Below are 49,652 nucleotides of genomic sequence, written 5' to 3' on the forward strand. Positions count from 1 at the left end.
CTGCCGTGGGCGGCCCGGGTGCGGCCGGCTCCGCCGCGGGCGGCCCCGCCGGTCCGGCGCGCGGTCCGCGGACCGATCCGGAGCAGACGCTGGGCGCGGTGTTCGCCGAGATCCTCGGCCTCCCCGGAGTCGGTGCGGACGACGACTTCTTCACCCTCGGCGGCGACAGCATCCGCGCCATCGAGGTGGTCGGCGCGGCACGCCGCGCGGGCCTGGTGCTCAGCACCCGCGACGTCTTCACGGGGCGTACGGTCCGCGTCCTCGCCGGGATCGCCCGGCCGGCCACCGGGCGGGCCGGGCAGGATGACGGGCAGGTCGACCCGGTGGGCGTCCTCGACCTCACCCCCATCGCCGCCCGCCTCCAGGAGGACACCGGCTCGACGACCGGCTCCGCCGCCGGCTTCAGCCAGCACATCGCCGTCCGGGTCCCCGCCGATCTGGACGCCGGACGGCTGGCCACCGCACTGCGGGCCCTGATCGACCATCACGACGCCCTCAGGACCCGGCTGACCGAGCCGGCCCCCGGCCTGTGGCAGACGGAGGTGCTCCCGCGCGGCGCGGTGCCCGCCGACGACGGCCTGGTCCTCGCGCTGCCGGACGAGCGGCCGTCCCCGGACCGGCAGGAGCTGCTCCGGCTGATCGACCGGCAGGCCACCGCCGCCGGCCGCCGGCTCGACCCGGCGGCGGCCCGGATGATCCGCACCGTCCTGCTCCCCGCCCCCGCGGCGGAGCCTGGGGAGCGGATCCTGCTCCTGGTCGCGCACCACCTGGTGGTCGACGGGGTGTCCTGGCGGATCCTGCTGACCGACCTGGCGGCCGCCTGCGCCGCCCTCGCGGAGGGCCGCGCACCCGAGCCCCAGCCGGTCGGCACCTCCTTCCGGGCCTGGACCAGGCTGCTGACCGAACGGGCCCGCACCGAGTCGCGCGGACCCGAACTTGCGCTGTGGCAAAGGATCCTGACCGGATCCGACCCGCTGCTCGGCCCCCGCCGGCTGGACCCGGCGCGGGACGTCAGGGCCACCGCCGACACCCTGCGCACCGAACTCCCGCCCGAGGTCACCGGACTGCTGCTGAGCACCGTTCCCGCGGCCCTGCGGGCCGAGGTCAACGACGTGCTGCTGGCCGCCCTGGCGGTCGCCGTCGCGCAGTGGCGGCAGCGGCGCCGCGGCGACGGGACGAGCGGAACGCTGATCGAACTGGAGGGCCACGGCCGCGAGGAGATCGCGGACGGCCTGGACCTGTCCCGCACCGTCGGGTGGTTCACCAGCATCCACCCGGTGCGGATCGATCCGGGCCCCCGGCCCCACGAGGCACTCGGCCGGGCGGTCAAGCTGGTCAAGGAGCAGGTGCGGGAGGTGCCCGAGCACGGAATCGGCCACGGCCTGCTGCGCCACCTCAACCCGCAGGCCGCGCGGCTGCTCGCCGGGTACCCCCGGCCGCAGCTCGGCTTCAACTACATGGGCCGGTTCGACGCCAGGGAGGACGTGCTCTGGTCACCGGTCACCGGTGGCGGCATCGTCGGCACCGGCACGCAGCCGGCGATGCCGCTGGAGCACGTCCTCGCGCTCACCCCGGCGACCGAGGACCGGGCCGACGGCCCGCACCTGGTCGCCAACTGGACCTTCGCCGGCGGGATCCTCGACCGGGAGTCCGTCGCCGAACTGGCCGACGACTGGTTCCGGGCGCTGCGCGCCCTGGCCGAGTACGCCATGGCGCCGGGCGCGGGCGGCGCCACCCCGTCCGACTTCCCGCTGGTCGCCCTGGAGCAGGAGGAGATCGAGCGGTACGAGGCCGAACTGGCCGGGGTGAGCCCCGCGCTCGCTCCGGGGCAGGCGCTCTCGGACGTGCTGCCGCTCACGCCGCTGCAGCGGGGACTGCTGTTCCACCACGAGGCCGAGCGGGACGGGGTCGACGTCTACACCCTGCAGATCGCCGCGGACCTGGAGGGCGAGCTGGATCCCGCCGCACTGCGGGCCGCGGGGCAGACGCTGCTGCGGCGCCACCCGGCGCTGCGGGCCTGCTTCCTTCACCGCGCCTCCGGCGACCCCGTCCAGCTGATCCCGTCCGATGCCGAACTCCCCTGGCGGGAAGTCAATCTGACGCACCTTCCGGAGTCCGAGCGGGCGGCCGAGGCCGAGCGCCTGACCGACGAGGAGCGCACCCGCAGGTTCGACCTGGCCGCACCGCCGCTGCTGCGCTTCACCCTGCTGAAGACTGGGCCGCGGCACTACCGGTTCCTGTGGACCAGCCACCACCTGCTGGTCGACGGCTGGTCGATGCCGATCCTGGTCGGGGAACTGCTCGCGCTGCTCGCCGAGTACACCGAGGGCGCCGAGCGCACCAAGGGCACCGAGCACACCGGCGGCGGCGCGGCCGGAACGCCCGTCGAGCTGCCGGCGCCCGCCCCGCACCGCTCCTACTACGCCTGGCTCGCCGCGCGTGACCGCGATGCGGCCCGTGAGGCCTGGCGGCGGGCGCTCGCCGAGCTGCCCGGCCCGACCCTGGTCGCCCCGGCCGCGACCGGAGCGACGGTGTCCCTCCCGGAGTCGCTGCACCTCGACCTCGACCAGGAGCTCACCGACCGGCTCCTCGCCGCCTCCCGCGGCGCCGGCCTCACCGTCAACACCGTGGTGCAGGGATGCTGGGCACTGCTGCTCGGTGAACTGACCGGATCCCAGGACGTGGTGTTCGGCGCGATCACGGCCGGCCGGCCCGCGGAGGTGCCCGGGATCGAGTCGATGGTGGGCATGTTCCTCACCACGGTGCCGGTGCGCGTCCGGCTGCACCCCGACGCCACGCTCGGCGGCCTGCTGCGCACCCTCCAGGACGAGCGCGCCGAACTCCTGCCGCACGAGCACCTCGGACTGGCCGAGATCCACCGGGCCGCCGGACTCGTCGGAGAGGCCTTCGACACCGTGCTGCTGTTCGAGAACTTCCCGATCGGATCCGGCGCGACGGCGGGCGCCGACGGCGGGGCCGGCGCGGAACCGGTGCGGGTGGTGCGCGCCGAGGCCCGCGACGCCCGGCACCACCCCCTGAGCATGGCGGTACTGCCGGACGGCGACCGGCTGCGACTGCGACTGGACTACCTGCCCGCCGCCTTCCGGCGCGACCGGGTGGCCGCGATCACCGAACGGTTCACCGCGCTGCTGCACGTCGCCGCCACCGCCCCCGACACCACGCTGGCCCGGATGGGCTCGCCGCTGCGGCCGAAGACCGGCGCGGCACCGGCCCCCACAGCGGCCCCGGGCACCCCGAACGTGCCCTCCGCCGCGCCGCGCGCGCCCCGGACCGAGCGCGAGGAGACCCTGTGCGCGGTCTTCGCCGAGGTGCTGGGCGTGGAGCGGGTGAGTGCGACCGACGACTTCTTCGCCCTCGGGGGCGACAGCATCCGGGCCATCCAGGTGGTCAGCCGGGCGCATCTCGAAGGGCTGGCGCTCGAAGTGCGGGACGTCTTCACCGGCCGGACCGTCGCGGCCCTGGCCGAGGTCGCCGACGCGCCCCGGCCGGACCGGGCCGGCGCCGCGGAGGAGCCCCTGCTGGCCCTGGACGAGGACGAACTGGCGTTTATGGAGATCGACTTGAGCGAGGACATGCTGTGACCGGGACGCCGAGGATCGTCGAAGCGCTGCCGCTCTCCCCGCTCCAGCAGGGGCTGCACTACCTCGCCGCCGAGGGAAGCGGCCCCGACCCCTACATCCTCCAGCTGTCGGTGCGGGTCGAGGGGGAGCTGCCCACCGACCGCCTCCGGGCGGCGGCGGCGGAGCTGCTGGGCCGCCACCCGCACCTGCGGAGCTGCTTCCGGCCCCGCCGCAACGGCGAGACGGTGCAGGTGGTCCTGGACCAGGAATCGGTCCGGGTGCCCTGGCGCGAGGCCGATCTGACGGACCTTCCGTACCGGCGGCGCCGGGCCGCGTCCGACCGGATCGCCGACGAGGACCGGCTACAGCGCTTCGACCCGTCCCGGCCCCCGCTGATGCGCTTCACCGCGATCCGTCTCGGCAGGCGCCGCTACCGGCTGCTGTGGTCGGTGCACCACCTGCTGCTGGACGGCTGGTCGATGCCGCTCGCCGCCCGGGAACTGCTCACCCTGGCGGGCCTCGCCGGGCCCGAGGCGCCGCCCGGGCCGCTGCCCGAGCCCGTCCCGTACCGGACGTACCTGCGCTGGCTGGCCGGGCAGGACCAGGAGGCCGCCCGCACCGCCTGGGCCGGGACCCTGGCCGGGCTTGAGGGCCCGCTGCGCCTCGCGCCGCACTCCGTCGGACAGGACGACGGCGCACTGCCCGAGGTCCGATCGGCCTCCCTCTCCCCCGAGCTGACCCGGGCGCTCTCGTCCTGGTGCGCGGCCGAGGGCGTCACCCTCAACTCGGCCGTGCAGGCCTGCTGGGCGGTGGCGCTCGGATACCTGTCCGGCCGCCAGGACGTGGTCTTCGGTACGGTGACCTCCGGCCGGCCGGCCGGACTGCCGGGCGTCGAGACGATGATCGGACTGTTCGCCAACACGGTGCCGGTGCGTGCCGAGGTGCGCCCCGACCACACCGTCGCCGAGCTGATCCGGGCCCTGGCCCGGCAGCAGGTGGACCTGCTGCCGCACACCCATCTGCCGCTCGCCGAGGTCCAGGCCGCGGCCGGCCTGCGCGGCGAACTGTTCGACACCGCGATCGCCTTCCAGAGCTATCCCATGGCCGCGGCCGTGCCGTCCGCCGACGGCGGCGGCCTCGTACTCACCGACCTCCGGGTGCGCACCGCCACGCACTTCGCGCTGGGCCTGACCGTGACGCCGGGCGACGGGCTCGACTTCTCCCTCGCCCACGCGCCCAGCGCGTTCGACGGCGACGGCGCCCGCACGGCCGCCCGGGTGCTGGACCTGCTCGTCGAAACCCTGGAGCGGACGGCCGCGGCCCCCGACACCCTGCTGGCCAGGATCGGCGGGAGCGGTGAGGCCCCGGAGGGGTCCGGCGCCGCCGCCGACCTGCGCGACGACCGCACCCGCGGCACCACCCTGCACGAGCTGTTCCGGTGGCACGCGGACCGGGCCCCGCGGGCGCCCGCCCTGATCGTCCCGGACGAGGACCGGCCGGAGGACCCGGCCGCGGCGCGGACCCTGGACTACCGGCAGCTCGACACCGCGTCGGACCGGCTGGCCGGACAGCTGGCGGCGTCCGGCGCGGGGCCCGGCACCTTCGTGGCCCTGGCCCTGCCGCGCGGCGCCGACATGATCGTCGCGCTGCTCGCGGTGCTCAAGACCGGGGCCGCGTACCTGCCCGTCGACCTGGCCTATCCGCCCGAGCGGATCGCCTACATGCTCGACGACGCCGCCCCCGCCCTGGTGGTCACCACCTCCGCGACCCGGCTGCCGGACGGCTGCGCCGCGCCGCGGGTCGACCTCGACCTGCTGGACTCCCGGCTGCCTCAGGGCCCGGAGATCCCCGTGCACCCGCCCGTCGCGGTCCCCGGCAGCCCCGCCTACGTCGTCTACACCTCCGGATCGACCGGCCGGCCCAAGGGCGTCGTGGTCCCGCACGAGGGCGCCGTCAACCTGGCCGCCCACCACGCCGCACGGCTGGGTGCGGGGCCCGGAGCCAGGGCCCTGCAGTTCGCGTCGTTCAGCTTCGACGCCACGGTGTGGGAGCTGTGCGCCTCGCTCTACACCGGCGGTGCCCTGGTGCTGGCCACGGCGGAGAGCCGGATGTCGGGCGAGGCGCTGGCCCGCCTGGTCGTCGCCCACCGGATCAACCACGCGGTGCTGCCGCCCGCCGTCCTGGCCGGCCTGCCCGAGGACGCCGGACTCCCTTCCGACCTGCGCCTGTCGACGGCCGGCGAGGCGCTGCCGTCGGCGCTGGCCGAACGCTGGTCGGCCCGCGTCGAACTGCGCAACGCCTACGGGCCGAGCGAGACCTCGGTCTGCGCGAGCGTCAGCGAGCCGCTGCACGGCGCGGGCAGGCCGCCGATCGGCACACCGGTCTCGGCCTTCCGGCTGTTCGTCCTCGACTCGGCCCTGCGGCCGGTGCCGGCCGGTGTGGCCGGCGAGCTGTACGTGGCCGGCCCCGGGCTGGCCCGCGGCTACCACGACCGTCCCGGCCTGACCGCCGCCCGGTTCACCGCCTGCCCGTTCGGGCCGCCCGGCACCCGGATGTACCGCACCGGCGACGTGGTGCGCCGGCTGGAGGACGGCGCCCTGGACTACGTCGGTCGCGCCGACCAGCAGGTCAAGCTGCGGGGCTTCCGCATCGAGCCGGGCGAGATCGAGGCCGTGCTCGGGAGCCACCCGTCCGTCGCACAGATCGCGGTGACGGTCCGGGAGGACCGGCCAGGGGACCGCCGCCTGGTCGGCTACGTGGTGCCGCGCGGCGACACCGTCCTCGACCCGGACGCGCTGCGGGCGCACGCCACCGCGGCCCTGCCGGCCCACATGGTGCCCGCCGCCCTGGTCGTGCTCGCGACGCTGCCGGTCACCCCGAACGGCAAGGTGGACGTCCGGGCGCTGCCCGCCCCCGAGCACACCGCCGCCGGACGGCTGCCGGAGACCGCCGAGGAGCGGGAGCTGTGCGCGATCCTCGGCGAGGTGCTCGGCCTCGACCGGGTCGGCGCCGACGACGACTTCTTCGCCCTGGGCGGGCACTCGCTGCTGGCCGCGCGGGCGGCCAACCTGGTGCGGGCCAGGCTCGGCGGCGCGCTGTCGGTGCGGGAGGTGTTCGAGGCCCCCAGCGCCGCCGCCCTGGCCGCCCTGCTCGCCGCCCGCCAGGACCCGTCCGGCGAGGAACTCCGGAAGCTTCCCGAACTCGCCGCGCTGGAGCGGCCGGCCTCGATCCCGCTCTCCCACGCCCAGGAGCGGTTGTGGTTCCTGGAGCGGCTCGGGGTGCCCGACGGGCTGTACTCCATCCCGTTCGCGGTGCGGATGCGCGGGGCACTGGACACCGACGCGCTGCACGCGGCGCTGCGCGACCTGGTCACCCGCCACGAGTCCCTGCGCACCGTCTTCCCGGCCGTCGGCGGCGACGGCACCGGCGCCGAGCAGGTCGTGCTCACCCCGGAGGCGGCCGATCCGCCGCTGTCCCTGGTGGACTGCGCCGAGAAGGAACTGCCGGACGCGCTCGCCGCCGAGGCCGCCCGCGGCTTCGACCTCGCCGCCCGGCCGCCGCTGCGGGCCACGCTGTTCGCCCTGGCCCCGGACGACCACGTGTTCGTCCTGGTGCTGCACCACATCGCGGCCGACGGCTGGTCCCTCGGGCCGCTGTCGAGCGACCTGGCCGAGGCGTACCGGTCCCGGCTCACCGGGCAGACGCCCGCCTTCGCCCCGCTGCCGGTCCAGTACCCCGACTTCACCCTGTGGCAGCGCCGGCTGCTCGGCTCGGAGCAGGACCCGCACAGCGAGCTGTCCCGCCAACTCGCGTACTGGAGCCGGGCACTGGACGACCTGCCGGTCGAGATCGAGCTGCCCTTCGACCGGCCCCGGCGGGCCCTCGCCAGCCACCGGGGCGGCACCGTGCACCTGCCCGTCCCCGCCCCGCTGGTCCGCGCGCTGCGGGCCCTCGCCCGCGACTCCGGGGCCAGCCTCTTCATGGTGGCGCAGGCCGGGCTCGCGGCCCTGCTCACCCGCTACGGCGCCGGCACCGACATCCCCGTCGGCAGCCCCGTGGCGGGACGCGGCGACGCCCGGCTGCACGGCCTGGTCGGCATGTTCGTCAACACCCTGGTGCTGCGCACCGACACCTCCGGCGATCCCTCGTTCTCCGAACTCGTCTCCAGGGTGCGGGAGTTCGACCTGGCCGCCTACGAGAACCAGGACCTGCCGTTCGAGCGCCTGGTGGAGGCCCTCAAGCCGGAAAGGTCGCTGTCCCGCAACCCGCTGTTCCAGGTGATCCTGGACTGCCGGGACGCCGACCCGGTCCCCGACACCGGCACCGAACTGGCGATGGAGCCGCTGCCGGCCGCGGGCGGCACCGCCAAGTGGGACCTCTTCGTCCAGCTGACCGCGGACCCGGCGGCCGACCGGATCGACCTGGCGGTCGAGTACGCGAGCGACCTGTTCGAGGAACGCACCGTGCGGCGCCTCGCCTCCGCGCTGCTGGAACTGCTGGTCTCGGCCACCGACGCGCCCACCCGCCCGCTCTCCCGCCTGGAGGTCCTCACCCCCGGGACCCGGCGCGACCTGCGCGACCTGGGCGAAGGCCCGGTGGAACCGCCCCGCACCACGGTCACCGCCCTGTTCGACGCGCACCTGGCCGCCGCGCCCGAGGCGATCGCCCTGCGGTTCGCCGCCGGAGCCGGGGCCCGCCTCGACGGCGCGCTGACCTACCGCCAGCTCGGCGCCGCGGCCAACCGGACCGCCCGCCATCTCGCCGCCCACGGCGTCGGCCGGGGTGACGTCGTGGCACTGTGCCTGGAACGCGGGCGGGACGCGGTCGTCGCGATGCTGGCGACGGCCCGGCTCGGTGCCGCCTACCTGCCGCTCGACCCGGCCTACCCGGCCGCCCGGCTGCGGCACATGGTCACCGACAGCGGCGCCCGGGTGCTGCTCACCCAGCGGTCCCTGGCCGGGGCGGCGGCGGGCGCGGACCCGGACGGCGGCTGCGCGGCCGTCTGCCTGGACGACCCGCGGACCCGCCGGGAGATCGACGCCCGCCCCGAGGTCACGCCGGACGGCGGGCCCGACCCGGACGACCTGCTCTACGTCATCTACACGTCCGGCTCGACCGGCACCCCCAAGGGCGTCGCCGTCTCCCACCGGGCCGTCGCCCGGCTGGTGCACGGCATGCCCGACCTGGGCTTCGCCCGCACGGACACGTTCCTGTGGAACGCCTCGCCGGCCTTCGACGCCTCGGTGTTCGAGGTGTGGACCCCCCTCGCGCACGGCGCGCGACTGGCGGTGAACCCGCCGGGGCCGGCCGACCCCGAACGGCTCGGCACGCTGCTGCGGGACAACGGCGTCACCGTCGCCCTGCTCACCCCCCGGCTGGTCAACGTCATCACGGACCTCGACCCGGCCTGCCTCGCCCCGCTGCGGCTGCTGCTCACCGGCGGCGAGGCCGTCTCCGCGGAGCACGTGCGCAGACTCCGCCGGGCGCTGCCGGGGACGGCGGTGGTGGACGCCTACGGGCCGACCGAGGCCGCCGTCGTCGCCACCGTCCACCAGGTGCACACCCTTCCGCCGGACGCCGGGTCCGTCCCCATCGGGCGGCCGATCGGCGGCACCGCCGTGTACGTCCTGGACGAGGCGCTGCGGCCGGTTCCGTACGGCGCCGTCGGTGAACTCCACGTGGCCGGTCCCGGACTGGCCCGCGGCTACCTCGGCCGCCCCGGGCTGACCGCCGGACACTTCGTCGCGGACCCGTTCGGTCCGCCCGGAACCCGGATGTACCGCACCGGCGATCTGGTGCGCTGGGACGTGGACGGCCGCCTGGAGTTCACCGGCCGCAGCGACCACCAGGTGAAGGTCCGCGGCTACCGCATCGAGACCGGTGAGGTCGAACGGGCCCTGGCCGCGCACCCGTCGGTCGCCCGGGCCGCGGTCACCGCCAGGGACGACGGCTCCGGGGACCGGCTGCTGGTCGCCTACCTGGTGCCGGCCCCCGACGGCGCCCGTCCGGAACCGGCGGACCTCCGGCGGGACCTGGGCCGGACGCTGCCCGCGCACGCGGTACCCGGCGCGTTCGTGCTGCTCACGGAGCTGCCGCTGACCCCCAACGGAAAGCTGGACACCGCGGCGCTGCCCGCCCCGGTGTCGGCGGGCGCGGCCCCCGCGCTGCCCCGTACACCGGCCGAGCGGGTGATCTGCGCGGCGGCGGCCGAGGTGCTGGGCCGCGCGGCGGTCGGCCCCGACGACGGGTTCTTCGCGCTCGGCGGCGACAGCCTCAAGGCCATCCGCCTGGTGAACGCCGCCGGACAGGCCGGGCTGCGGCTGGACCTGGCCGCCGTCTTCCAGTACCGCACCCTGGCGGAACTGGCCGTGGCGGGTCGCCCCGACGGGTCCGGCGGCCCCGGTGAGTCCGCTCACCCCGGTGCGTCCGGCCGGCCGGACGCGGCCGACGGCCCGCTCGACCTGCTCGCCCCCCTGCTGCCGATCCGGTCCGGTGGAACCCGGGCACCGCTGTTCTGCGTGCACGGCGGCCTGGGCTTCGGCCTGCCCTTCGCCGAACTCGCCCGCCACCTCGACCCGGCGCAGCCGGTCCACGCCCTCCAGGCGCCCGGCCTCGCCCGCGAGCAGACCCCGCCGGCCGACCTGGCCGCGGTCGCCGAGGACTACGTCGCCCGGATCCGCACCGTCCGGCCCAGCGGCCCCTACCACCTGCTCGGCTGGTCCTACGGCGGCATCGTGGCGCAGGCGATGGCCGTCCGGCTGCGCGCCGAGGGCGAGGAGGTCGCGTTCCTCGCCAATCTCGACGCCTACCCGGACTCCGCCCCCGGGGAGCGGCCCACCGACGAGGACTTCCTCAGGGACTTCCTCACCGAGGCGGGCCTCGGCGCCGACGCGCTGCCCCGGCCGACCGTCACGGCCGTCGCGGCCCTGCTCGCCGGGACCGGCGGCCCGCTCGCGGCCTTCGACGAAGCCGCCCTGGCCCGGCTGCTCACGGTCATGCGCGGCAACGTCGACCTGTTCCGCGCCCACACCCCGGAGACCTTCGACGGCGGGATGACCCTGCTGGTCGCCACCGGATCCCTGGACGGGCAGGACATGCGGGTCCGCGCCAAGACCTGGGAGCAGTACGTGACCGGCGGTGTCGACGTCCTCCCGGTGCCCTGCGCCCACGCGGACATGCTGGGCCCCGGCCCGGCCGCCACGATCGGCCGGCTGGTCGAACACCGGCTGGCCGCCCTGCACTCCCCCACAGCCGCCCCCCGTACGACCTCCGACGACCTGGGAGACATGTCATGAGCAACCCCTTCGACAACCCCGAGGGCCGCTTCCTCGTACTGGTCAACGAGGAGGACCAGCACTCGCTGTGGCCGGCCTTCGCGGACCTGCCGGACGGCTGGACCGTCGCGCTCGCCGAGACCGACCGCACCTCCGCCGTCGACCACATCGAGCAGCACTGGACCGACATGCGGCCGCTGAGCCTGCGGAACCGGGGCTGACCGGTGGCCACCGAGAAGGCGATCCTCGCCGAGGGGCTGAGCAAGCGCTACGCCACCCACACCGCCCTGCACGGCATCGACCTGGAGGTGCCGGCCGGGTCGGTGCTGGGCGTGCTCGGCCCGAACGGCGCCGGCAAGACCACCACCGTCCGGATCCTCGCCACCCTCCTGCGACCGGACGGCGGCCGCGCCGTGGTGGCCGGCCACGACGTCTCCCGCGCCCCCCGCGAGGTGCGCCGCAGGATCGGCCTGGCCGGTCAGTACGCCGCCGTGGACGCGCTGCTGACCGGTCGGGAGAACCTGGTGCTGCTGGGCCGGCTGCTCCGGCTCGGGCGACGCGGCGCGGCGGCGCGCGCCCAGGAACTGCTGGACCGCTTCGGGCTGCTGGACGCCGCCGACCGGACGGTGGGCACCTACTCCGGCGGCATGCGCCGCCGTCTCGACCTGGCGGCCTGCGTCGTCGGAGAGCCCGAGGTGCTGTTCCTGGACGAGCCGACCACCGGCCTCGACCCGGTCAGCCGGAACGTGCTGTGGCAGGTGGTGCGCGACCTGGTCTCCGGCGGCGTCACCGTCCTGCTGACCACCCAGTACCTGGAGGAGGCGGACGAGCTGGCCGACCGCGTCGTGGTCATCGACGCCGGCCGGGTCGTCGCCGAGGGCAGCCCCGACGAGCTGAAGCGCAAGGTCGGCACCGACAGCCTGGAGGTGACCGTGGCCCAGCCGGGACAGCTGCAGGCCGCGGCGGCCGCGCTCGCCGCGCTCGGCGGCCGCGCCCCGACCACCCACGAGGACGGCTGCCGGGTCACCGTCCCGCTCGAACACGGGCTGGACGACGTCGCGCTGGCCGCCTCCGAACTGCGGAACCGCGGCATCACCGCCGCGGACTTCCAGGTCCGCAGGCCCTCGCTCGACGACGTGTTCTTCGCCCTCACCGGCGCCGCCGCCCCGACCGGGGCCCCCTCCACGGAAGGAACCGATCAGCCATGACGGCGCTGGGAGCCTACCTGGCCGACACCACGGTCCTGACCGGCCGCCACCTGCGCCACCTGCGCCGGTCGCCGGGCAGGCTGCTGCTGATCACCATGACCCCGGCCGTCATGCTGATCGCCATCGGCTACCTGTTCCGCGGCTCGATCGCCATTCCCGGGGTCTCCTCCTACGAGGACTACATCATGGCCGGGATCGCCGCCCAGGTCGCCCTGGCCGGCGTCGGGCCCACCGCCCTGGGCGTGGCCATCGACCTGCGCGACGGACTGGTCGACCGCTACCGCTCGCTGCCGATCTCGGCCAGCAGCGTGCTGGTCGGCCGCGCCCTGTCGGACATGGTCACCGCGGTGGTCGGGCTGGTGGCCGTCTCCGGCCTCGGTCTCCTGCTCGGCTGGCGCCCGCACGGGGGGCCGGGCCGGATCCTGGCCGGCTTCGCGGTCCTGCTCGCCTTCTCGTTCGTCATGCTGTGGGTCGGCATCCTGCTCGGCACCACCATGCGGAACGTGGAGGCGATCGACGGCACCGGGGCACTGATCCTGGTCGTGCTCTCCTTCCTGTCCAACGCCTACGTCGCGGTGGACGGGCTGCCGGGCTGGCTCCGTCCGGCGGCCGAGTGGAACCCCGTCAGTTCCGTCATCACCGTCTGCCGCGTCCTGTGGGGCAACCAGCCGACCGGGCCCACGGCCGCCGGATTCCCGGCGTCCCACCCCGGGATCGTGGTCGCCTGCTCCCTCGGGATCGTGCTGCTGGCCGTCGTACCCGCCGCGCTGCGCGGCTTCCGGCGGGCCGTCGAGCGGTGATCCCGCGCCGGTGGCGCACCGGAGCGCCGGTGGTGAACCGGCGCCGTCGGTGCTGAACCGGCGCCGTCGGTGCTGAACCGGCGCCGTCGGTGCTGAACCGGCGCCGTCGGTGCTGAACCGGCGCCGTCGGTGCTGAACCGGCGCCGTCGGTGAGCCCGCGTCGGAGGCGAACCAGCGTCAGCGGGATGTCAGTTGCCAATCATCGGTGCCCCCTAGGTTGGCGTCCGGAACCACCGGAGCCTGCACGTCGAGCCCGAAGTCGAGCCCGAAGGAGAACCATGTCCACCGTTACGCCAGAGCACTACGACCGGATCAGGGAAATCGTCGCGAAGCAGATCGGTGTCGAGTCCTCCGCCCTCGGCGACTCGACGCACCTGGTCGACGAACTGGGCGTGGACTCGCTGAAGCTCATCGACATCCTCAGCGCGATCGAGATGGAGTTCACCATCGTCATCGACATGGAGGAGCTGCCGGAGATGGTCAACGTCGGGGCGATCCACCGGGTCACCGCGCGCGCGGCGGGATGGTAGGGAGTCCCGTGTCCGTTGCTCCGCAGCCGGCGGCCCAGGCCCGCCGCACCGTCGTCGTCACCGGCATCGGCGTCATCACCAGCATCGGCACCGGTGCCGACGAGTACGCCGTGGCGCTGCGGGAGGGCCGCTCCGGAGCCCGCCCGCTCACCCGGATCGACACCACCGGATTCCTGCGGAAGAACGCCGCCGAGGTCGAGGACTTCGAGCCGGCCCGCTGGATCCGCAACATGCCGCTCGACTACACCGGCCGCGCCGGGCACTTCGCCGTCGCCGCGGCCCGCCAGGCCGTCGAGGACGCCGGGCTGACGGACGAGGAACTCGCGGACCGGCACGTGCTGATCAGCATCGGCACCACCGACGGCGAGTCCCACGACCTCGGCCTCCTGGTCGAGCAGGAGCTGGCGGACGGCGGCCCCGACGCGCTGGACCCGGTGCTGGCCCGGCGCCTGGGCTCGGGACGGCTGTCCACCGCCGTCGCCCGCGAACTGCGGCTCCGCGACGCGGAGGCGGTCACGCTCACCACCGCCTGCGCGGCCGGCAACTACTCCATCGGCTACGGCCTGGACGTCATCCGGTCTGGCGAGGCCGACCTCGCGCTGTGCGGGGGCGCCGACGCGGTGTGCCGCAAGACGTTCGCCACCTTCCAGCGGCTCGGCGCCATCACCCCCGACGTGGTGCGGCCGTTCGACGTGAACCGCAAGGGCATCCTCACCGGCGAGGGCGGCGGCGTCCTGGTGCTGGAGTCCCTGGAATCCGCCCTCGCCCGCGGCGCCCGCATCTACGCCGAGGTCCTGGGCTACGGCCTCTCCTGCGACGCCCAGCACCCCACCGCGCCCAGCCGGGACGGCGTCGCCCGCGCCATGGAACTCGCCCTGGCCGACGCGGGCGTCAAGAAGGACGAGGTGGACTACATCTCGGCGCACGCCACCGGCACCCGCGCCAACGACGCCGCCGAGGCCGGCGCCATCGTCGACGTCTACGGCGAACGCCCGCCCCGCACCGTCGGGTTGAAGTCGATGCTGGGCCACTCCATGGGCGCCGCGAGTGCGCTGGCCGCCGCCGCCTGCGCCCTGTCGATCCACAACGGGTTCATCCCGCCGACCATCAACCACCAGGAGACCGATCCGCAGTGCCCGGTGGACTGCGTCCCCAACCACGCGGTCACGGCTGACGTGCAGATCGTCCAGAACAACTCCAGCGCCTTCGGCGGCAACAACGCCGTCCTGATCCTCGGTTCCCTCAAGGAGCGTGTCTGATGTCCGCGCCCCCGGTAGCAGCCTCCCTGCCGGCCGACGGTCTCGTCATCACCGGCTGGTCGGCGGTCTCCGCGCACGGCCTCTCCCGGCGGGACTTCGCCGACGGCGTGCGCTCGGGGCTGGCCGCGGCCCGCACCGAGCCCGACGGCCCGAGGCTGCCCCGCCCCGACGCCTGTCTGGTGCCCGACCTCGACCGTCCCGGCCTGCTCGGCCGGGAGTACAGCTACACCCTCGACCGGCTGGCCGTCATGGCCCTGCTCGCCACGGACCAGTTGCTGGCCGACCCCGACCACGGGCCCGTGCCGCACACCGACGAGCGCACCGGCCTCGTCATGGGGACCACCATGGGCGGCAAGGAGACCATGGCCGCGGTCATCCGGGGCTCGCTGACCAACGCCAGGCCCTTCTACGTCGAGGTCGGCCTGATCCCCGGCTGCGTGATGAACCACTCCGCCGGGGCGGCCGCGATCCGGCACGACCTCCGCGGCCCCAACGCCACGGTCGGCGGCGGACGGGTGAGCGGCCTGCTCGCCCTCAACTACGCGCGCCGCCTGCTCGACCAGGGCCGCGCCGACAACTGCCTGGTCGGCTCCGCCGAGGAGTTCGCCCCCACCCAGGCCTGGCTGGAACAGGCCGCCGGCACTCCCGGAGAGCCCGCCCCGCTGCTCGGCGAGGGCTGTGGGCTGCTGCTGCTGGAACCGGCCGGAGCCGGTCAACTGCCGCCGCTCGCCGCGGTGCTGGCCGTCTCCACCGGCATCGACGTGGACGACGACCCGCAGGCCGCCGTCGCCTCCTGCGCCCGCCGCGCCCTCGACCGGGCGGGCGTCGCGCCGGAGGAGGTGTGGGCCGCCGTCCCCACGGCCGCGCCGACCCCCGAGGGCGAGGCGGAGCGCGCCGCGCTGGCCTCACTGGTGCCGTCGGAAGCACTGGACCGGGTCCCGTCGATGGCGCTGCTCGGTGACACCGGCGCCGCGTCCGCGACCCTCCAGATCGCGGCGCTGCTCGTGATCGCCGGGGCCGACCCGACCGCCGCCGGCCGGGTGGCCCTGGTCTCGGCGGTGGACCGGGACGGCACCGTCGCCGTCGCGGTACTGCGACTCTTCGAGGTGACGTCATGACCGCGATGGTGAGCGGTGGTTCGCGGGGCATCGGGCGGGCGGTCGTGCTGCGGCTGGCCCGGGACGGTCACGACGTGGCCTTCTGCTACCGGTCCGACGAGGCCGCGGCCGAGTCGCTGCTGAAGGAGACGGCGGATCTGGGCGTCCGGGTCCTCGCGACCCGCTGCGACGCCTCGGACGGTGCCGCCGTACGCGACTGGGTGCGCGAGACGGAACGCGAACTGGGGCCGGTGGACACCGTGGTGACCTCGGCCGGCATCACCCGGGACCGTCCGCTGGTGCTGATGCGCGACGAGGACTGGCAGCAGGTGCTGAGCGTCAACCTGGACGGGGTCTACCACCTGTGCCGGGCGGTGGCGCCCGGCATGGCCAAGCGCGGCCGCGGGTGCGTGGTCAACCTCTCCTCGGTCTCCGGGATCTCCGGCAACGCCGGGCAGGCCAACTACGCCGCCTCCAAGGCCGGGATCATCGCCTTCACCAAGAGCCTGGCGAAGGAACTCGGTCCGCGCGGCGTGCGGGCCAACGCCGTCGCGCCGGGCCTGATCGACACCGACATGGTGGGCGGTGCCTCCGAAGCCGCGATCGGACGGATCCTGCAGAACGTGCCGCTGCGCCGGCTGGGCCGTCCCGAGGAGGTCGCCGAACTGGTCGGCTTCCTGGCCTCCGACCGTGCGGCCTACATGACCGGCTCGGTGTTCGAGGTCCACGGCGGCCTCTCCCTCTGACACACCCGCTGACCCACCCGACCCTTAGCCCGTGGAGAAGTGACCATGTCCCGCATTCCGACGTTCGCCGTGATCTCCGGCGCCCAGGTGCACCAGGCCGTGGCCGGCCGGGAGCAGGCCGTCATCGCGGCGGTCGAGAAGGCGTACCGGCTGCACGGCGGCGGTGAGACCGTCAACCCCGACTCCTACTTCCTGCGCTTCCCCGACCGGCCGTCGTCCCGGATCATCGCCCTGCCGGCCTCGGTGGGCGGGGAGGTGGGCGTGCACGGCCTGAAGTGGATCGCCAGCTTCCCGGAGAACGTGGCCGCCGGCATACCGCGCGCCTCCGCGGTCCTGGTGCTCAACGACGCCGAGACCGGCTACCCGTTCGCCCTGCTGGAGAGTTCGATCATCAGCGCGGCCAGGACCGCCGCATCGGCCGCCCTGGCCGCTCGCGCGCTCGGCGAGGCACGCGGCACCACGCCGCGCCGTCTCGGGTTCGTCGGGGCCGGGCTCATCGCCCGCTACGTGCACACCTACCTCGCGGCGGCCGGGTTCGACTTCGACGAGATCGGCGTGCACGACCTGTCCTCCGAGCACGCCGCGGGTTTCTCCGACTACCTGCGCCGGTCGCAGTCCTCGGACGTCACGGTGCACGCCACGGCCGAGGACCTGATCCGGACCAGCGACCTGGTGGTCTTCGCCACCGTCGCGGGCGAGCCGCACGTGCACGAGCCGGCCTGGTTCGACCACAACCCCCTGGTGCTGCACCTGTCGCTGCGCGACCTGTCGACCGAGGTGATCCTCTCGGCCTGGAACGTGGTGGACGACGTCGAGCACTGCCTCAAGGCCGGCACCTCCCCGCACCTGGCCGAACAGGCCCTCGGCAACCGGGAGTTCGTCGCGGGCACGCTCGACGACGTGCTCGGCGGACGGATCGCGCCGCCCGCGGACCGACCCGTGGTGTTCTCCCCGTTCGGCCTCGGCGTGCTCGACCTCGTGGTCGCCAAGCACGTCTACGACGCGGTCGACGCCGCCGGAGAACTCCGGACCATGCCCGACTTCTTCCACGACACCGACCGCTACGGCCGGACACTCGCGGAGCCGGCGCCCACGGGTGGCCGGGGGTGATCCGGCCGCAGCGCGTCCGGAGCGCCGCCGTCGCCTCCGCCGTCGTGGTGGTCACCCTCGGCGGGCTGGCCGGCTGCGGGGTCGGCGACCTGGGCGGCGTCGGCGACGGGCCCGCCCACGTGGCGGAGTTCGACTTCGCCGAGCAGGTCACCGAACTGGTGGTGACCACCAACCACGGGAACATCGTCACCCGTCCCGCCGCCGGCGGCACCACCAAGGTCACCGAAACGGTGCGCTACCGGTCGAAGCAGCCGGCCGTCACCAGGAACCAGAACGGCGGCACGCTCACCCTGTCCGCCGGCGGCTGCGGCTCCGTCCTGGGCGCGAACACGACCTGCTCGGTGGACTACACCGTCGAGGTGCCCAAGGGCGCCAAGGTCACCCTCCGCGCCTCGGCCGGCGACGTCACCCTGACCGGAACGACGGGCGGCGGCGACCTGCACAGCGAGGCGGGCGACATCAAGGCCGACGGCGTCTCGGGCGCCCTGACGGCGAGCACGGACGGCGGCAACATCAACCTGTCCTTCGCCGCCGCGCCGGGCAACGTGAAGGCCACCAGCTCCGCGGGCGACGTCACCCTCCGCGTCCCGAACGGCCGCTACGCCGTGGACGCCTCCTCGGACGTCGGCGACCGCACCATCCGCGTCACCAACGACTCCTCCGCGACCAATCACCTGCGCCTGCACTCCGACGTCGGCAACGTCTCCGTCCTCCCCACCTCCTGACCACGCCCACCCGGCCACCACAACGAGAAAACCCCAGGCCGGATCCCCGACCTGGGGTTTCCCCATGGAGCCGCCCGCGGGATCCGAACCCGCGACCTGCGCGTCACGAGCCCGGCAGTGATCACGCCGGCTGCTGCCAGGACCGACCACTTGGTGATGAACCCGCAGGTCAGAACGTTGCGGTCCACAGCAGCACCGCCTCAGCGGTCATCGACGTCTCGGTGCCCCAGGCCGCCCGGCCGAGCCCGGCGGGAAAGGCGAGTTCGACTTCCAGGTGCTCGAAGGGGACCGCGAACACGAGGGTGGCCCGCGCGCGACGGCGGCGACGACGGATGCAGTAAAGGCAAAAGCCCCAGGTCACGGCGAGTGAGTCCTGGGGCTTTCACAGAGCCGCCTGCGGGATTCGAACCCGCGACCTACGCATTACGAGCCCGAGAGTGATCATGCTGGCTGCTGCCGACATCGATCACCTGGTGACGAACCCGCAGGTCAGAACGTTGCATCGTGACCCACCATCCCGTCCGAACCGGCACGCGCTGCGCCGTCCGCTCACGCATCGCTCACGCATGGTCCGGGAGACCCGTGGTCGGCAGACGGCCGACGGCAGGCTTCCACCCCGGGCGAGCGGATGCATCAGCCGCGAACGAGGCAGGTGGGCATGCGACAGGGGCGAAACATCGGGCGACCTGGTCTTCCCCGGAGCCACTGTTTCCCCACCTACTCGTCTGTAGGCTTCTCTGGTAGCCCCCCTCAGTACGCGCGGAACCACGCAACTGTTAGAGAAGCGAGCACCAGTGCCACCACGGAAGAAGAAGGACGCCAAGCCCAAGCCGATGAAGGCGATCCTCTGGGAGTCCGCCGACCAGCTGCGAGGAACTCTGGACGCGGCCGAGTACAAGCACTTCGTGCTCGGGCTCGTCTTCCTCAAGTACGTCTCCGTGGCGATGGCCGAGAAGCGCGCGCAGTTGGAAGAGGGTCTCAGGGACGGCAGCATGCTCGCCTCGCTCGGCCTCGAGGGCACCGCCTCGGAGGAGTTGATCTCCCAGACGGTTGAGGACCGCAGGCAGTACACGGGCGCCGGGCTCTTCTACGTACCGCCGACCGCCCGCTGGGAAGTGGTGATGGAACGGGCCAGAGGAACCCTGGAGGGCCAGTCCCTCGGCGAGGTCATCAATGACGCCATGGACTCCATCGAAAAGGTCAACCCGGCGCTCAAGGACACCCTCCCCCAGGAGTACAACAGCCCGCGAGTCAACGAGACGACGCTGGCCGGCCTGGTGAAGCTCCTCGACCGTCTCGAATTTCAGTCCCAGGTCGGCGAGGACGGTAAGCGAACCGGGGCCAGGGACCTGATGGGTGAGGTGTACGAGTACTTCCTCGCTCAGTTCGCGCTCGCCGAGGGACGCAAGGGCGGGGAGTTCTTTACACCCGAGTCCATCGTGCGGCTGCTCGTGGAGATGCTGGAACCGCAAGAGGGTGAGCGTGTCCTCGACCCTGCGTGTGGCTCGGGCGGCATGTTCGTCCAGGCCGAGAAGTTCATCGAGCTGCACGAGGGCAACCGCTTCAATGTCTCCGTGTACGGCCAGGAGCGCAACCTTACGACGTGGCGGCTGGCGAAGATGAACCTCGCCATCCATGGCATCGAAGCAAACCTTGGGGATGAGCCCGCCGACTCTTTCCACGAGGACCAGCACCCCGGGCTGAAAGCCGACGTGGTCCTCGCCAACCCGCCGTTCAACATCTCCAACTGGGGTGGTGAACGACTCAGTATGGACCCCCGCTGGACCTACGGCCTACCGCCGGTAGGCAACGCGAACTTCGCATGGATCCAGCTCATGGTCAACAAGCTACGGCCGGGCGGACGGGCGGGAATCGTCCTGGCTAACGGCTCGATGAGCGGCAAATCGGGGGGCGAGGGCGACATCCGGCGACGGATGGTCGAGGACGACCTTGTGGCGTGCATGGTGGCACTTCCGGGGCAGCTATTCCGGTCCACTCAGATTCCAGCATGCCTGTGGTTTCTCGCGGAGGGGAAAAGCAAGCGGCACGCGGATTGGGTCAAGGGGCGTGCCGGTGAAATTCTCTTCATCGATGCGAGCGGGCTTGGCACGATGGAAGAGCGCACGCTGCGAGAGCTCAAGGAGCCGGACATCGAGCGGGTCGCCTCAACCTTCCGTTCATGGCGCGGGCTCGAAGGTGCGGGGACATATACAGATGTTCCTGGCTTCTGCCGGAGCGCGACTCTGGAGGAAGTACGGAGCAACGGCTTCGTCCTGACACCCGGGCGGTATGTGGGGGTCGCCGAGGCGGAGCAGGATCCGGACGCGGAATCGGCGGAGGCGAAGGTAGAGCGGCTTACGAAGGAACTGTTCATGCACTTCGAGGAAGCTGGTCGCCTAGAGGCAGCAGTGCGGGAGCAGGTGGGGAGGCTGTGACGCAGAACCAGCGGCAGTGGACGCTAAAGGAACTGGCGCTGGCCGGCGAAATTGAATTTGGAGATGGATACCGCACCAAGCGCTCTGAACTAGGACCTTCGGGATTCCCAATCCTCCGAGTGGCAGAGGTGCTCGACGGGAAGATCTCCCCCGTCTACTCCGAGTTCGTCCGGTCGGAGTTTCGAGCCTCTATGAAACAGAAAGTTGCGCGCCCCGGCGACATCGTGCTCACAACCAAGGGCACAGTGGGTCGCGTAGCCGTGATCCCTAAAGAATCCGCCGAGTTCTCATACAGCCCGCAGGTTTGCTACTTCCGGATTACCGGCGAGAACGAGGTCATCTCTAAATACCTCTACTATTGGTTTCGCAGCGATGCGTTCCGCGTACAGGCCGCCCGCCTCAAGGGGCAGACGGATATGGCCGACTATCTGAATCTGGCAGATATCGGTTCACTCAAGGTCACACTTCCAGATCTTCAATCACAGCGAGCCATCACCGAAGTTCTGGGCGCGCTCGACAACAAGATCGCCGTCAACGAGCAGATCGCCGAGACCGCGTTCGCACTTGCCAAGGCACACATGGGGGTCGTGGAATACGCTGAACCCCTGTGCATCAGCGACGTAGCCGACGTCTTTGACGGTCCGCACGCCACACCGAAGAAGACCACCGAAGGGCCGTGGTTTCTCAGTATCAGCAGCCTCAAGGGTGGTGTCCTTGATCTGGCCGAATCTGCACATCTCGCAGAGGAGGATTTTCCCCGCTGGACTCGGCGTGTTCAGCCAAGTAAGGGCGACGTACTATTCTCCTACGAGACACGGCTGGGTGAAGCTGCGCTCATGCCCCCCGACGTGCGGGCGAGCCTCGGTCGGCGTATGGGCCTGCTGCGCCCCAAACCCGGAGCCGTCAGGGGCGCGCTGCTCCTCCATGCCTATCTGAGCCCACACTTCCAAGAGGAAATCCGGCGGCGCACCGTGCACGGGGCTACGGTCGACCGGATTCCGCTCAAGGAAATGCCAACCTGGCCGATTACGCTTCCTTCCATAGGTGTTCGGGAGCAGCTTTCCGACGTCCTCGAAACGCTGCACGCGTCCATCGAGCAAGCGGCATTCGAGAACCGTACACTTGCCAATCTTCGCGACACCTTGATCCCCCAGCTCATCACCGGAAAGATTCGCGTCAAGGACGCCGTGCGCGTCGTGGAGGATGTTGCGTCATGAGCGAGGAGAGTGCCGCCAGGGCAGGGGAGTTCGCGGCGCGGGCCTTCGGCAATTCCTCGGAGGCTCAGTGGGAGGTACTCGCTCTCGATCAGCTCGCCGAGTTCGGCTGGCAGCACTTTCCCGGTAAGGAGCTGAATCCGAACAGCGGGCACCGCAAGGGCTGGAGTGACCTGGTCCTGTACCCTCGCCTGCGTACCGCCATCGCCACTCGTCACCCTCAACTCCCCTCTCACGCGGTGGAGGAGGCGATCACCGAGCTACTGCGGCAGACGCCAGGCGGCGATGTCCGTAAGAACTGGGACTTCTATAAGAAACTCACCGGCGGCCTGAAAGTCAGCTATACGGACCCGCTCACCGACAAGAAGCGCAGTGTGACCGTCCGCCCCGTCGACTTCACCGACCCGCACGGCAACGATCTCGTGGCCTCCTCGCAGGTACGGATACGTGCGGCCAGCGAGCGCGCATTCGTCTTCGACATCATCCTGTACGTCAACGGACTCCCGCTCGCCGTCATCGAGTTGAAGAAGGCCAGCGGGCCAGATGACTCCCGCACGGCGTACGACCAGATCCAGAACTACCGGCGTGAGCTCAAGAGCGACGGGACCTTCCGGACGTTATTTCTCGCCGTCGCCACAGACGGGGTGACCGCCCGCCTCGGCACCCCGTTCACACCGTGGGAGCACATGGCGCCCTGGCATGCCGAGGACGGGGTCCTACTTAAGAAGAAGGAAGAGCGTGAGGACGGGCGGGCCCTAGAGCGGATGATCGCCGGGGCACTCGAACCCACCCACTTCCTCGGCCAAATCGCCAGTTTCCTGTCCTACTCCGCCGAAGGCACCGGCGGCAGCGTGGACACAGTGAAGCTCGCCAAGGCTCACCAGTACATCGCTGTCAACACAGCCCTCGCCGCCACCGCGTCCGCCGCGGCCACGGACGGCAGAGCGGGTGTCGTCTGGCACACGCAGGGTGCCGGCAAGAGCGAAGAAATGCTCTTCTACACCGGCAAGCTGGCTGGTCTGCCCGGTCTGCCCCTTCCGACAGTCGTTCTCGTCACTGACCGAGTCGACCTCGACACCCAACTTTTTGACACGTTCAACGCCAGCCACAGCCTTCATAGAGCCATCGGCGGCCAGCCTGAGAAGGCCCATAACAGTGACCAGTTGAAGGAACTTCTCGTCCGAGGCGAGGGCAGCGGCGGTGTCATCTTCACCACGCTCCAAAAGTTCCGGATCAGCAAGGCGGAGAAGGCAACGGGTGCCCGGCATCCACTGCTGTCAGACCGCCGGGACATCATCGTCATTGTCGACGAGGCGCATCGCAGCCACTACGACTTCGAGGACGGCTTCGCCCGCCATCTGCGGGACGCGCTCCCTCACGCCACGTTCATCGCCTTCACCGGCACCCCGATCGACAACCGGAGGGGCAACACCCTCGCGGTCTTCGGGCCGACGATTCACACCTACGACCACACCCAGGCGGTTAGCGACGGGGCCACCGTCCGTGTCTTCTATGAGCCAATCCTCCACAAGGTAAAACTCCCTGCCGACAAAGACCTGGATGAGATGGACGCCCAGGCCGAGGGGTTGGTCGAGGGACTGAGTCAGGCAGAACAAGCCCGTGCCCGTGCCCAGTTCGCCACGTTCGAGAGCGTGATCGGTGCGCCTGAGCGCATAGCGAAGCTCGCCGATACTCTCCTGTCCCACTGGGACAACCGCAGTAGGGAGATGATCAAGCTTACGGGCAGACCCGGCAAGGGGATGGTCGTCTGCTCCTCGCGCAGGATCGCGGCCCGGCTCTTCAATGCCCTCGCCGATCGCCGTCGCGACTGGGTCGGCGAGCCCGACAAGAAGACCGGGCTGCTGCCTGACGACACCGGGAAGATCCGGGTCGTTTACACCGGCAATGCGGGCAAGGACGACGACGAGATTGCTCCCTACGTCCGTTCACCCGAGAAGCTCAAAAGCATCCAGGGCAGGGCCACTGACCCTGACGACGAACTCGAACTCGTCATCGTTCAGTCTCTGTGGTTGACCGGCTTCGACTCGCCCCCGCTGCACACCCTCTACCTCGACCGTCGGATGCGCGGCGCCGCCCTTATGCAGGCCGTCGCGCGCGTCAATCGGACCTGGGGCGAGAAACCGTCTGGCCTGGTGGTGGATTTCCTGGGGGTCACTCGACATCTCACGGATGCCATCGCCGAGTACACCTCGGACATCGACCAGGACAAGGAGACCATCGGCGCACACATCTCCGAGGCCGTTACGGCCGTACGGGAGAAGCATCAATCGATCACCGAGTTGCTCCGTGATTGCCCGTGGCGGGAGACGCTCGCCTCGGCTGGCTATCAGGAAGCCTTGTACGCCGTCCTGGAGTTCCTTCGGGAGGCCGAGCCCGCTCTGGAGCCCGGGAAACCCACCCGCCTCCAGCGCTTCATGCACTTCGGCAAGCTGCTGTCCCAAGCCTTCTCGCTCTGCCCCACTCACGAGGGCGTCATGGACCTCCTCGACGACATTCGATTCTTCGCGTCCGTGCGCGCCTCGCGCGAGAAGCTCGACGCGGACGAACGGGCCGACCAGGGTCTCGCCACCGCCGCCGACCAGCTCCGCTACATCGAGCAGCTCAACGCCGCAGCGGTTGTCGCGGACGGGGTGGTGGACATCTACAACGCGGCCGGTCTCACCAAGCCCGACCTCTCGCATCTGGACGAGGAGTTCGTCGCGCAGCTAAAGGAGAGCCGGCACCCCAACCTGGCCCTCGAAGCCCTGCGCCGCTCCCTGATGAAGGAGATCCGCGACTCTCACCCAGGCAACATCACCCGGCAGCACGCTTTCACCAAGCGCATGCAGGAGACGATGAACCGGTATCACAACGGACTGATCACCTCCGCCCAGACTATGGACATCCTCGTCGAGTTCGCCCGCGAGGTGTCCGCCGACCGGGTCCGGGCCGCCGAACTCGGCCTCACGGAAGACGAGCTCGCCTTCTACGACGCCGTAGCCGCCAACCCCTCCGCTCTGCAGATGGGCGACGACGTCCTCCGACAGATCGCCCGGCACCTGTACCGCTTGGTGTCGGAGGATGTCACCGTCGACTGGCGGATCAAGAGCCAGGCACGCGACCGCATCCGCGCCAAGGTCCAGTTCCTGCTCAACTACTACGGCTATCCGCCGGACAAGGCGTCGGATGCGATCGACCGCGTGCTGAAGCAAACCGAGGTCAAGGCAGACGAGTGGGCCTGAACCGTGGTCGGGCCCGAGCTGGTCGCCGTCCGGCCTCCCATACCGCGCGGGCTGTCTTCAACACCCACTCCAACAAGGGAGCACCGCGCCTCATTCATGTCAGCAGCTCATGAGAGGCTGAAGCAGCAGAGTATCAAGGCAGGGAGGAGGGCGAATGTACGTAACTGGGATCGGACTCTCGAACGTCCGTGGTTTCACGGGAGCACGTGCCGTAGACGAGCTCCCGCTACCAGCCAATGACAGCGGCAGCTGGACAGTGATCGCTGGCCGCAACGGCTCGGGGAAGTCCACGCTCCTGCGTGCCCTCGCGCTCACACTTGCCGGCCCCCAAGTGGCTCGCACCCTGGTTCAAGACTTCAGCAGCTGGATCACCAACGGCAAGACCTCTGCCTGGGCACAGGTGTACGTAGAACCGGACTATTCTGTCGACAGGCTCACCGGGCGCGGCAGGGCACCTGATGGCCCTGTCGTCTTGGGAATGGACTGGACCGCCCCAGAGGGGGGGATACCGAGTGCGCTCCCATTCGCCACGCCACAACAACCCCAACTGTCCCCCTATGACGGCGAGAAGTACGGCTGGCTAGGTGCGGCGCGTGGCCCTTGGGCCGATCACCCGCAAGGCTGGTTCTGCGCCGGTTATGGCCCATTCCGCCGATTGACCGGAGGGTCGGGAGAAGCCCAGAGGACGATGCTCGCACCGGGCCCGGCAGGTCGTATGGCTTCCCTTTTCTACGAGGACGCTTCCCTTTCCGAAGGAGTGAGCTGGCTCAAGGAGTTGCGGCTAAGGACGTTGGAGGGGCAAGAGCAAGCATCCGAACTGTTGGAGACGGTGCAGGCCCTGCTCTCTGACGGGCTGTTGCCAGATGGATACCGAGCGATACGGGTGAGCTCGGAGGGGTTGTGGGTCTCACCAGCCTCTAATCCGGAACAGGCATATCCGCTTCGGGAGATGAGCGACGGGTTCCGTACAGTCGCCTCGCTGGTCTTGGATATTGTGAGGCAATTGCAGAGCGCCTACGGGACCCTGGACGCGGGTACAGATGATGCGGGACGGCCCATAGTCCGGATGCCCGGGGTTGTGATCGTAGACGAGGTGGACGCCCACCTCCACGTCACGTGGCAGCGACGTATTGGAGACTGGTTGCGCATCCACTTCCCCCGGATTCAGTTCATCGTCACCAGCCACAGCCCATACATCTGCCAAGCGGCGGACCCTGGCGGTTTGATTCGCCTACCGGGCCCGGAAGAGGAGCGGCCTCCGGAAGTCGTGGACGAGGCGCTGTACCACCGCATCGTGTACGGCAGTGGCGAAGACGCTGCACTCTCCGAACTCTTCGGCCTGGAGTCCCCGTACTCCAGCCGTGCTGTAGAGCAACGCCGAAAGCTCGTGCCGTTGGAGCGGAAGGTCTTCTCAGGCGAGGCCACTGAGCAGGAGGCCTGGGAGTATCGCCAGCTGGCTGCCGAGCTCAGCAGCTCCCGTTCGGCCCGTGTGCGCGAGGTGGCAGCCCGGCTGGGAAACGACGGGTGATCCCGGTCCAACGGCTGCCGGCCACCAAACGACTGGTCCGGCTATGCGATAGCCGGACAGAAAAGATTCGGGAACTGGGCGCCACCAGCAAAGTCGCCAGGGCCGAGTGGCGTCTTGCGGAGCCCGCCAAAAACGAGATACGGACCCTGCTGGAAAAGATGGCTCCGGGTGTGTTGCGGTGCATGTACTGCCTGGACAGCCTGGGCACCGATATCGACCACTTCGAACCGTTGTCTCGCGCCCCGCTGCTTACCTTTTGCTGGCACAACCACCTGCTGGCCTGCTCTCGATGCAACAGCAACTATAAGCGCGAGGAATATCCCTGCGACGAAGAGACTGGGCAGTGTCTGCTGATTGATCCCAGCTCAGACGATCCAGCCGACCACCTCGAATTGCTCGTGGCAATTGGCGAGTACGAAGGTAAGACCCGCAAGGGCGAGGAGAGCATCAGAGTCTTCGGCCTTAACCGAGAAGACTTGGTACAAGGGCGCTTCGACGCGTACATCACATCCTGTGACGTACTCAACTCCTGGCACCGCAAGCTGCGCGGAGGCGACCTGACAGGGGCAGCGCTGTCCGCCGCCGCTCTACGCCGCGAGCCCTTCGGTGACGTACTACGCGCTCTGGAGAAGCTGGGCCGCCTGCCTTACGCGGCAACAGCGCTCGGCGATGAGCTCGCCGATTCCCTACAGGCGTGGCTCCGTGCGCCTACAGCGGCCAATCCGATCCATACAGTCCCGCGCCCTCATGCCAAATCCCACGATCCAAGCCCAGCGGTCTAAACCCGTCTTTCGACCAGCGCTGTCCCGCGGGCAGCCATCACGTTGGCCAGCGCTTGCTTGCTCGTGATCCACTCCGTGTCACCGGCGGAGACCGAGTGCTGTACAGCCCTGAGAACGGCTTCGTCGGCCTCGGTGGGCTGGGCCAGTTGTGCCCGCATGTAGTGCTTGAAAAGCGCAGGCAGCTGGTCCGGCCGAGTTGTTGTCTTTGCCTTCAGGGAGAAGAGCGGAAGGAACCACTGCTCGAAGCCGTCCGTGATTGCCTGGGTGGCTCGGTACGCCTCGTACAGCGGCTGCAGGCTTGCCGCGTGGTCGTAGGGGAGGTGACCGTGCAGGGCGTACTGAAGCCGGGTGCCGTCGTGTTCGCGGAAGTGCTGGCCATGGGCGGCTATGTGGTTGGCCGCATTCTCGGTGATGGTCATGACGGCCGTGTCCGCTTCACGCCGCCGGGCTGCGGCGAGGACGGTGGCGTGGATGCCGACGCGCGGGTCGAGGACGAGGCCGTTGAGGCCGAGGGGCGAGAGGTCGATGCCGTGGTCGCGGGTTCGGGTGAGGATCAGCCGCTCGGCGACATTGCCGGCGGTGTGCTGGAGGTGCTTGGGCTGCTGGCGGTGGCTGGCGTGGACGTCCGAGCGGTCGAGGACGGGTCGGTCCTTCGCGAGTTCGGCGACGAGGTGGCAGCCCGTGCGGTCCTCGGTGTCGGTGCTGCCACAGACGTTGCAGCGGTGGCTGCCGGTGCCGGTCATGTGGCCGCAGGCCCGGCAGGTGGGGACGGTCTCGCGACTGATGGTGAGGGTGCCGGCGCGGAGGTTGTTCTCGATCATCTCCAGCGCGAGGCCGGCGACCTCGGCGTCGGTGTCGGTCATGATGCCGCCCACCGGCAACTGTCCGGGCGGGTACTTGTCGGTTATCAGGTCGGCCTCGAAGCGCTGGCGGGGGATCTTCGGGCCGTCGGCCTCGCGGTGGCGGAGGTCTCCGGCGAGGGTGACGGTGTTCCACAGGTGGGGTGCGGGCGGTAAGCCAAGGATGGCGTTGAGGGCGGCGGCGAGGCGGATGCCGACGGCCTTGCCGGGGCGGGTGGCGAAGGTGAAGGGTCCATTCTGGACGGGCCCGTTGAGGAACAGGTGTCGCACGGGCTCCTCCTAGATCGGCGGGGTGGTGGTTCCTGTCCGGGTGAACCGGTCGTCGTGCAGCTCGTAGTGGAGGATCACGGCGTTGGGCATCTTGCCCTTCCGCTCCTCGGCGAGGATCTCGGGCAGCGTGCGGAGTTCGAGTAGGGATCGCAGCGCCACCGCGGCGGTCTGGTGAGTGAAGGCGACGACGGTGCACGCTCCCTGGAGCTCGGCCTGGGCGAGGGTGGCGAACTCAGCGGCCCGCTTGAGCACGCCCTCGGCGAGCGACTCGCCGCCGCCCGGCGCAGTCCAGATGTGCTTGCGCAGGCGGCGGTCCTCGGCGAGTGCGGGGTAGCTGTCGTAGAGCTCGCGCTTGGTCATGTAGGTGGCGTCGCCGTAGTGCTGCTCGTCGAGGAGCGCGGTCCGCCGGGGCCAGCCGTCGCGGAGGTTGGGCAGGGCGATCGCGGCGGTGTCGATCGCCCTGCGGTAGGTGGAGGTATAGACGTGCGGTCCGGGGCCAGCGAGCTGCGGGAGGACCTCGGCGAGCCACTGGGCCTGACGGAAGCCGCGCGGAGTCAGGCCGACGATGGTGCGGGAGATGGCGTGGGCGGCGGTTCCGCTGTAGGGACGGGGGTCCTGGTAGAAGCCGTTGTACTTGTCGGCGTTCTCGACGGACTCGGCGTGCCGGATGACGAGCAGGGGCAAGACGGGGCTCCTATCCGGCGAGGTTGGCGACGTAGGAGCCGCTGACGGTCCAGGGGGTGAGTTCGATTCCGAAGCCGCTGTGTTCGCCGTCCTGGGTGTGGACGAGCTTGCCGGACAGGTGCACGGTGTCGCCGGACCTGAAGGCGCCGGTGTAGGCGCCGAGGTACGACCGCATGTGGGTGATCCTGCGGGCGAAGGAGTCGGCCTCGTCGATGGTCGAGCTGAGGATCGTCTTGACCTTGATCCCGTAGACGGCCGGGGTGGTGAGGCCCTCGGCGTGATCGGTGATCTCCGCCAGGAGCGAGATCTCACCGATCTCCTTGGAGGAGGTCCGGGCGAAGGTCCTGTCGCGGTCGGAGCGGATGGGTTCGCAGTTGATGTGCGCGCCGGCGCTGGCGGTGAGTCCCTGGAGCTTGCGGCGTTCCTGCTTGATGAGGGCGTCGAATGAGCTGCCCTCCATGTACTTGGCCCGGCGGATGTACAGCCGGGTGAGGTCGTCTCCGTCGTACGGTCGGATCAGCTCGGTCTGCTGGAAGAGCTCCTGGGCGGCCTGGTAGCCCTCGGGTCCGTAGCAGACGAGGTCGATGTCGGAGCGCTCGTTGAAACAGCCGACGAGGAAGGAGCCGGTGACGCCGATCAGGCCCTGGGCGTCGTTCGCGGTGATCCACTCGGTGATCGCAAGGAGGTCCTTGCCTGCCGGGTTGTCGGCGACCGCGCCGGGGTCCTCGTGGATGGCGGCGAGGGCCTGGCGGCAGGAGTAGTGGACGGCCACGTCCTCTCGCGGGATGCCGGTGATGACGCAGCCGAGGGTGTCGGAGTAGACGTAGCACTCCGGCCTGCCAGCGAGGATGCCGAAGGACTTCGACACGACGCTGTTCTGCCGGTAGGTCCGGTCGAAGAGCCGACGGTCACCCTTCTCGTCGGGGTGGTACTTGACGTAGCCGAGGTAGTGGCTGCCAGGGTGGCTGTCGCCGATGACCTTGAAGACGACTCCGTGGTGGTCCATCAGGTAGTCGCGGTCGCGAACGGTGGGAACCGGCCTACCGGTGTTCAGCGGTGAACCGTTCCAGAGTGGGGAAGGTGCCGGTGTCGATCGTGTTGGACGACTCATACTGATCAAGTCCCATCGTGAAGAGGGTGCGGCGGTACTGCCACTTGATGTGCTTGTCGTGCCGCGTGGGGTCGGTGGGCCGCATGAGGGCGAGGAAGAAGAAGCACTTGACGAGCAGGAAGTCGCCCAGGTGCTCGCTCACCCGCTGCCCGATCAGGGATGCGGTGGTCTCGTCGAGCGCGCCGGTGTAGGCGGCGCGCTGTTCCGAGGTGATGCTGTAGCCCTTGCCGCCGCCTTTGAAGGCCACGATGTCGAGCGCGGGGTAGACGTCGTAGCCGAGCGGGACCGGTCCGTGGTGCTGCCAGTCGATGACGCCGGCCTGGAGGACGTTGGGCAGGCCGTAGTCGAGATGTCCGTGCACCATCGGGAGCTGGGCCAGCCGGTCGAGGGCATGCTTGACCGCTTCGTGGACGCGCGGGGTGTCGAGGTCCGGGTTCTCCTCGAAGACCTCTGCCGCGAAGGCCGCCTTCTCGAACCACGGCGTGGCGGGGAGGGGGTGCCTCGCCTGGGCCTGCAGGAGCTTCGATGCGACGGCCGCCGCCGTGCTGATCACCTGGTAGCTGACCTGACCATCCTGCCGGGCGTCGGCCAGCGCCTCCTCGTGCAGCGAGCTGTCGCCGATGGCGCGCTCGATGACGAAGTAGCTCTCGCTCTCCGAGCCGCTGTCGACGATCTCCGGCACCGGGTAACCAAGGCCGGCGGCGAGCTGCTGGAACTCGGCCTCCGCCCGCAGATCCTCACCACCGGTCCGCTTGTAGAGCAGACCGTCGGCCGACTTCCACACGGCGCCTTCGGTGGCGGTTCTGTCCTTCACGAACTCCCAGTCACTCATCTATGCGTCCTTCGTAGTTCCGAGTTGGCCTGAGGCAGATACGACCATGCCGGGCGGGTTGCCAGAGGGTTGGACCCGCTGCTCCGAAAGAACACGACCAGCCCAGTGCGGGCCACTGCCAGTGACTTCCCCGATCACGTGGGGTTTCCCTCGGCCGACTGGCTGGTGGAGACCCGATGATTGCGGAGAGTGCGAAGACCGCATCACCGCATACTTGGACAGTTCAGGGACGTCCTGGGACGTTTTCCAGCAGTGCAAGAAGGCCAACCGTGTCCGACAGGTCCGGCAGCACCACCGGAGCCCCGGCCGCCTTCAGCTCAGCCTGGCTGTGACTGCCGGAAGCGACCGCGATGATCCCGGATCCCGTGGTGAGCGCTGCCTCGATGTCCCGTGGCGTGTCGCCAACCAGGACGACCGGGACATCACTGGACAGTCCGCGGTAGCGCTGGACACGCTGACGAGCGACGGCGACCAGATCGGGACGCTGTTCTGCGTCAGCGCCGTAGGCCCCGACAGTGAGATCCAACAGTGGATCGAGGCCGAAGGCCGACAGCTTCACGCGAGCATTCGCTGCGATGTTGCCGGTCAGTACCGATGACACCCAATCTGCCTGGCTCGACGCCGCCTTGAGGGCATCGAGTACGCCCGGAAGGGCCACCCCACGTCGGCGTAGTTCACCCAAGCGCTCCTCGCCGGCTCGGCTGAGGGCGGCTTCGACGATCGGCCAGTCGGGCTCCGAGAGGCCGTTTCGGTGGAACATGCCTCGCATGATCAGGCGATCAGTGCGGCCTTCCGTTGACGCTCCCACGGTCGGCGAGGCGCCGGTCAGCGCGGTGAATGCGGCGGCGTAGATCTCCTTGCTCACCCCGGCGTTCTCGATGAGTGTGTGGTCGATGTCCCACAGAACGATGAGCTGCATCTCGCCAGCGTAAGCACCTTGGCGGACCGTCAACTCCAGCAGAACGTCCCACAACGTCCTTGCACAGCCGCGCCCGGCTCGGCTTGTATAGCCTCTGTGAACGAGCGACTTCACTCCGTACTCGCTCAACGAGGCATAGAGCCCGCGGCGCTCGCCGAGGCCTGCGAAGTGGACCCCAAGACCGTTGGCCGCTGGCTCGGCGGGCGCATGCCCCACCCGAGGCACCGCTTCCGCGCCGCTCGGTTCCTGCGTATTGAGGAGACCTTCCTCTGGCCGGACCCGCAGCCCGGCGCAGGCCGACGGACCGGCGGGTCAGGCACCGAGCTCGTCGGCACCTACCAGAACCGGGCCAGCGTGCCCCGTGAGACCTGGCTGGCCCTGCTGCAAGAAGCCCGGCAGCGGATCGACGTGCTTGTCTTCTCCGGGACGTTCTTCGCCCAGTCCAACCCGCACGTCGCCAAGATGCTCGCCGAGCGGGCGGCCGACGGCGTCCAGGTACGACTGTGCTTCGGCGACCCGAGCGGGCGAGCCGCCGCAGTCAGAGGCCGCGAGGAGGGAATCGGCGACGCCCTCGCCGCCAAGATCCGCGCCTCTCTTACCTACTACCGTCCTCTGCTCCCGGAGGAGGGCTGCGAGGTGAGGCTTCACGACACCACCCTGTACAACTCCCTCTTCCGCTACGACGACAACCTGCTGGTCAACCCGCACATCTTCGGGCAGCCGGCCAGCGCCAACCCACTGCTCCACCTCAAGCGAGTGGACCCGGCCGGCTGGTTCGACAACTACGCTCAGAGCTTCGAAGCAGTCTGGGCCCATGCGCGGCCCTGGACGCCCGACCTGGAGGGGACCGCCGCCCGTGGGCAGGACTGAGTACTACTACGACCCCAACGCCCCCAAGGCCAACACCCTCGTCCCTGCCAGCAATCTGCTCGTCGTCGACGACTCCGGAGCCATCCTGCTGCAGCGCCGCCGGGACACGGGCCAGTGGGCCCTGCCCGGCGGAGCTCAGGACATCGGCGAGACCGCCGCCGAGTGCGCGGTGCGCGAGTGCCTGGAGGAGACCGGCATCCAAGCCGAGATCACAAGCTTCCTCGGCGTCTACACCAACCCGAACCACATCGTCGCCTACACCGACGGCGAAATCCGCCAGCAGTACGAGAACACCTACATCGGTCGCCCCATCGGCGGCGAGCCCACGATCAACGACGAGGCCGACGGCGTACGCTTCATCCGGCCCGCCGACCTCGACCAGTACGACATCCACCCCAGCATGCGCCAGCAGATCGGCGACTACCTCGCCGACACCTACCCCTACTTGGGCTGAGCCGCCAGCGCCGCCTCCACTCGTTCGACGGCCGCGAAGATCTGCGGCGACGCCCGGCGAATGAAGCGCCCCACCACGCTCTCCGCCCCGTAGCGGCCGAGGATCTCCGCCACACGTGCCTCAGCCGTGGTCGGGCTACCGTCGGGCGTCGTCGTCATGTCGCACCACACCAGGGCATCGACCAGGAGCTGGTCCTCCAGCAGCGGGAACTCGGCCTCCAGCACCTCCCGGAGGCCTCGTTCCTCGGCTTCGAACAGCGCGAACGAGTGGTTCGCCACCAACCGCGTGAGCTGGTCATCGGCCCCATGGACATCACGAAGGAATTGCGCGCCGTCGAGCGGGTGGAAACCTGTTGCCGCCAGCCTCGGCGCGTAGCCGACATCGTGCAGCAGAGCGGCACAGATGAGAAGCCTGGTCTTCTGACCGAGAACTCCTTCGAGTCGGCCGGCTCGGTCTGCCACGCCTTGAGTGTGCGCCCAGCGGCGGGGCAGTGGCTCGGCAAGCTCGCTCCTCGCCACCATCCTGGCCCAAGAAGTCGGTTCTTCGCTCATGCGTCGATGGTTTCCCATGTCGGCCACCACTACGCGTGGGGCCAAGCGATCCGCAGTCAATGTCCTGGCGTGCTTGGAGGACTAGACGTGGCACAGCAGACTGCCGAGGAACGCCCGGGCATTGCCGCTGCGATCGTGGCCCACGAAGGCCGCGTCCTAAGGACACCTGATCCGTGAATCCGGTTCACCTGTCGGACCCCCGGTCTGGCGCGGAAGGCCGCGAAAAAGGCGAAGTCCGAGGCCAAGAAAGGCCAAGGGGCAACTCGAGATCAACATCCGCGCTCACGCAAGCGATCTTGTATCGCGCCGCCGACGCCTGCCCACGGGTCATGAAAAGGCAAAAGCCCCAGGTCACGGCGAGTGAGTCCTGGGGCTTTCACAGAGCCGCCTGCGGGATTCGAACCCGCGACCTACGCATTACGAGTGCGTTGCTCTGGCCAGCTGAGCTAAGGCGGCACCGTTGCCGTGTGTGGCGGCAACGCGGGCCAGTCTACACAGGTTCGCAGGTGATCCGTAACGGGATGCCGGGGCCGCGGTGGTCAGGCGGAGGAGACGGCGAGCTTCGCGGCGAAGCCGGCGAAGAGGACGGCGACGCCGCTGGTGAGGGAGGCGGAGAGGCGCTTGCGGCGGCGGAAGGCGGTGGCGAGGGTGGTGCCCGCGAAGATCAGGAGGGAGAGGTAGAGGAAGCTGAAGGTCTGGAGGATGCCGCCGAGGAGGGCGAAGGAGAGGGCGGGCTGTCCGTAGGAGGGGTCGACGAACTGGGTGAAGAAGGAGAGGAGGAAGAGGATGGCCTTCGGGTTGAGGAGGCTGATCACCAGGGCGCGGCGGAAGGGGTTCTCGGTGGACTCGGGGGCCGGTTGGGCGGTGGGGTCGGCGACGGCCCGGCGTTCGCGCCAGAGCTGGCGGGCGGCGCGGAGCATGCCGTAGCCGATCCAGAGCAGGTAGGCGGCGCCGCCGAACTTGACCACGGCGAAGACGGCCGGGTTGGCCTTGAGCAGGGAGGCCGCGCCCAGCGAGGTGAGGCTGATCAGGGTGAGGTCGCCGATGAAGACGCCGGCCGCGGCCCGGTAGCCGGTGCGGACGCCCTTGCGGGCCGCGACGGACAGCACGTACAGGGAGTTGGGGCCGGGCAGCAGGATGATGACGAGGGCGCCGAGGACGTACGTCGCCAGGTCGTTGACTCCGAGCACGATGAGCTCCGGTGCAGGGGGAGGGTGGCAGGGGGCGCTCATCGTAACGTCGTACCGCTGATTGGTTGAAGTAGAAATCACCTGTCGGACGGCCGGCGCCGGCCAGGCCCTACCGCTCGCAGCGCTTGCCCTGCTCCGGGGCCTCCCCGGTCAGCAGGAAGCGGTTCACCGCGGTGTCCACGCAGGTGCTGTGCCTGCCGTACGCGGTGTGGCCGTCACCGTCGAAGGTGAGCAGACGGCCGGACTCCAGCTGGCCGGCCAGTGACTGGGCCCAGGCGTACGGGGTGGCCGGGTCGCGGGTGGTGCCGATGACGACGACCGGGGCGGCGCCGGCGGCCCGGATGGTGTGCGCCGCGCCGGTGGCACGGACCGGCCAGTAGGTGCAGGCCAGCGCCATCCAGGCCATGTCGCGCCCGAAGTGCGGCGAGACCCGTTCGAACTCCGGCACCGCCCGCTGGACGTCCTCCGGCCCGCCGAACGGGGCCGGCAGGTCGAGGCAGTTCACCGCGGTGTTGGCGAACATCAGGTTGGGGTACGAGCCGTCGGCCTCGCGCCCGTAGTAGTCGTCGGAGAGCTTCAGCAGGCCGGTGCCGTCGCCGGCCTTGGCGCCGGCGAGCGCGGCGCGCAGCTGGGGCCAGAGGAAGTCCGCGTACATGGCCTCGATGACGCCGGTGGTCGCCTGGGCCCCGGTGAGCCGGCGGCCGTTGCCGGTGGTGGGCAGCGAGCCGGCGTGGACGCCCGCGAGCAGGGCGGTGAGCTGCTCGCCGACCTCCTGCTCGGTGCGGCCGAGCGGGCAGTCCTCGCGCTTGGCGCAGTCCTTGGCGAAGGCGGCCCAGGCGGTCTCGAAGCCGCCCGCCTGGGCACGGTTGCCGGTGACGGAGTCGAGCGCCGGATCCATCGCGCCGTCCAGCACCAGCCGTCCGGCCCGGCTCGGGAAGAGCCCGGCGTAGGTGGCGCCGAGGAAGGTGCCGTAGGACTTGCCGACGAAGTTCAGCTTCTCGTCGCCGAGCAGGACGCGCAGCACGTCCATGTCCCGGGCGGACTCGACGGTGCTGAGGTGCCCGAGCGCCGCCCCGGCCTGCTGCCGGCAGCCCTCGGCGAACTCCCGGTCGGCGGCGATCAGCGCGTCGATCCCGTGCTGGTCGCCCGGGTTCAGGTCGACGGCGGTGTAGGCGTCCATCCGGTCGCCGTTCAGGCAGCTGACGGGGTTGCTGCGGCCGACCCCGCGCGGGTCGAGGCCGACCAGGTCGTACTGGGCGCGCACCCCGCGGTCGTACGTCCGGGCCGCGGCCTCCAGGTACTCGATCGCCGAGCCGCCGGGCCCGCCCGGGTTGAGCAGCAGGGAGCCGAGCTTCGCGCCCGGCGAGGCGGCCGCGGACGGGGAACCGGACAGGGAACCGGCGTCCCAGCCCTCCGGTTCGGCCGCCGCGCGGGCGGCCGCCAGGGTGAGGTCGCCGTCCCCGGGGTGGTCGTAGTCCAGCGGCACCCTGAACGTCGTGCACTCGAACCCGCTGTCGCACCGCTGCCAGGCCAGCCCCTGCGCGTAGTACGGCGCGAGCGCGGCCGGGACGGCGGCCGGCAGCGGCTCCAGCGGGGTCGCCCCGGACGTCGGGGCGGATCCGGCCGACGGGGTCCCTCCGGCGGCCGGGGCCGAGGGCCTGCCGGAGCCGGCCGGGTCCGTGGCGGAGGACGCCGGTGGCCCGGACGGATCCGTGCTGCATCCACCCGCCGCCGGACCGAGGACGACCAGCGCCGCAGCCAGTGCCTGTGCCCGCCCGAAGGCCCTCATCCGCCACCTCTCCGCAATCGACCAGCACCTGGAACACACCGGGAGACACGCTTCCGAGCCAGGCCGGACGAGCTCGGCCGGACGAGCACGCCGGAGGAAACGCCGCTGCCCGGTACCCGCCCCGGGCACCGGGCAGCCTAGCGCCGCCGCACCTGCGCTCAGGACGCCCTGGCCAGCGCCTCGGCCAGGAACTGCGCCGCCTGCCGGACCAGCCGCAGCCGCTCCCGGTCGGGGGTGAAGTCCTGCACGTTGTCCGAGATCCGCACCTCGGCCTTGGCCGCCGCTCCGGGGCCGGCCTTCAGGGCGGACTGGAGCTTGCGGGCGGCGTCCAGCCCCGCGGAGTCGGCCCTGGCGGCGGCCAGCAGCAGCTTGGCCGAGCTGCCGGCCGGGGCCTCGGCGCCGGTCTGGGTGAGCGCGGTGGCGTCGTACCGGCCGGAGACCGCCGCGGCCGCGCCGTACAGGTCGGGCCTGGCCAGCCCGGCGGCGGCCGCGCAGGGCGCGCCGCCCTCGACGCCGAGGGTGCCCCAGGAGGCCGGGCCCGGCGGCAGGGTGCGGAAGGAGGCCGCGATGGTGGTGCGCAGCGTCGCGTCGTCAGCGACGGCGGCCGGGGCGGCGGCGACCAGCTCGCAGGGGTGCCCGGTGCCATTCGGCGCCTCGGGGGCGACCAGGATGAACGGGCGGGCCTTGCCGGTCTGGAGGGCCGAGCCGATGCCCTCGAAGACGTCCGGTACCTCGGCGTCGGCGGTCTTCTGGGGCGCGGCCGCCTGCATCACGACAACCGGGAAGCGGGCGTTCGGCTCCTTGGCGTACTGCGGCGGGAGCCAGACCCGGACGTTGCGGGGGTGACCGTCGGGGCCGAACACGGCGGACTGCAGCAGCTCGCCGCCGCCCGGGTGGCCGACGCTGTCGAAGCGGCTGACCACGGCGGGAGCCGCCGCAGCAGCGGGAGCCGCGGCGGCGGGCGGCTCGGCGGCCGCGGGCGGCGCCGCCTGCTGCTGCCGGCCCGCCGTCCCCGAGCCGTTCCCGGTACCCGAACCGGCGTCCGCCTCCGCCCCCGTACCCGCCGCGTCCACGACGGTCTCCGCCCGGTCCGGCTCCTGGCCGCTCCTGCCGAGGCCACCGAAGGCACCGAGCGCGGTGAGCACCGTCAGGGCGGTGACGCACACCCCGCAGACCATCGCCCCGGCCGCCCGCAGCAGCATCGGCCAGCGGTCGCCGGCCAGCTCGTAGGTCTCGGCGGCGCGCAGGTCGCGCCAGCGCTGTCGGGCTCCCCTGGCCAGCCAGATCCCGCCGAGGGCGGCGGCCAGCAGGGGGATGACGAGGAGCGAACGAACCACGGGACGCACCACCTCTGGAGGGGGCCGCGCCGAACCTGGACCGGCGCGTGCGGGAGGCGACCGCCCCGGCGGCGGGCGCGGTCGGCCCCAGCGTGCACAACCGGCGGACGGTCACACGACGGTGTGCCCGGCGAGTGTCGCTCGTTCACTCGAAGGTGGGACAGCCCGGACTCCGGGAGGCCTACGGGCAGCGCCCGGTGGAGCAGTCTCCAAGCCCGCGCGCTCGACGCGCTCGGCCCGCACGCTCAACGGGCTCGGCCCACCCCCTCGGCCCAGCCGCTCAGCCCGCGCGCAGTGCCACCGTCATCGCCTCGACCGCGAGCAGCGGGTCCACGTTGCGGTCCAGCGCCCGGCGGCAGGCCAGTACCGCCTCGATCCGGCGCAGCGTGCCCTCCGCCGGTCCTGCCTGGGCCACCCGGTTCAGCGCCTGCCGCTGGTCCTCGTTGGCGAGCGCGCCGGTGGAGCCGAGCTGGATCGCCAGCACGTCCCGGTAGAAGCCGAGCAGGTCGAGCAGGGCGATGCCGAGGGTCTCCCGGCGGGTGCGGGTGGCGCGGCTCTTCTGCCGCTTCTCCAGCTCCTTGACCGCCCCGGCCATGCCGCGCGGCGCCTTGGTCCCCTCGGCGGCGCCGTAGACGGCCTTGAGATCGTCCGTCTCCTTGGCGTCCTGGGTCTCGGCGAGGGCCTCGGCATCGGCCTTGGCGGTGTCGACCAGGCGCTGGGCGGCGCTCAGGCAGCCGCCGATGTCGCCGACCTCCAGCGGGATGCGCAACACGTCGGTCCGACGCGTCCTGGCCTGCTCGTCGACGGCGAGGCGGCGCGAGCGCTCGATGTCGCCCTGCCCGGCGAGCGCGGCGAGCCTGGCGGTCTCCGGGTCGACGCCGTCGCGGCGGACCAGGTTGTCGGCGACCGCCTCGGCCGCGGGAGTCCGCAGCACCAGCAGGCGGCAGCGCGAGCGGATGGTCGGCAGCACGTCCTGGACGGAGGGGGCGCAGAGCAGCCAGACGGTGCGCGGGGAGGGCTCCTCCACGCCCTTGAGCAGCGCGTTCGCCGCGGCCTCGGTGAGCCGGTGGGCGGCGTCCACCAGGATCACCGACCAGCGGCCGCCGGTCGGGTAGCTGGAGGCGCGCAGCACCAGGGCGCGCATGTCGCCGACGCCGATGGAGAGGCCGTCGGTGCGGACGTACTTCACGTCGGCGTGGCTGCCGGCCAGCACGGTGTGGCAGCCGTCGCAGAACCCGCAGCCGGGCGTGCCGCCGAGCGCGAGGTCGGGGCTGGTGCACTGGAGGGCGGCGGCGAAGGAGCGCGCGGCGGTGACCTGCCCGGCGCCGGGCGGTCCGGTGAACAGCCAGGCGTGCGTCATCAGGGAGGCGTTCACGCCCTCGACCGGAGCGGCTCCGCGACCGGCCTCGACCGTCGCCCCGGCCGCCCGGGCGGCGGCGGTCAGCTGCTCGACCACCCGCTCCTGGCCCACCAGGTCGTCCCAGACGGCCACTGCTGCTCCCAAGCTCCGTACGGCAGCGCCGTGGCGCCTCTTCCCCGCCGTCGAGCATACGTCTCCGGTCCGACACCCACTGCTCCGTCCGGGCCACGGCGGACGGGAAGGCCGGCCCCGCGGGTGGCGGCCCACTGGGCCGGCCACTCCCCCATCACCGCCCGGCCACTCCCCGACCGCTCCCCGACCGCTCCCCGACCACCGCCCGACGGAACGCCGCGGCGCCGCCGGGGACCTGCCCCGACGGCGCCGCGCACGCGTGTCCGGTCAGCCCCTGCGGCCCCAGCGACGGCCCTTGCCCTTGCCGTCGTCCTTGCCCTGGTCGCCCCCGTCACGGCCCTCGGGCCGCTCCGCACCGGGCTGCGGGCTGGGCTGCGCACCGGGCTGCGGGCCGGCGTACGGGCCCTCCTGGCCCGGGCCGCCGCGCTCCCAGCGCGACCACTCGTCGTGCGAGCCGAGCAGGGTGTCGGTGAGGCTCGGCAGGTCGTCCAGCGGCGTCTCCTCGGCCCAGTCCGGCCTCGGCCGCTCTGCGCCCGACTGCGGCTTCGGCTGCGGGGCGGCAGCCGGCTCCGCGCCGACCACCGGCAGCTCGCGGGTGCCGTCCACCGGCCCCGTCCGCCGCGGCCCCTGGGCCGGCCGACTACCGGGACGGCTCTCGGGACGGACTTCGGAGCGCCCCGGCTCGATCCGCGGCAGCACCTCGGTCCGGTCGGCCTCCGCCGGAATTCTCGGCATCACGGCCGTCTCGTCCACCGCCGAAGCCGGCACCACAGGCAGCTTGGCGGTCTCGTCCACCCCACCGGACGCCCCACCCGCGGCCCGGCGCGCCTCGGCGGCCTTGCGTGCCTCAACGGCTTCCGCCGCCCGGACCGCGGCCTGCCGGTCCCGCGGCGACAACTCGCGCGTCGCCTCGTCCCCGAGCCCGCCCGACGCGGCCTGCGGCGAGCCCTGCGACCCCTGCGAAGCGTCCTCCGGAACATCCCGGATCGCCCGCAGCTCCGTGGTCACGGCATCCCCCGCCGCCGCCGGCGGCCTGGAACCCGAACCCGGCCGCCCCTCGGCCCGGCCCTCCGCCGTCTCCGCGGCAGCAGCCGCGGCCGCGAGCGCGGCGGCCTGCGCCAGCCGCGCCTCCTCGGCCCGCTGGAGAGCCTCCTCCGCCCGGCGGCGCTGCTCCTCGCGGGCCAGCTCACGCTGCCGCTGGAGCTCCGCCTGGGCGGCCGCCTCGTCCGCGATCCGCTTGCGCTCCGCGGCCTCCGCCGCCAGCCTGGCCTCCTCCGCCGCGCGGAGCTTGGCCTCTTCCTCGGCGCGGCGCCTGGCCTCCTCCTCCGCCCGGCGGCGCGCCTCCTCCTCGGCCTTGCGCCGGGCCTCGGCGGCGGCCCGCTCGGCCTCCTCCTCGGCCAGCCGCTCCTTCTCCGCCTGCTCGGCCCGCAGCTGCGCGAGCACCTCCTGCCGCTTGCGCTCGGCGGCCTCCTCCTCGGCCTTCTTGCGGGCCGCTTCGGCGGCGCGGCGCTCGGCCTCCTCCTTGGCCAGCCGCTCCTGCTCGGCGCGGGCAGCCCGCTCCTGCTCGGAGAGCGGCAGCTCGCGGTCGAGCCGGTGCCGGATGGCGGTGGTGACGAAGCCGGGGGCCTGGCTGCCGTCCACGACCAGGTAGCGCTCCGGGTCTGCGGCGGCGAGGGCGAGGAAGCCCGCCCGGACCCGCTGGTGGAACTCGGTGGGCTCGGACTCCAGCCGGTCCAGCGCCTCGGTGAAGCGCTCCCGGGCCCTGGTCGGATCGACGTCCAGGACGACGGTCAGGTCGGGCAGCAGTCCGCCGGTGGCCCAGCGGGAGATCCGGGCGACCTCGGTCGCGGCCAGGTCGCGCCCGGCGCCCTGGTAGGCGATGGAGGAGTCCATGTACCGGTCGGTGATCACCACGGCGCCGCGGGCGAGGGCGGGACGGATGACGTTCTCGACGTGCTCGGCACGGTCGGCGGCGTAGATCAGCGCCTCGGCCCGGTGCGACAGGCCGGTGTTGCCGACGTCCAGGACCAGGCCGCGCAGCCGCTGGCCGACCGGGCTGCCGCCGGGCTCGCGGGTGAGCACCACCTCGTGCCCCTTGCCGCGGATCCACTCGGCGAGCGCCTGGGCCTGGGTCGACTTGCCGGCGCCGTCGCCGCCCTCCAGGGCGATGAAGAAGCCGGTGCCCGTGCCGCGATGCGGCACCGGGCCGCCCGGGCCGCGCACCGCGTCGACCAGGTCCCGGACGAACGGCGAGGTGCCGCGCCGGTCGTCGGTGCGCAGCAGCACGACGGCGGCGAGCACCAGCGTGAGCAGTCCTGAGGTGACGACGGCCAGGGCCGCGCCGCCGTGGATGAAGGTGAAGGAACCGGGCTCGACGGTGCCGTACTCGACGTCCCCGTACCCGGCGGCGATCAGCGGGACGGCGACCAGCGCGGCGGCGACCACGACCCGCAGCACCGCGAACAGGTGCTCGGTGACCTTCGGCAGCCGGGCCTCCTCGACCTCCTGGGCGAGCAGGGTGCGCCCGGCCGAGACGACGATCCCGGCGGCCAGCGCGGCCAGCACGGTGAGCAGCAGGACCAGCACGAAGTCCAGCACCAGCCCGGCCAGGATCAGCGCGACGCCCTGGGTGAGCAGCGCCAGCGCGAGCAGCCGGCGACGGGACAGCGAGGGCAGCGTGGCCCTGGTGAGCCGGGCGCCCAGGGCCGGCGCCCCGGCGGCGGCGAGCACCAGCAGGCCGAAGCCGATCGGCCCGGCGCGGTGCTCGGCGGCGGTGAGCAGCGCGAGCGCGGCGACGCCCGCCATCGCGGCGTAGCCGGCCGCGACGGCGAAGGTGAAGTACGGGGCGCTGCCGGTGCGGCCCTTGCTCAGCGCGGGGCCGGGGGCGGCGTCGGTCGGGGCGCGCAGGCCCTGGAGCGGAGAGACCGGGGCGACCTTCACCGGCCCGCCGGGCAGCTGCTGGAAGTAGCCGCGGACCGCCGAGGCGGCGAACAGCCCGGCCGCGCCGAGCGCCGCGAAGGTGAGCTGGTGAGAGCGCAGCCAGTCGGAGCCGAGCGCCGCGCCGATGTTGTTGAGCAGGGTGAGGATCACCAGGCCGACGGCGCCGAGCGGCACGGTCACCCAGCCGGTGAAGCGGTCGATGCCCCGGACGCTCTCCAGGTTGGCGGCGGCGGGACGCTGCTCGGCGGCCGGCAGGTACGGATCGGCCGACGGCAGCAGGCCGGGAACGGCGGCCGTCTTGGTGATCTCCCAGACCCGTTCGGCGGCGCCGGTCACGAACACGGTGGCGAGCAGGGCGTAGGTGGCGGCCCCCGAGGGCTTCGCCGCGGAACCCAGCCAGACGCTCCACCAGGGCGCGAGGCCGATCAGCAGGGCGCGCAGCACGTCGGCACCGAACAGCGTCCAGCGCCGGTCCAGCCGGCCGGCGACCAGTTGGTGCACCGGACCGAGCAGCGCGACCCCGACCAGCCCGGTGGCCAGCACCCGGACGGCGAGGACCGCGGCGAGGGCGAAGGCGAGGCTGCGCGGCAGGCTGCCGAACCGGTCGCCCTGCGCGGCGGCGATCACGGTGAGCGCGAGCAGCACCAGCAGGCCGAGCCGGTCGGCGGTGCCGCCGATCAGCTGGGTGGTCCACAGGCGCCGGTAGGGGCGTGTCCGCAGCAGCGCCCTGGCCCGGTCCGCCGGCGTGCCGGCGGGCGAGACCTCGGGCAGGTCGGACGCCCGGGCTCTGGCGGCCGGGGCGGCGCTGGGGTTGGGCTGCTCCTCGCTCGTCATACGGTCAGCGTAGCGGGCTGGGGTTGGCCGGATTGAGGCGAACGGGCTTCCGGATCGCGCTCATCACCGGGTTGTGACGTTCCCCGCACACCCCCGACGGACTTCGGGCCCGCGCCCCCGGGGATCGGGGGCACGGGCCCGTCGGCGATGACCTGGGATCAGCCCTCGTCGGTCGCCGTCGTCTTGCTCGCGGCGGTCTTCTTGGCCGCCGTCTTCTTGGCCGCCGCCGTCTTGGTGGTGGTGGTCTTCTTGGCGGCGGTCTTCTTCGCGGCCGCGGTCTTGGTCGCCGCGGTCTTGGTGGTGGTGGTGGTGGTCTTCTTGGCCGCGGCCTTCTTCGCCGGGGCCTTCTTCGCCACCTTCTTCACCGGTCCGCGCGCCCGCTTCTCGGCGAGCAGCTCGTAGCCGCGCTCCGGCGTGATCGTCTCGACCTCGTCGTCCTTGCGCAGCGTGGCGTTGGTCTCGCCGTCGGTCACGTACGGGCCGAAGCGGCCGTCCTTGACCACCACGGGACGTTCGCTGACCGGGTCGTTGCCCAGCTCCTTGAGCGGCGGGGCGGCGGCGGCCCGGCCGCGCTGCTTGGGCTGGGCGTAGATCGCCAGCGCCTCGTCGAGGGTGATCGTGAAGAGCTGGTCCTCGCTGGTGAGCGAACGGGAGTCGGTGCCGCGCTTGAGGTACGGGCCGTAGCGGCCGTTCTGCGCGGTGATCTCCGCGCCCTCGGCGTCGGCGCCGACCACCCGCGGCAGCGAGAGCAGCCGCAGCGCGTCCTCCAGCGTGACGGTGTCCAGCGACATGGTCTTGAACAGCGAGGCGGTACGCGGCTTGACCGCGTTCTTGCCGGTCTTCGGCGTGCCCTCGGGCAGGATCTCGGTCACGTACGGGCCGTAGCGGCCGTCCTTGGCGACCAGCATGTTGCCGCTGACCGGGTCGGGGCCGAGTTCGAAGTCACCGCTGGGCTTGGCCAGCAGTTCCTCCGCCAGCTCGACGGTCAGCTCGTCCGGCGGCAGCTCGTCCGGGATGTCGGCACGCTGACCGGGCTCGCCCTCGACGGTCGAGGCGCGCTCGACGTACGGGCCGTAGCGGCCGACCCGCAGGGTGATGTCGTCGCTGACCTTGAACGAGCTGATCTCCCGGGCGTCGATCGCGCCGAGGTCGGTGACCAGCTCCTTCAGACCGCCCAGGTGGTCGCCGTCGCCGTTGCCGGCCTCGGCGGCGCCGCCCGCGACGTGGCCCTCGCCCTCGCCGAAGTAGAAGCGCTTCAGCCACGGCACGGACTTCGCCTCACCGGCGGCGATCCGGTCGAGGTCGTCCTCCATCTTGGCGGTGAAGTCGTAGTCGACCAGCCGGCCGAAGTGCTTCTCCAGCAGGTTGACCACGGCGAAGGAGAGGAAGGACGGGACGAGTGCCGTCCCCTTCTTGAAGACGTAGCGGCGCTGGATGATCGTGTCGATGATCGACGCGTAGGTGGAGGGGCGGCCGATCTCCCGGTCCTCCAGCTCCTTGACCAGCGAGGCCTCGGTGTAGCGGGCCGGCGGCTTGGTGGCGTGGCCCTCCGGGGTGATCCGCTCGGCGGCCAGCGGGTCGCCCTGGGCGACCTGCGGCAGCCGGCGCTCGCGGTCGTCGAGCTCCGCGTTCGGGTCGTCGGCGCCCTCGACGTAGGCCTTGAGGAAGCCGTGGAAGGTGATGATCTTGCCGGAGGCCGAGAACTCCACGTCCCGGCCGTCGGCGGAGGTGCCGCCGACCTTGACGGTGACGGACTGGCCGACCGCGTCCTTCATCTGGGAGGCGACGGTGCGCATCCAGATCAGCTCGTACAGCTTGAAGTCGTCGCCGGTCAGACCGGTCTCGGCGGGGGTGCGGAAGCGGTCGCCGGACGGGCGGACGGCCTCGTGCGCCTCCTGCGCGTTCTTGACCTTGCTCGCGTAGGTGCGCGGGGCGGCCGGCAGGTAGTCGGCGCCGTACAGCTGGGTGACCTGGGCCCGGGCAGCGGTGATCGCGGTGTCCGACAGGGTGGTGGAGTCGGTACGCATATAGGTGATGAAGCCGTTCTCGTACAGCTTCTGGGCCACCTGCATGGTCCGCTTGGCACCGAAGCCCAGCTTGCGGCTGGCCTCCTGCTGGAGCGTGGTGGTGCGGAACGGCGCGTACGGCGAGCGGCGGTAGGGCTTGGACTCGACGCTGCGGACGCCGAACGCCGTCTGCTCCAGGGCGGCGGCCAGCTGACGGACCGCCTGCTCGTCCAGGTGCAGGGTGTTGGCGCTGCCCGCCTTCAGGCGGCCGTCGGAGCCGAAGTCACGGCCACTGGCGATCCGCTTGCCGTCGACGGAGAACAGCCGGGCACCGAAGGTCTCCGGGCTGGCGGCGTCGGCCGCGGTCCTGCCGGTGCCGAAGGTCCCGACCAGGTCCCAGTACGAGGCGGTGCGGAAGGCCATCCGCTCGCGCTCCCGCTCGACCACCAGGCGGGTGGCGACGGACTGCACGCGGCCCGCCGACAGCTTCGGCATGACCTTCTTCCACAGCACCGGCGAGACCTCGAAGCCGTAGAGGCGGTCGAGGATCCGGCGGGTCTCCTGGGCGTCGACCAGGCGCTGGTTGAGCTCGCGCGGGTTGGCCACGGCCTCCTGGATCGCCGACTTGGTGATCTCGTGGAACACCATCCGGTGCACCGGCACCTTGGGCTTGAGCACCTGCTGGAGGTGCCACGCGATGGCCTCGCCCTCGCGGTCCTCATCGGTGGCGAGGAAGAGCTCGTCGGACTCCGCGAGCAGCGACTTCAGCTTGCTGACCTGGGACTTCTTGTCCGCGTTGACCACGTAGATGGGCGCGAAGTCGTGGTCGACGTCGACCCCGAGACGGCGCACCTCGCCCGTGTACTTCTCCGGCACCTCGGCCGCGGTGCTGGGCAGGTCGCGGATGTGCCCGACGCTCGCCTCGACGATGTAGCCGGGGCCCAGGTAGCCCTTGATCGTCTTCGCCTTGGCCGGCGACTCGACAATGACGAGTCGCTGTCCGTGCGCGGTCTCGCTGCTCGGGGACACCTTCGCTCTTCTCTCCCGGTCCTTATGTGGCTGGTCGGCGCCGGCAGCACGGGCTGCGCTCCGCCCGACCCCTCCACCGTCCCAGGGCTGTCGCGGCACGACACCCCCACCAGCGGAGTGTGACCGTACCCCGGCCACCCTTGTCAAACGGACGGATCCCGCTTTTTCACTTGCCGGGCTCACCGACGCCACTCGAACGGTAACCCGATGACGGAGGTTCGTGCCCCGCGGAGGGGGGCCTTCGACAGGTTCCGGAGGATGGAATGACGGATTTCGAGATCTGTCAACGGAAAATCGACGGGTGGGCACAGGATGGCGCGATTTCCGCCGACGGCACGTCCCCGCGGGTCGTGGGGCTCAGCCGCCGGCCGCGGCCAGGAGGCCGGCGCCCGCCGCCAGACAGCCCGCGCCCAGGACGCTCCACAGCAGGTCGACGAGGGCCGCCCGGCTGATCTCCCCGGCCGCCAGCACCACCCGGCTCGGGCGCTGGGGGTCGTAACAGATCCGCACCGAGGCGCCTGGCGCGAAACGATCCGGACGGCGCAGCGGGGTGTGTCCGCGCGGGCGGGCGACCACGAGGCCCGCGATCCCGCACGCGCCGGTGCCGCCCACCGCGGGCGGCACCGAGAAGGAGAGCAGCGGCGCGCTGTCCAGCCGGCCGTGCACGTCGTCCTCGGCGATGACGGTGGCCACCGCCGACAGTCCCCGGCGGCGCACTCGCAGGCGCAGGCGCACTTCGGCGGCGCACCAGAGCAGCAGCACGCCACCGAAGAAGGCGAGCACCAGCCCGCCCACCATCGCCGTCGTCGTGTCCACCCCTGGCCCCCGGCTCCTCAGCTCTGTCCACAGCCTGTGGACAGAGCTTCACAGCGGAGGGCCAACGGGAGGCGGCCGCCCGGCGGCGGTGGGACGAATCAGGGGGTACGGGCGAATGAACCGGACCCGCCGGGGCCGACCTGGTTCTCGGTTGGCCGGTTCGCAGTCGGCCGGTTGGCCGGTTCTCGGCAGGCCGGCTCTCAGCGGACCGGGTCGATGAACCCCTGCTCGGTCAGCAGCCGCAGCGACTCCGGCACCCGGTCCCGCAGGACCACCCGGTCCTCGCCGAGCAGTTGGGCGATGGCGTCCACGATCTCGCCCGCCGACAGCGTCCCGTCGCAGACCCCGACGAAGCCCGCGCCCACCGTGTCCACCTTGGTGGCCCGCCGCATGCCGCGGTTGTGGCGCAGGACCACGTGCTCCGGGTCCTCCGCCCCCGGCGCGCCGAGCTGCTCCTGGACCACCTCGTCGGCCAGCACGTAACGGGCCGCGAGCAGGCCCGCGTCGTCGTTCGAGCGCAGGAAGTCCTGCCGGTCGAACCAGGCCTCGATGTGCGGGCCGAGCGGCTGCTCCACCGGGTGCGGCCACTCCTCCACCCGGACAGTCGGATGCTCGGCGCCACTCGCCCGCAGGGTGATCCAGCCCATGCCGATGCCCTCGACCCGGCCCGCCTCGAAGGCGTCCAGCCACTCGCCGTACCGGGCCTGGTAGTCGCCGCCGGGGCCGCGGTGGTCACCGCCGTCGCGCAGCCACAACTCCGCGTACTGGGCCACGTCCTGGACCTCGCGCTGGACGATCCAGGCGTCCAGCCCGGTGCCCGCGACCCAGCCGGCCAGCCGCTCGTGCCAGTCCTCGCCCCTGACGTGCTGCCAGTTGGCGAGCAACTGGCAGTAGCCACCGGGCTCCAGGTGATCGGCGGCCGAACGGACCAGGCTGCGGCACAGGTCGTCACCGGCCATGCCGCCGTCGCGGTAGGTGAACCGGCCGGCCGGCGAGATGACGAACGGCGGGTTGGAGACGATCAGGTCGAACTTCCGTTCCCCGACCGGCTCGAAGAGGCTTCCGGCGGACGCCTCCACGTTGTCGAAACCGGACAGCGCCACCGTCAGCTCGCTGAAACGCAGCGCGCGCGGGTTGAGGTCGGTGGCGGTGACGGACCCGGCGTGCCGAGCCGCGTGCAGCGCCTGCACCCCGGAGCCCGAACCGAGGTCCAGCGCGGCCCGGACGGGACGGCGCACGGTGATGTTGGCCAGCGTGGTGGAGGCACCGCCGACGCCCAGCACCAGGTCCTTGCGGGCCACCCCGTGCGCGGTCTCGCCGGAGCCGATGCCACCCGCGCCACCCACCGCGCAGCCCAGGTCGGAGACCACCCAGGCATCCGAACTGGGCATCCCGGCCACCTCGTTGGCGTACGGCCGGACGTCGACGGTGGCGCGCACCAGATCGCCGTCGGAACGCAGCCAGCCGTCCGCCAGGCAGTCCTCCACCGGCAGCGCGGCGGCGGCCGCCCGGTACGGGACCGGCTGCTGGAGCAGGAACAGCCGCACCAGCGTCTCCAGCGGGCTGCCACCGCGGGTCGCCCGCAGTGCCGGGACCGCCTCGCTGCGGGCCAACGCCGAATAGCCGGTGGGCCCGAGCAGGTCCAGGCACCCGTCGGCGGTGAACGAGGCGGCGAGCAGCGCCTCGCGGAACTTGGCGAGGCGGGTCGGGTCGAGAACGGGGCTACTGATCACCCCGCCATTGTCCCCCGCCGACCGGCCCCCGGCTGCCGCTGCGCCCCGCACTCACCGGGCGGAAGCCTTCACCACCCCGCGCGCCCCCGGACGCCTCCACGCGCCGTCCAGGCGCGGGCGCCGAGTCATTCGCGAGGGCTTCGACGAGGGCTTCGACGAGGGCTTGTCGGGGTGCCTCGCGGGCCCTCCCGGCCGAGGCGGGCCTTCCCGGACAACGCGCAGCCCGGCCCTGACGCCGCCATCGGTCTTGGCCGACGGCGGCGTCAGGGCCGGGCTCACGGGATCGTGCGCGGTCCCCCCGGATTCGTGCGGTCCGCCCGGCTCAGCTCGTGCTGGGAGCGGGGCTCTCCGGGGTGGCGGGCGGGGCGGCCGGGGCGGTGGTCGCGCCGGCGCCGTCGGTCGCG

33 protein-coding genes and 1 tRNA gene are annotated in these 49,652 nt (G+C 71.8%); 18 read left to right on the top strand and 16 right to left on the bottom strand.

Going from position 1 to position 49,652, the window contains the following annotated elements:
* From BU198_RS29575 to BU198_RS43985, 11 genes are all read left to right on the top strand, one after another.
* Nucleotides 1-3,602, top strand: a 3,602-nt coding sequence (locus tag BU198_RS29575) for a condensation domain-containing protein (protein ID WP_223245109.1), incomplete at its 5' end; no start/stop codon positions are given.
* Nucleotides 3,599-10,876, top strand: a complete 7,278-nt coding sequence (locus BU198_RS29580; RefSeq protein ID WP_188299922.1) for an amino acid adenylation domain-containing protein — start codon at nucleotides 3,599-3,601, stop codon at nucleotides 10,874-10,876. The genes BU198_RS29575 and BU198_RS29580, both read left to right, overlap by 4 nt.
* The gene (locus BU198_RS29585; RefSeq protein WP_188299923.1) at nucleotides 10,873-11,076 is read left to right on the top strand and encodes an MbtH family protein; all 204 of its coding nucleotides are present in this window, start codon (nucleotides 10,873-10,875) and stop codon (nucleotides 11,074-11,076) included. Before BU198_RS29580 ends, BU198_RS29585 begins: the two co-directional genes overlap by 4 nt.
* Before the next feature lie 3 nt (nucleotides 11,077-11,079).
* On the top strand, nucleotides 11,080-12,063 hold the full coding sequence (locus BU198_RS29590) for an ATP-binding cassette domain-containing protein (protein WP_188299924.1): 984 nt from the start codon (nucleotides 11,080-11,082) through the stop codon (nucleotides 12,061-12,063).
* Nucleotides 12,060-12,863 (top strand): ABC transporter permease, encoded by an 804-nt coding sequence (locus BU198_RS29595; protein ID WP_188299925.1) that lies wholly within the window; start codon nucleotides 12,060-12,062, stop codon nucleotides 12,861-12,863. Before BU198_RS29590 ends, BU198_RS29595 begins: the two co-directional genes overlap by 4 nt.
* Before the next feature lie 278 nt (nucleotides 12,864-13,141).
* A complete protein-coding gene (locus tag BU198_RS29600) occupies nucleotides 13,142-13,393 on the top strand; it encodes an acyl carrier protein (RefSeq protein ID WP_188299926.1) in 252 nt (83 codons plus the stop codon).
* Entirely contained in the window at nucleotides 13,387-14,652 is a 1,266-nt protein-coding gene (locus tag BU198_RS29605) for a beta-ketoacyl-[acyl-carrier-protein] synthase family protein (RefSeq protein ID WP_188299927.1), read from the top strand. Before BU198_RS29600 ends, BU198_RS29605 begins: the two co-directional genes overlap by 7 nt.
* On the top strand, nucleotides 14,652-15,770 hold the full coding sequence (locus tag BU198_RS29610; protein ID WP_188299928.1) for a beta-ketoacyl synthase N-terminal-like domain-containing protein: 1,119 nt from the start codon (nucleotides 14,652-14,654) through the stop codon (nucleotides 15,768-15,770). The genes BU198_RS29605 and BU198_RS29610 overlap by 1 nt, the downstream gene beginning before the upstream one ends.
* Nucleotides 15,767-16,495, top strand: a complete 729-nt coding sequence (gene fabG / locus BU198_RS29615; RefSeq protein ID WP_188299929.1) for a 3-oxoacyl-ACP reductase FabG — start codon at nucleotides 15,767-15,769, stop codon at nucleotides 16,493-16,495. Before BU198_RS29610 ends, fabG begins: the two co-directional genes overlap by 4 nt.
* A gap of 45 nt (nucleotides 16,496-16,540) precedes the next feature.
* Nucleotides 16,541-17,605, top strand: a complete 1,065-nt coding sequence (gene sbnB, locus BU198_RS29620) for a 2,3-diaminopropionate biosynthesis protein SbnB (RefSeq protein ID WP_188299930.1) — start codon at nucleotides 16,541-16,543, stop codon at nucleotides 17,603-17,605.
* Nucleotides 17,602-18,330 carry a DUF4097 family beta strand repeat-containing protein gene (locus BU198_RS43985; RefSeq protein ID WP_188299931.1) on the top strand — a complete coding sequence of 243 codons (729 nt, stop codon included), beginning with the start codon at nucleotides 17,602-17,604 and terminating at the stop codon, nucleotides 18,328-18,330. The genes sbnB and BU198_RS43985 overlap by 4 nt, the downstream gene beginning before the upstream one ends.
* Nucleotides 18,331-18,499: 169 nt before the next feature.
* Here BU198_RS43985 and BU198_RS29630 read toward each other — a convergent pair whose 3' ends face one another.
* Entirely contained in the window at nucleotides 18,500-18,691 is a 192-nt protein-coding gene (locus tag BU198_RS29630; RefSeq protein ID WP_188299932.1) for a hypothetical protein, read from the bottom strand.
* Between the two features lie 433 nt (nucleotides 18,692-19,124).
* On the opposite strand from BU198_RS29630, the gene BU198_RS29635 reads away from it, so the two are divergent.
* The 5 genes from BU198_RS29635 (at nucleotide 19,125) to BU198_RS29655 (ending at nucleotide 27,531) form a co-directional block, all read left to right on the top strand.
* A complete protein-coding gene (locus BU198_RS29635) occupies nucleotides 19,125-20,765 on the top strand; it encodes a type I restriction-modification system subunit M (protein WP_188299933.1) in 1,641 nt (546 codons plus the stop codon).
* Nucleotides 20,762-21,982, top strand: coding sequence for a restriction endonuclease subunit S (locus tag BU198_RS29640; protein ID WP_188299934.1), 1,221 nt, complete (start codon nucleotides 20,762-20,764; stop codon nucleotides 21,980-21,982). Before BU198_RS29635 ends, BU198_RS29640 begins: the two co-directional genes overlap by 4 nt.
* Nucleotides 21,979-25,221, top strand: a complete 3,243-nt coding sequence (locus BU198_RS29645) for a type I restriction endonuclease subunit R (RefSeq protein WP_188299935.1) — start codon at nucleotides 21,979-21,981, stop codon at nucleotides 25,219-25,221. The genes BU198_RS29640 and BU198_RS29645 overlap by 4 nt, the downstream gene beginning before the upstream one ends.
* A 154-nt stretch (nucleotides 25,222-25,375) precedes the next feature.
* On the top strand, nucleotides 25,376-26,749 hold the full coding sequence (locus BU198_RS29650; RefSeq protein WP_188299936.1) for an AAA family ATPase: 1,374 nt from the start codon (nucleotides 25,376-25,378) through the stop codon (nucleotides 26,747-26,749).
* The gene (locus tag BU198_RS29655; protein ID WP_188299937.1) at nucleotides 26,746-27,531 is read left to right on the top strand and encodes a hypothetical protein; all 786 of its coding nucleotides are present in this window, start codon (nucleotides 26,746-26,748) and stop codon (nucleotides 27,529-27,531) included. The genes BU198_RS29650 and BU198_RS29655 overlap by 4 nt, the downstream gene beginning before the upstream one ends.
* Here BU198_RS29655 and BU198_RS29660 read toward each other — a convergent pair.
* The 5 genes from BU198_RS29660 to BU198_RS29680 all read right to left on the bottom strand — a co-directional run bounded on the left by BU198_RS29660 (nucleotide 27,528) and on the right by BU198_RS29680 (nucleotide 32,207).
* The gene (locus BU198_RS29660) at nucleotides 27,528-28,661 is read right to left on the bottom strand and encodes a hypothetical protein (protein ID WP_188299938.1); all 1,134 of its coding nucleotides are present in this window, start codon (nucleotides 28,659-28,661) and stop codon (nucleotides 27,528-27,530) included. The genes BU198_RS29655 and BU198_RS29660 overlap by 4 nt on opposite strands.
* Before the next feature lie 9 nt (nucleotides 28,662-28,670).
* Nucleotides 28,671-29,345, bottom strand: a complete 675-nt coding sequence (locus tag BU198_RS29665) for a histidine phosphatase family protein (RefSeq protein WP_188299939.1) — start codon at nucleotides 29,343-29,345, stop codon at nucleotides 28,671-28,673.
* A gap of 10 nt (nucleotides 29,346-29,355) precedes the next feature.
* Entirely contained in the window at nucleotides 29,356-30,351 is a 996-nt protein-coding gene (locus BU198_RS29670; RefSeq protein WP_188299940.1) for a nucleotidyltransferase domain-containing protein, read from the bottom strand.
* A gap of 34 nt (nucleotides 30,352-30,385) precedes the next feature.
* Complete coding sequence (locus BU198_RS29675; protein ID WP_188299941.1) at nucleotides 30,386-31,288, bottom strand: phosphotransferase; 903 nt, start codon at nucleotides 31,286-31,288, stop codon at nucleotides 30,386-30,388.
* A 223-nt stretch (nucleotides 31,289-31,511) separates the two neighbouring features.
* Nucleotides 31,512-32,207: an HAD family hydrolase gene (locus BU198_RS29680; RefSeq protein ID WP_188299942.1), complete on the bottom strand. Its 696-nt coding sequence runs from the start codon at nucleotides 32,205-32,207 to the stop codon at nucleotides 31,512-31,514.
* Nucleotides 32,208-32,303: 96 nt separating this feature from the next.
* On the opposite strand from BU198_RS29680, the gene BU198_RS29685 reads away from it, so the two are divergent.
* Complete coding sequence (locus BU198_RS29685) at nucleotides 32,304-33,077, top strand: XRE family transcriptional regulator (protein ID WP_188299943.1); 774 nt, start codon at nucleotides 32,304-32,306, stop codon at nucleotides 33,075-33,077.
* Nucleotides 33,064-33,531 carry an NUDIX hydrolase gene (locus BU198_RS29690; protein WP_188299944.1) on the top strand — a complete coding sequence of 156 codons (468 nt, stop codon included), beginning with the start codon at nucleotides 33,064-33,066 and terminating at the stop codon, nucleotides 33,529-33,531. The genes BU198_RS29685 and BU198_RS29690 overlap by 14 nt, the downstream gene beginning before the upstream one ends.
* On the opposite strand, the gene BU198_RS29695 is transcribed toward BU198_RS29690, so the two are convergent.
* The 10 genes from BU198_RS29695 to BU198_RS29740 form a co-directional block, all read right to left on the bottom strand.
* The gene (locus tag BU198_RS29695) at nucleotides 33,519-34,082 is read right to left on the bottom strand and encodes an HD domain-containing protein (RefSeq protein ID WP_188299945.1); all 564 of its coding nucleotides are present in this window, start codon (nucleotides 34,080-34,082) and stop codon (nucleotides 33,519-33,521) included. The genes BU198_RS29690 and BU198_RS29695 overlap by 13 nt on opposite strands.
* A 382-nt stretch (nucleotides 34,083-34,464) precedes the next feature.
* A tRNA-Thr gene (locus BU198_RS29700) sits at nucleotides 34,465-34,538 on the bottom strand.
* Between the two features lie 83 nt (nucleotides 34,539-34,621).
* The gene (gene leuE / locus BU198_RS29705) at nucleotides 34,622-35,272 is read right to left on the bottom strand and encodes a leucine efflux protein LeuE (protein ID WP_188299946.1); all 651 of its coding nucleotides are present in this window, start codon (nucleotides 35,270-35,272) and stop codon (nucleotides 34,622-34,624) included.
* Between the two features lie 109 nt (nucleotides 35,273-35,381).
* Complete coding sequence (locus BU198_RS29710) at nucleotides 35,382-37,061, bottom strand: alpha/beta hydrolase (RefSeq protein ID WP_188299947.1); 1,680 nt, start codon at nucleotides 37,059-37,061, stop codon at nucleotides 35,382-35,384.
* A gap of 158 nt (nucleotides 37,062-37,219) precedes the next feature.
* Nucleotides 37,220-38,398 carry a hypothetical protein gene (locus BU198_RS29715; protein WP_188299948.1) on the bottom strand — a complete coding sequence of 393 codons (1,179 nt, stop codon included), beginning with the start codon at nucleotides 38,396-38,398 and terminating at the stop codon, nucleotides 37,220-37,222.
* Nucleotides 38,399-38,678: 280 nt separating this feature from the next.
* Nucleotides 38,679-39,890: a DNA polymerase III subunit delta' gene (locus BU198_RS29720; RefSeq protein WP_188299953.1), complete on the bottom strand. Its 1,212-nt coding sequence runs from the start codon at nucleotides 39,888-39,890 to the stop codon at nucleotides 38,679-38,681.
* Nucleotides 39,891-40,157: 267 nt separating this feature from the next.
* Entirely contained in the window at nucleotides 40,158-43,664 is a 3,507-nt protein-coding gene (gene tmk / locus BU198_RS29725) for a dTMP kinase (protein ID WP_188299949.1), read from the bottom strand.
* Between the two features lie 158 nt (nucleotides 43,665-43,822).
* Nucleotides 43,823-46,699 (bottom strand): type I DNA topoisomerase, encoded by a 2,877-nt coding sequence (gene topA, locus BU198_RS29730; protein WP_188299950.1) that lies wholly within the window; start codon nucleotides 46,697-46,699, stop codon nucleotides 43,823-43,825.
* 357 nt (nucleotides 46,700-47,056) lie between these two features.
* Nucleotides 47,057-47,515, bottom strand: coding sequence for a DUF3592 domain-containing protein (locus BU198_RS29735; protein WP_188299951.1), 459 nt, complete (start codon nucleotides 47,513-47,515; stop codon nucleotides 47,057-47,059).
* A gap of 200 nt (nucleotides 47,516-47,715) precedes the next feature.
* A complete protein-coding gene (locus BU198_RS29740) occupies nucleotides 47,716-49,248 on the bottom strand; it encodes a methyltransferase (protein ID WP_188299952.1) in 1,533 nt (510 codons plus the stop codon).
* Nucleotides 49,249-49,652: the final 404 nt, after the last annotated feature.

Source organism: Streptomyces sp. CBMA156 (assembly GCF_014596515.1).
GTDB lineage: Bacteria > Actinomycetota > Actinomycetes > Streptomycetales > Streptomycetaceae > Kitasatospora.

Excerpts from the sequence above, each read along its gene's own strand:
- BU198_RS29585 (WP_188299923.1), top strand. The coding sequence starts at position 10,873 with ATGAGCAACCCCTTCGACAACCCCGAGGGCCGCTTCCTCGTACTGGTC.
- BU198_RS29595 (WP_188299925.1), top strand. The coding sequence starts at position 12,060 with ATGACGGCGCTGGGAGCCTACCTGGCCGACACCACGGTCCTGACCGGC.
- BU198_RS29600 (WP_188299926.1), top strand. The coding sequence starts at position 13,142 with ATGTCCACCGTTACGCCAGAGCACTACGACCGGATCAGGGAAATCGTC.
- BU198_RS29605 (WP_188299927.1), top strand. The coding sequence starts at position 13,387 with ATGGTAGGGAGTCCCGTGTCCGTTGCTCCGCAGCCGGCGGCCCAGGCC.
- BU198_RS29610 (WP_188299928.1), top strand. The coding sequence starts at position 14,652 with ATGTCCGCGCCCCCGGTAGCAGCCTCCCTGCCGGCCGACGGTCTCGTC.
- fabG (WP_188299929.1), top strand. The coding sequence starts at position 15,767 with ATGACCGCGATGGTGAGCGGTGGTTCGCGGGGCATCGGGCGGGCGGTC.
- sbnB (WP_188299930.1), top strand. The coding sequence starts at position 16,541 with ATGTCCCGCATTCCGACGTTCGCCGTGATCTCCGGCGCCCAGGTGCAC.
- BU198_RS29645 (WP_188299935.1), top strand. The coding sequence starts at position 21,979 with ATGAGCGAGGAGAGTGCCGCCAGGGCAGGGGAGTTCGCGGCGCGGGCC.
- BU198_RS29650 (WP_188299936.1), top strand. The coding sequence starts at position 25,376 with ATGTACGTAACTGGGATCGGACTCTCGAACGTCCGTGGTTTCACGGGA.
- BU198_RS29670 (WP_188299940.1), bottom strand. The coding sequence starts at position 30,351 with ATGGACCACCACGGAGTCGTCTTCAAGGTCATCGGCGACAGCCACCCT.
- BU198_RS29675 (WP_188299941.1), bottom strand. The coding sequence starts at position 31,288 with ATGAGTGACTGGGAGTTCGTGAAGGACAGAACCGCCACCGAAGGCGCC.
- BU198_RS29680 (WP_188299942.1), bottom strand. The coding sequence starts at position 32,207 with ATGCAGCTCATCGTTCTGTGGGACATCGACCACACACTCATCGAGAAC.
- BU198_RS29695 (WP_188299945.1), bottom strand. The coding sequence starts at position 34,082 with ATGAGCGAAGAACCGACTTCTTGGGCCAGGATGGTGGCGAGGAGCGAG.
- BU198_RS29710 (WP_188299947.1), bottom strand. The coding sequence starts at position 37,061 with ATGAGGGCCTTCGGGCGGGCACAGGCACTGGCTGCGGCGCTGGTCGTC.
- tmk (WP_188299949.1), bottom strand. The coding sequence starts at position 43,664 with ATGACGAGCGAGGAGCAGCCCAACCCCAGCGCCGCCCCGGCCGCCAGA.